This is a genomic window from Neobacillus sp. C211 (assembly GCF_051842875.1).
Taxonomy (GTDB): Bacteria; Bacillota; Bacilli; order Bacillales; family Cytobacillaceae; genus Neobacillus.
On the sequence record NZ_JBPXRO010000003.1, the window covers coordinates 115,344 to 172,009 of the forward strand.

Annotated in this window: 61 protein-coding genes, 1 pseudogene and 1 riboswitch (1 of these 63 only partly in view); of the genes and pseudogenes, 14 read left to right on the top strand and 48 right to left on the bottom strand. The window is 39.4% G+C overall.

From position 1 onward, the window contains the following. From ACSU6B_RS04120 to ACSU6B_RS04170, 11 genes are all read right to left on the bottom strand, one after another. Positions 1–681, bottom strand: partial view of an ABC transporter substrate-binding protein gene (locus ACSU6B_RS04120; protein WP_410882979.1) — the 5' portion only. Its footprint begins 324 nt before the window's first position; 681 of the gene's 1,005 nt are visible here — the first part of the coding sequence; it begins with the start codon at positions 679–681; the stop codon falls past the left edge of the window. A gap of 17 nt (positions 682–698) precedes the next feature. Next, a complete protein-coding gene (locus ACSU6B_RS04125; RefSeq protein WP_410882981.1) occupies positions 699–1,469 on the bottom strand; it encodes an ABC transporter permease in 771 nt (256 codons plus the stop codon). Further along, positions 1,459–2,202: an ABC transporter ATP-binding protein gene (locus ACSU6B_RS04130; protein ID WP_410882983.1), complete on the bottom strand. Its 744-nt coding sequence runs from the start codon at positions 2,200–2,202 to the stop codon at positions 1,459–1,461. Before ACSU6B_RS04130 ends, ACSU6B_RS04125 begins: the two co-directional genes overlap by 11 nt. 7 nt (positions 2,203–2,209) lie before the next feature. After that, entirely contained in the window at positions 2,210–2,881 is a 672-nt protein-coding gene (tenA, locus tag ACSU6B_RS04135) for a thiaminase II (protein WP_410883324.1), read from the bottom strand. Continuing rightward, positions 2,844–4,169 carry an acetylornithine deacetylase gene (locus tag ACSU6B_RS04140; RefSeq protein WP_410882985.1) on the bottom strand — a complete coding sequence of 442 codons (1,326 nt, stop codon included), beginning with the start codon at positions 4,167–4,169 and terminating at the stop codon, positions 2,844–2,846. The genes tenA and ACSU6B_RS04140 overlap by 38 nt, the downstream gene beginning before the upstream one ends. 25 nt (positions 4,170–4,194) lie before the next feature. Further along, positions 4,195–4,707 carry an energy coupling factor transporter S component ThiW gene (gene thiW, locus ACSU6B_RS04145; RefSeq protein WP_410882987.1) on the bottom strand — a complete coding sequence of 171 codons (513 nt, stop codon included), beginning with the start codon at positions 4,705–4,707 and terminating at the stop codon, positions 4,195–4,197. Further along, complete coding sequence (thiE, locus tag ACSU6B_RS04150; RefSeq protein WP_410882989.1) at positions 4,707–5,363, bottom strand: thiamine phosphate synthase; 657 nt, start codon at positions 5,361–5,363, stop codon at positions 4,707–4,709. Before thiE ends, thiW begins: the two co-directional genes overlap by 1 nt. Continuing rightward, a complete protein-coding gene (thiD, locus tag ACSU6B_RS04155; RefSeq protein ID WP_410882991.1) occupies positions 5,360–6,178 on the bottom strand; it encodes a bifunctional hydroxymethylpyrimidine kinase/phosphomethylpyrimidine kinase in 819 nt (272 codons plus the stop codon). The genes thiE and thiD overlap by 4 nt, the downstream gene beginning before the upstream one ends. A gap of 15 nt (positions 6,179–6,193) precedes the next feature. Then, the gene (gene thiM / locus ACSU6B_RS04160) at positions 6,194–7,006 is read right to left on the bottom strand and encodes a hydroxyethylthiazole kinase (RefSeq protein WP_410882993.1); all 813 of its coding nucleotides are present in this window, start codon (positions 7,004–7,006) and stop codon (positions 6,194–6,196) included. Between the two features lie 81 nt (positions 7,007–7,087). Next, positions 7,088–7,197, bottom strand: a riboswitch (TPP riboswitch). 78 nt (positions 7,198–7,275) lie between these two features. Beyond that, positions 7,276–8,889 (bottom strand): DcuS/MalK family sensor histidine kinase, encoded by a 1,614-nt coding sequence (gene dcuS / locus ACSU6B_RS04165; protein WP_410882995.1) that lies wholly within the window; start codon positions 8,887–8,889, stop codon positions 7,276–7,278. A 42-nt stretch (positions 8,890–8,931) separates the two neighbouring features. Further along, positions 8,932–9,609, bottom strand: coding sequence for a response regulator (locus ACSU6B_RS04170; protein ID WP_215001937.1), 678 nt, complete (start codon positions 9,607–9,609; stop codon positions 8,932–8,934). 258 nt (positions 9,610–9,867) lie between these two features. Here ACSU6B_RS04170 and ACSU6B_RS04175 point away from each other — a divergent pair, with 258 nt between their 5' ends. Beyond that, a complete protein-coding gene (locus tag ACSU6B_RS04175; RefSeq protein WP_410883326.1) occupies positions 9,868–11,133 on the top strand; it encodes a dicarboxylate/amino acid:cation symporter in 1,266 nt (421 codons plus the stop codon). A 69-nt stretch (positions 11,134–11,202) separates the two neighbouring features. Here the strand turns inward: ACSU6B_RS04175 and ACSU6B_RS04180 are convergent, their stop codons facing one another. Genes ACSU6B_RS04180 through ACSU6B_RS04195 form a run of 4 tightly spaced genes read right to left on the bottom strand, consistent with a single transcriptional unit; the run spans position 11,203 to position 12,730 of the window. Then, positions 11,203–11,442, bottom strand: coding sequence for a glutaredoxin family protein (locus ACSU6B_RS04180; RefSeq protein ID WP_410882998.1), 240 nt, complete (start codon positions 11,440–11,442; stop codon positions 11,203–11,205). After that, positions 11,439–11,969 (bottom strand): metallophosphoesterase family protein, encoded by a 531-nt coding sequence (locus ACSU6B_RS04185; RefSeq protein WP_410883000.1) that lies wholly within the window; start codon positions 11,967–11,969, stop codon positions 11,439–11,441. Before ACSU6B_RS04185 ends, ACSU6B_RS04180 begins: the two co-directional genes overlap by 4 nt. A 39-nt stretch (positions 11,970–12,008) precedes the next feature. Continuing rightward, positions 12,009–12,182, bottom strand: a complete 174-nt coding sequence (locus ACSU6B_RS04190; protein WP_410883002.1) for a TatD family hydrolase — start codon at positions 12,180–12,182, stop codon at positions 12,009–12,011. A gap of 23 nt (positions 12,183–12,205) precedes the next feature. Further along, positions 12,206–12,730: a TatD family hydrolase gene (locus ACSU6B_RS04195; protein ID WP_410883328.1), complete on the bottom strand. Its 525-nt coding sequence runs from the start codon at positions 12,728–12,730 to the stop codon at positions 12,206–12,208. A gap of 498 nt (positions 12,731–13,228) precedes the next feature. Between ACSU6B_RS04195 and ACSU6B_RS04200 the strand changes: the two genes are divergently transcribed. Further along, positions 13,229–13,375 carry a hypothetical protein gene (locus ACSU6B_RS04200; RefSeq protein WP_410883004.1) on the top strand — a complete coding sequence of 49 codons (147 nt, stop codon included), beginning with the start codon at positions 13,229–13,231 and terminating at the stop codon, positions 13,373–13,375. Positions 13,376–14,124: 749 nt separating this feature from the next. Further along, entirely contained in the window at positions 14,125–14,760 is a 636-nt protein-coding gene (locus tag ACSU6B_RS04205; RefSeq protein ID WP_410883006.1) for a hypothetical protein, read from the top strand. A gap of 179 nt (positions 14,761–14,939) precedes the next feature. On the opposite strand, the gene ACSU6B_RS04210 is transcribed toward ACSU6B_RS04205, so the two are convergent. The 7 genes from ACSU6B_RS04210 to ACSU6B_RS04240 form a co-directional block, all read right to left on the bottom strand. Beyond that, complete coding sequence (locus ACSU6B_RS04210; RefSeq protein WP_410883008.1) at positions 14,940–15,248, bottom strand: hypothetical protein; 309 nt, start codon at positions 15,246–15,248, stop codon at positions 14,940–14,942. A 226-nt stretch (positions 15,249–15,474) separates the two neighbouring features. Further along, positions 15,475–16,470: an agmatinase family protein gene (locus ACSU6B_RS04215; RefSeq protein ID WP_410883010.1), complete on the bottom strand. Its 996-nt coding sequence runs from the start codon at positions 16,468–16,470 to the stop codon at positions 15,475–15,477. Then, positions 16,448–17,740: an imidazolonepropionase gene (gene hutI / locus ACSU6B_RS04220; RefSeq protein ID WP_410883012.1), complete on the bottom strand. Its 1,293-nt coding sequence runs from the start codon at positions 17,738–17,740 to the stop codon at positions 16,448–16,450. The genes ACSU6B_RS04215 and hutI overlap by 23 nt, the downstream gene beginning before the upstream one ends. A gap of 21 nt (positions 17,741–17,761) precedes the next feature. Then, positions 17,762–19,435 carry a urocanate hydratase gene (gene hutU, locus ACSU6B_RS04225; RefSeq protein WP_410883014.1) on the bottom strand — a complete coding sequence of 558 codons (1,674 nt, stop codon included), beginning with the start codon at positions 19,433–19,435 and terminating at the stop codon, positions 17,762–17,764. Between the two features lie 253 nt (positions 19,436–19,688). Next, complete coding sequence (locus ACSU6B_RS04230; RefSeq protein ID WP_410883016.1) at positions 19,689–19,967, bottom strand: hypothetical protein; 279 nt, start codon at positions 19,965–19,967, stop codon at positions 19,689–19,691. A 35-nt stretch (positions 19,968–20,002) separates the two neighbouring features. Continuing rightward, entirely contained in the window at positions 20,003–21,511 is a 1,509-nt protein-coding gene (locus ACSU6B_RS04235; RefSeq protein ID WP_410883018.1) for a helix-turn-helix domain-containing protein, read from the bottom strand. A gap of 376 nt (positions 21,512–21,887) precedes the next feature. Then, positions 21,888–22,469 carry a TerD family protein gene (locus tag ACSU6B_RS04240; RefSeq protein ID WP_410883020.1) on the bottom strand — a complete coding sequence of 194 codons (582 nt, stop codon included), beginning with the start codon at positions 22,467–22,469 and terminating at the stop codon, positions 21,888–21,890. A gap of 334 nt (positions 22,470–22,803) precedes the next feature. Here ACSU6B_RS04240 and ACSU6B_RS04245 point away from each other — a divergent pair, with 334 nt between their 5' ends. Beyond that, complete coding sequence (locus ACSU6B_RS04245; RefSeq protein WP_088086990.1) at positions 22,804–23,178, top strand: nucleotide excision repair endonuclease; 375 nt, start codon at positions 22,804–22,806, stop codon at positions 23,176–23,178. A gap of 70 nt (positions 23,179–23,248) precedes the next feature. Here the strand turns inward: ACSU6B_RS04245 and ACSU6B_RS04250 are convergent, their stop codons facing one another. From ACSU6B_RS04250 to ACSU6B_RS04290, 9 genes are all read right to left on the bottom strand, one after another. Beyond that, on the bottom strand, positions 23,249–24,280 hold the full coding sequence (locus ACSU6B_RS04250; protein ID WP_410883022.1) for an ATP-grasp domain-containing protein: 1,032 nt from the start codon (positions 24,278–24,280) through the stop codon (positions 23,249–23,251). A 195-nt stretch (positions 24,281–24,475) separates the two neighbouring features. Next, entirely contained in the window at positions 24,476–25,318 is an 843-nt protein-coding gene (locus tag ACSU6B_RS04255; RefSeq protein ID WP_410883024.1) for a hypothetical protein, read from the bottom strand. Between the two features lie 47 nt (positions 25,319–25,365). After that, positions 25,366–25,860: a flavodoxin domain-containing protein gene (locus ACSU6B_RS04260; RefSeq protein ID WP_410883026.1), complete on the bottom strand. Its 495-nt coding sequence runs from the start codon at positions 25,858–25,860 to the stop codon at positions 25,366–25,368. Between the two features lie 244 nt (positions 25,861–26,104). Beyond that, complete coding sequence (locus ACSU6B_RS04265; RefSeq protein WP_410883028.1) at positions 26,105–26,821, bottom strand: response regulator; 717 nt, start codon at positions 26,819–26,821, stop codon at positions 26,105–26,107. After that, the gene (locus tag ACSU6B_RS04270) at positions 26,784–28,412 is read right to left on the bottom strand and encodes an ATP-binding protein (protein WP_410883031.1); all 1,629 of its coding nucleotides are present in this window, start codon (positions 28,410–28,412) and stop codon (positions 26,784–26,786) included. The genes ACSU6B_RS04265 and ACSU6B_RS04270 overlap by 38 nt, the downstream gene beginning before the upstream one ends. A gap of 80 nt (positions 28,413–28,492) precedes the next feature. Further along, complete coding sequence (locus tag ACSU6B_RS04275; RefSeq protein WP_215001901.1) at positions 28,493–30,019, bottom strand: tripartite tricarboxylate transporter permease; 1,527 nt, start codon at positions 30,017–30,019, stop codon at positions 28,493–28,495. Between the two features lie 56 nt (positions 30,020–30,075). Further along, positions 30,076–30,528, bottom strand: coding sequence for a tripartite tricarboxylate transporter TctB family protein (locus tag ACSU6B_RS04280; protein WP_215001899.1), 453 nt, complete (start codon positions 30,526–30,528; stop codon positions 30,076–30,078). 76 nt (positions 30,529–30,604) lie between these two features. After that, positions 30,605–31,633, bottom strand: coding sequence for a Bug family tripartite tricarboxylate transporter substrate binding protein (locus tag ACSU6B_RS04285; protein WP_214716844.1), 1,029 nt, complete (start codon positions 31,631–31,633; stop codon positions 30,605–30,607). A gap of 230 nt (positions 31,634–31,863) precedes the next feature. After that, complete coding sequence (locus ACSU6B_RS04290) at positions 31,864–32,778, bottom strand: alpha/beta hydrolase (protein ID WP_410883034.1); 915 nt, start codon at positions 32,776–32,778, stop codon at positions 31,864–31,866. A 171-nt stretch (positions 32,779–32,949) separates the two neighbouring features. Between ACSU6B_RS04290 and ACSU6B_RS04295 the strand changes: the two genes are divergently transcribed. The 4 genes from ACSU6B_RS04295 to ACSU6B_RS04310 all read left to right on the top strand — a co-directional run bounded on the left by ACSU6B_RS04295 (position 32,950) and on the right by ACSU6B_RS04310 (position 37,010). Next, complete coding sequence (locus ACSU6B_RS04295) at positions 32,950–34,257, top strand: alkaline phosphatase family protein (RefSeq protein ID WP_410883036.1); 1,308 nt, start codon at positions 32,950–32,952, stop codon at positions 34,255–34,257. Between the two features lie 14 nt (positions 34,258–34,271). Continuing rightward, positions 34,272–35,546: an MFS transporter gene (locus tag ACSU6B_RS04300; protein ID WP_410883038.1), complete on the top strand. Its 1,275-nt coding sequence runs from the start codon at positions 34,272–34,274 to the stop codon at positions 35,544–35,546. 161 nt (positions 35,547–35,707) lie between these two features. Beyond that, positions 35,708–36,274 (top strand): RNA polymerase sigma factor, encoded by a 567-nt coding sequence (locus ACSU6B_RS04305; protein ID WP_410883040.1) that lies wholly within the window; start codon positions 35,708–35,710, stop codon positions 36,272–36,274. 4 nt (positions 36,275–36,278) lie between these two features. Beyond that, the gene (locus tag ACSU6B_RS04310) at positions 36,279–37,010 is read left to right on the top strand and encodes an anti-sigma factor domain-containing protein (RefSeq protein WP_410883042.1); all 732 of its coding nucleotides are present in this window, start codon (positions 36,279–36,281) and stop codon (positions 37,008–37,010) included. Between the two features lie 71 nt (positions 37,011–37,081). Here ACSU6B_RS04310 and ACSU6B_RS04315 read toward each other — a convergent pair whose 3' ends face one another. From ACSU6B_RS04315 to ACSU6B_RS04325, 3 genes are all read right to left on the bottom strand, one after another. Beyond that, entirely contained in the window at positions 37,082–37,612 is a 531-nt protein-coding gene (locus ACSU6B_RS04315; protein ID WP_410883044.1) for a hypothetical protein, read from the bottom strand. Positions 37,613–37,700: 88 nt separating this feature from the next. After that, positions 37,701–37,964, bottom strand: a complete 264-nt coding sequence (locus tag ACSU6B_RS04320; protein ID WP_410883047.1) for a hypothetical protein — start codon at positions 37,962–37,964, stop codon at positions 37,701–37,703. Positions 37,965–38,635: 671 nt separating this feature from the next. Then, positions 38,636–38,983, bottom strand: coding sequence for a metal-sensitive transcriptional regulator (locus ACSU6B_RS04325; protein WP_410883049.1), 348 nt, complete (start codon positions 38,981–38,983; stop codon positions 38,636–38,638). Positions 38,984–39,518: 535 nt separating this feature from the next. Here ACSU6B_RS04325 and ACSU6B_RS04330 point away from each other — a divergent pair. Both ACSU6B_RS04330 and ACSU6B_RS04335 read left to right on the top strand, forming a co-directional pair. Further along, positions 39,519–40,637: a metallophosphoesterase gene (locus tag ACSU6B_RS04330; protein WP_410883051.1), complete on the top strand. Its 1,119-nt coding sequence runs from the start codon at positions 39,519–39,521 to the stop codon at positions 40,635–40,637. A gap of 168 nt (positions 40,638–40,805) precedes the next feature. Beyond that, positions 40,806–40,967 (top strand): hypothetical protein, encoded by a 162-nt coding sequence (locus tag ACSU6B_RS04335; protein WP_215001880.1) that lies wholly within the window; start codon positions 40,806–40,808, stop codon positions 40,965–40,967. A gap of 101 nt (positions 40,968–41,068) precedes the next feature. Here the strand turns inward: ACSU6B_RS04335 and ACSU6B_RS04340 are convergent, their stop codons facing one another. Further along, positions 41,069–41,545, bottom strand: a complete 477-nt coding sequence (locus ACSU6B_RS04340) for a CBS domain-containing protein (RefSeq protein ID WP_215001878.1) — start codon at positions 41,543–41,545, stop codon at positions 41,069–41,071. 13 nt (positions 41,546–41,558) lie between these two features. Beyond that, entirely contained in the window at positions 41,559–42,227 is a 669-nt protein-coding gene (locus tag ACSU6B_RS04345) for a TetR/AcrR family transcriptional regulator (protein WP_410883053.1), read from the bottom strand. Between the two features lie 293 nt (positions 42,228–42,520). Between ACSU6B_RS04345 and ACSU6B_RS04350 the strand changes: the two genes are divergently transcribed. Next, on the top strand, positions 42,521–42,685 hold the full coding sequence (locus tag ACSU6B_RS04350) for a hypothetical protein (RefSeq protein ID WP_215001874.1): 165 nt from the start codon (positions 42,521–42,523) through the stop codon (positions 42,683–42,685). 181 nt (positions 42,686–42,866) lie between these two features. Next, positions 42,867–43,313, top strand: coding sequence for a hypothetical protein (locus ACSU6B_RS04355; protein ID WP_410883055.1), 447 nt, complete (start codon positions 42,867–42,869; stop codon positions 43,311–43,313). A 158-nt stretch (positions 43,314–43,471) separates the two neighbouring features. On the opposite strand, the gene ACSU6B_RS04360 is transcribed toward ACSU6B_RS04355, so the two are convergent. Further along, positions 43,472–44,044, bottom strand: coding sequence for a DNA-3-methyladenine glycosylase I (locus tag ACSU6B_RS04360; RefSeq protein ID WP_410883057.1), 573 nt, complete (start codon positions 44,042–44,044; stop codon positions 43,472–43,474). Positions 44,045–44,233: 189 nt separating this feature from the next. On the opposite strand from ACSU6B_RS04360, the gene ACSU6B_RS04365 reads away from it, so the two are divergent. Together ACSU6B_RS04365 and ACSU6B_RS04370 are read left to right on the top strand one after the other, a co-directional pair. Continuing rightward, the gene (locus ACSU6B_RS04365) at positions 44,234–45,055 is read left to right on the top strand and encodes a Cof-type HAD-IIB family hydrolase (protein ID WP_410883059.1); all 822 of its coding nucleotides are present in this window, start codon (positions 44,234–44,236) and stop codon (positions 45,053–45,055) included. A gap of 148 nt (positions 45,056–45,203) precedes the next feature. Further along, positions 45,204–45,794, top strand: a complete 591-nt coding sequence (locus tag ACSU6B_RS04370; protein ID WP_410883061.1) for a hypothetical protein — start codon at positions 45,204–45,206, stop codon at positions 45,792–45,794. A gap of 199 nt (positions 45,795–45,993) precedes the next feature. On the opposite strand, the gene ACSU6B_RS04375 is transcribed toward ACSU6B_RS04370, so the two are convergent. The 11 genes and pseudogenes from ACSU6B_RS04375 to ACSU6B_RS04425 form a co-directional block, all read right to left on the bottom strand. Next, positions 45,994–46,872 (bottom strand): purine/pyrimidine permease, encoded by an 879-nt coding sequence (locus ACSU6B_RS04375; RefSeq protein ID WP_410883330.1) that lies wholly within the window; start codon positions 46,870–46,872, stop codon positions 45,994–45,996. 86 nt (positions 46,873–46,958) lie between these two features. Then, on the bottom strand, positions 46,959–47,414 hold the full coding sequence (locus ACSU6B_RS04380) for a hypothetical protein (protein ID WP_410883063.1): 456 nt from the start codon (positions 47,412–47,414) through the stop codon (positions 46,959–46,961). A gap of 160 nt (positions 47,415–47,574) precedes the next feature. Then, positions 47,575–48,510 carry a manganese-dependent inorganic pyrophosphatase gene (locus tag ACSU6B_RS04385; RefSeq protein WP_215001860.1) on the bottom strand — a complete coding sequence of 312 codons (936 nt, stop codon included), beginning with the start codon at positions 48,508–48,510 and terminating at the stop codon, positions 47,575–47,577. 94 nt (positions 48,511–48,604) lie between these two features. Next, positions 48,605–49,474, bottom strand: a complete 870-nt coding sequence (locus ACSU6B_RS04390; protein ID WP_410883065.1) for a GNAT family N-acetyltransferase — start codon at positions 49,472–49,474, stop codon at positions 48,605–48,607. A gap of 153 nt (positions 49,475–49,627) precedes the next feature. Continuing rightward, positions 49,628–50,836: an iron-containing alcohol dehydrogenase gene (locus ACSU6B_RS04395; protein ID WP_410883067.1), complete on the bottom strand. Its 1,209-nt coding sequence runs from the start codon at positions 50,834–50,836 to the stop codon at positions 49,628–49,630. A gap of 19 nt (positions 50,837–50,855) precedes the next feature. Continuing rightward, positions 50,856–52,379: an aldehyde dehydrogenase family protein gene (locus ACSU6B_RS04400; protein WP_410883069.1), complete on the bottom strand. Its 1,524-nt coding sequence runs from the start codon at positions 52,377–52,379 to the stop codon at positions 50,856–50,858. Positions 52,380–52,404: 25 nt separating this feature from the next. After that, positions 52,405–53,298 (bottom strand): R2-like ligand-binding oxidase, encoded by an 894-nt coding sequence (locus tag ACSU6B_RS04405; protein WP_410883071.1) that lies wholly within the window; start codon positions 53,296–53,298, stop codon positions 52,405–52,407. Positions 53,299–53,321: 23 nt separating this feature from the next. Beyond that, positions 53,322–54,842 carry a long-chain-fatty-acid--CoA ligase gene (locus ACSU6B_RS04410; protein WP_410883073.1) on the bottom strand — a complete coding sequence of 507 codons (1,521 nt, stop codon included), beginning with the start codon at positions 54,840–54,842 and terminating at the stop codon, positions 53,322–53,324. Between the two features lie 62 nt (positions 54,843–54,904). After that, positions 54,905–55,849: an MBL fold metallo-hydrolase gene (locus ACSU6B_RS04415; RefSeq protein ID WP_410883075.1), complete on the bottom strand. Its 945-nt coding sequence runs from the start codon at positions 55,847–55,849 to the stop codon at positions 54,905–54,907. 85 nt (positions 55,850–55,934) lie between these two features. Next, entirely contained in the window at positions 55,935–56,042 is a 108-nt protein-coding gene (locus ACSU6B_RS04420) for a hypothetical protein (RefSeq protein WP_410883077.1), read from the bottom strand. A gap of 5 nt (positions 56,043–56,047) precedes the next feature. Beyond that, positions 56,048–56,413 (bottom strand): annotated as a pseudogene (locus tag ACSU6B_RS04425) (beta-ketoacyl synthase N-terminal-like domain-containing protein); the annotation flags it as partial. Between the last annotated feature and the right edge of the window lie 253 nt (positions 56,414–56,666).

The following is a 56,666-nucleotide window of genomic DNA, read 5'->3' on the forward strand; positions in this document are numbered from 1 at the left end:
AACTAATTCATAATAATCTGGAACGCCATAGTCCGCCGGATTTAATGCTCTCATCGGGTGACCTTCTTTTTCCAGCAATAACTTCTCATGGTTAATATAGCCGCCGATCAGCGCATCAGTTTTTTTCGTTGCCATCGCAGGAATGAGATCCCAGCCCACATCGACCATTTTTATCTTTCCGGCGTCTCCGCCATCAGCTTTCACCATCGTTTGAACGATCGCTTCATCTAATGGAATCGATGGATAGCCAATCGTTTTCCCAGCTAAATCTTTGGGTGATTTTATCGAACCATCTGCTGGCACCATTAATTGATTTAATGGATGACGAACAATTGCTCCAATGGATTGAACAGGAATACCTTCACTGCGTGCCACAAGTACCTGTGGTTGATAGCTAAGCGCCATGTCAATTTGGTTGGCCGCAACTAGTTTAAGCGGATCATTGGTATCTGCTGGCATTTGGATATCAACATCTAAGCCTTGTTCTTTAAAATAGCCCTTTTCTTCAGCGACAAAAAGAAAGGAGTGCACCGCATTTGGATACCAATCTAGCATTAAGCTAACTTTTTGTAGTTTACCGGCAGCCCCAGTGGCTTTATCTGATTCCTTTTCATTGTTTTTACCACAAGCACTTAATAGCAGTAACAATAGACTTAACATGATCAAAAAACTTTTCTTCATTTGAGTTTACTCCCTTTCTAGTTGCGAATCTTATTTTTCAATAGCTGTTTTTCCAATAAACCAATGAATAAAAACAACACAATTCCTAAAAGCGATAATAAAAATATTGCAGCAAACACGGAGTCTGCCTGTAAGTTACCAGACATTCGTCGACTGAAGTACCCTAGGCCTTCACTAGCACCCAGCCATTCACCAACCGTCGCTCCGACAACACAATAAACAACTGACAACTTCAATCCTGAAAAAATGGCTGGTAATGCCATGGGAATCTGGATTTTTTTAAAAATTGTCCATCGATTGGCGCCCATCGTTAACAGTAATTCCCGGTATTCGCTTCCACCAGATTTCAACCCATCATAGGTACTTACGACGATGGGAAAGAAGGCGGTTAAAATAGTCACGGCAATTTTGCTCCAAATCGAATAGCCAAACCACATAATAAAAATCGGTGAAATTGCAATTAACGGCACCGTTTGTGAGATAACAAGAAATGGATATAATACCTTTTCAATAGAACGAGAAAAATGCATAGCAACTCCTAGCGATAATCCACCGATTACGGAGAGTACAAAACCGATCAGAACTTCCTTTACGGTAGCCGGCAAATGCACTTCAAACAAAAGCTGTCGATTTTCTTGTAATGACCCCCAAATAGCCGAAGGCGCTGGCAAAATAAAGGAAGGAATCATGCCTTGCCTGACGACCCATTCCCATATGCTGACAAGGAGGATTACCACGATCAAAAACAAACCGTACTGTTCCGTCCATTTTTTCAAACTAGCTTTCATTGTGAATCAGCCACTCCAGTTCTTTTCTCATCGTAATAAACTCTGATTGATAGATTAGGTGTGAACTTCTTGGTCTCACCAGGTTGACCTTTATTTCTTTGATTCCGGTGTCTTGGAGCAAATAGATTCTATCACTCAACAAAACCGCTTCTTCAAGATCATGGGTAATGAACAATACCGTCTTTTGTAATTCCCCCCACAGTCCTAATAACCAGCTATGCATGTTCCGTTTTGTCAGGGAATCGAGTGCGCCAAAGGGCTCATCCAATAATAAAAGATCTTTCCCTGTCATAAGGGTTCTTAAAAAGGCCACGCGCTGCTTCATTCCTCCCGAAAGTTCATTCGGATAAGCTTTTTCATATTCTGCCAAACCAAAACGCGATAACCACTCTCGTATTTCAGGTATTCTCGCTTGCTTAGGTTCCTTTGTCACTTCTAAAGGTAGTAACACGTTTTCTAAAACAGTTCTCCATGGTAAAAGCAGATCCTTTTGCGGCATGTAACCGATACTCCCTAATCTCTTTCCAGTCTTTTGATCGTTGACCATAATATCTCCTTGATCAGGTTCAAGTAAACCAGAAATCAATTTAAAAAGAGTGCTCTTTCCAGATCCACTTGCGCCTATCACTGAGACAAACTCTCCTGGCTTAACGTCTAGGGAAATTTGATTGAAAATAGGATTGGAGTTTCCTTCACTTTGAAAAGAGTAGGATAGGTCTTTGATAGATAACATGGCTGAGCTAGACAGGCCACTCGCCTCCCTGATAGACCATATCCCAGAACATATATTCAAATTTTGATGTAGTCAGGAAGTGTTCTTCTAAGTTGGCTAATTCCCGCTCCGGTTTACCCTCTGTCAATCTATCTAACAAATCGATCAACCAAGTCGCTAATGAACCAAATTCATTAGAAGAGTACATTTTCACCCATTCTCCATAAAGATGGTGGTCACTAGCATTTGGATAAGTATCTGCTAGCATCTTGCTAATCTCCCAGTAGCTCCACATACACGGCAAGAGAGCAGCAATTAATTCCTCGAGCGAACCTGTTTGAGCGACATTTAGCATATACCGAGTATAAGCTAAGTTAACCGGCGTTGGTTTTGTTTCCTCCAGCTGTTGATGGGTAATTCCAAACCTCTCAGCATACTGTCGGTGCAGATCCATTTCCCCGTGCAATGTCTCATGCAAAAGCTTCGCAAATGCGGCCATGGTTTCAATATCCTTTGCCTTAACAGCCCCTATAGCAAACAGCTTAGAGTAGTCAATTAAAAACACATAGTCCTGTTTCATATAGCGGATAAAGGATTCAACAGGCAGATCCCCTGTACCTATTCCGACTACAAATGGATGTTGATGGGTTTTCTGCCATACATCATTTACTGATTGATAAAGTCTCTCGGTGAGTTTCATTTCCATACTCTTCCTTCCTCGTGTTACACCATTCCGCGATAAATACGGCTAATACTTTTGTAAAATCTAATAATTGCTGAATTTCAACTTTCTCATTGACTGAATGGGCATCTTCCAATTTACCAGGTCCAAAGATGACCGTTGGAATACCAGCTCGACCCAGCCAGCCTGCATCTGTAACGGTGGTTGACATGCCCACCGTCGGCTTGTCTGTTAACAATTTTTCATAGGAATTAGCTAAAACCTTCGTTCCAGGATGATCAGAATCAATTTCTAACGATGGAAAAATTTCACCACGATCAACAATCATTGATTTTCCGCCCCAAACAAACTGTGGCGGATTCTCGCGAAGCCACGGATCTGCTGCTGCAACCGCACCAATATGTTGTTCTATTTCTTTAATAACCTCTTCATAGTCTTCATTCGGGTAAAAATGAACCGTAACCCATAGAGCACAGCGATCGGCCACAAATGCTGCATGCCTGCCACCTTCAATCACTGCCGGATTTATCGTATTTGTGCCGGGTGGAAAGCCTTCATAACTCTTCGTAATGGCCCAATGGCGTTCTAGGTCTTGGAGCCCAGAAATTATTTTCATCATTTTCTCAATTGCACTGGCCCCTTTTACGCCGCCACCTGCATGAATCATCTTCCGGCGGATTCCATCATGATAAGTTTCTTTACTTTGAATGGTAATCCATCCAGTTATGACTCCGCCTTGTCCTTGAATATGCAAATCACTTGTATCAACCACTACTGCATAGTCAGCGGTATAACCCTTCTCAGTGCACGCCAGCGTCCCAGCCTCTCCAACTTCTTCACCGATAACAGATTGAAATTGGAGATCACCTTTAAGCGGGATACCCAGATCTTTTAAAAGTTTAATTGCTATTAGTGATGCCGCAATCCCGCCCTTCATATCGGCCACACCACGTCCATAGATATAAGAATCTTTGCAATAGGCAGAAAAAGGAGATTGGTCCCACTCTGAATGATCACCTACCTCCGCCACGTCCACATGACCATTTACAATCAAACTATTATATTGATCAGAAGATTCTCCAGGTAAATTGCCAACCACATTCGGATCTCCGGGATAGACATCCCACTTATCCGTGGAAAATCCCATGTTTTCTAAATACCCTTTTATAAATTCCTGGACATCATTTGTATTCCGTGCAGGAGGACTAACGGTTGGAAATGCGATAAGCATGGTCAACAATTCGATTAATTCCGCTTCTCTCGCTTCTACTTCTTGTGCGATTTTTCCAAGCAGATCCTCTTTCATTTGTTCACTCCCTTACTATCGATGATTAGTTCCTGATATTGGTATCATTTTCACTAACAATCAAAACTTTCTTTCTTAAAAATACGGTTAAAATAATAAATCCAATCAGCGCTCCAGCAAACGAGCTAAATATAAATAATGGAATAAACCCAAATAATGTTGCCTTTTGACCGAGAAAAAGAGTAGCGATTGGGTAAGAAAGCAGTGCCCCAATGATACCCGTTCCAGTTACTTCTCCGATAAAAGCAAGATAGATCTTTCTAGTTTTCAAAAATAATAGCGAGGCCAGTAAAGCTCCAACCATACTTCCAGGAAAGGCAAAAATCGAACCAGTTCCCATCAGGTTTCTTAACAGGGATACACAAAAGGCTTGAGCTACAGCATAATAAGGTCCTAAAAGAACGGCTGATAAAACGTTCAAAAAGTGCTGAACCGGGAAGACCTTTGTAAATCCAATCGGTATATAGAACAGATTGCTTGAAATGGTACCGATCGCTATCATCATCGCAGTTAACGTCAGTTTATGTGTTTTGTTCACTAGAATACTTCTCCTTTAATACCGACACTATTTCTTAACGCCCTGGCTGCTTCGATTGGTGATTCTGCATGGCTTATGGCCGTAATAACGGAAACCCCATCTGCCCCAGCTTCCACTATCGATTGAGCGTTTTCTACCGTGATCCCTCCGATCCCAACAATCGGAATATCAATCCCATCTTTTCGTAATTTTTCGATCAGTATTGTTCCCCGTGATGGTTTGGCATCCAACTTTGTTTTTGTCGGAAAAACAGGACCAATGCCAAAATAGTCAGCACCACCGCTTATTGCAGTCATTGCTTCTTCCGTTGAATGGACGGAAACCCCAAGGATTCTCCTATCGCCGATCTTTTCTCGAACTGTGTATACCGTTTCATCCTCTTGTCCGATATGTACACCATCCGCATCAATTGCCACAGCCAACTCTATATCGTCATTAACAATGAAAGGGATATGATGTGCTCTGCAAATGGCTTGGAGTTCTTTCGCGAGTGCATATTTGTCAGATCCAGTTAACGCGCCGTCACCCTTTTCTCGATATTGAAAAAGTGTAATCCCTCCGGCAATCGCCTCATTTAAAACCTCGACTGGATCCTTTAAACAGTTGGTGCTGCCCATGATAAAATAAACACTTAAAGCCGCTCGTAAGTTTTTCATAATTCAGCCAGTTCCTTTGCAATTTTTCTTTTTCGATATGCCCAATGGTTAGTTGGACCATGTCCCTGCCCGATCTCCAAATGGTTTTCAATTGCGGACTGAATAAAATCCTTTGCTATACAAACTGCTTCATAAAGAGTTTCCCCTTTTGCTAGTTCAGCAGTAATTACTGCGGAAAAAGTACAACCGGTTCCATGTGTGTTCTTTGTCTGAATTCTCTTGCTGGTAAAGTAGTAAAATTCCTTTCCATCAAATAATAAATCAGTGGATTCAGACTCATTTTCATCATGGCCGCCCTTAATCACGACATTTTTTACGCCTAACGCAAGTAGTCTTTTAGCAGACTCCAGTTTATCTTCCACTGTCAGAATCGACATACCCGTTAGTACTTCCGCTTCTGGAATATTCGGGGTGATTACCGTTGCTAGGGGCAATAAGTATTTTTTCATGGCAGAAATGGCTTCCATTTGCAACAAAGAAGCGCCACCCTTTGCAATCATGACAGGATCGACAACAATATTTTGCCATTGATAATTTCTAAGCTGTCCAGCGACGGCCTCGATTATTTCAGCATTAAAAAGCATTCCTGTTTTCACCGCATCCGTACCGATATCTTCGCCGATCGCTTCGATCTGTTTTACGACTGCCTCAGCGGTCATTGGATAGACAGCATGGACGCCTAATGTATTTTGGGCAGTTACTGCAGTCAATGCCGACATCCCGAAAACATCTAATTCCTGAAATGTCTTTAAATCCGCTTGAATTCCTGCTCCACCGCCGCTATCAGAACCAGCGATTGTTAATGCTTTTTTCATTTAAATTACCCCCAGTTATCGATTGAATTGTTTAACAGAAGCATGTGAAATGATATCTTCGGAAGAAACTAAAGTTAATTGGTTTAAGAATTCGATTTGGAAACTTCCAGGTCCCATTTCAACTGTTTTTGCTGCTGCCTTCTCTGCCGCGATTCCATAATACGTTAAAGCAGCTACTGAAGCTTGAAGCAGGTCCTTTTCCACTCCTGCAAACGCTCCAATCACAGAGGTTAATAAACAGCCAGTGCCTGTCACCTTCGTTAAAATTGGATGTCCATTTGACACGACATAGGTTGTTTTCCCATCCGAAACGACATCCTCTTTTCCAGTGATGACGACAAGACCATTCAATTTTTGTGCTGAAGTAATAGCTAGTTCAATGATATTTCCTTTTGTATCCCCAGCATCGACGCCCTTAATTTCCCACTTTTCACCAACCACATTGGCAATTTCGGCTGCATTACCTCTAATCACAGAGACTTTTACCTCGTTCATAATTCTTTGCGCGGTTTCGGTTCGATAGCGGGTAGCCCCTGCACCAACCGGGTCAAAAATGACGGGAACACCGGATTCATTGGCCGCTTTTCCGGCAATGATCATCGATTCTACTGTCTGTGGGTTTAATGTTCCAATGTTCAATACTAATGAACTTGCAATCTTGGCCATATCTGCTACTTCCTCAGCTGCATATGCCATAACCGGTGAGGCACCAAGGGCAAGGAGCCCATTTGCCGTAAAATTTGTAACGACCACATTGGTAATATTATGTACCAGCGGATTAACCTTTCTAACTTCTTCCAACGTTTCATACAAACTATTTTTTTCCATCTCGATTTCCCCGTTTCTTATTTTAAAATAAAAAAACCAGATCCAATAATGGACCTGGTTAGTTAGTCAAAGAAATAATTAACATTCACTTGGCTACTTTCCTCCGCTGGTATTACCCAGATCAGGTCCGAAGGGTTGAAAATTTCACCATTTTCTCTCAGCCTGTTTACAGGGCACCCCTAGTAGATCTAATACTTTATTTAATTAACTACATAATATTCCTATGGTACTAGAATGTAAAGGAAAAAGTATCAGTTAACATAACATTATTATTGTTTGCTTTTATAAGGGAAAGTAACAATAAATGTTGTCCCTTTTCCTTTTTGGGAATGAATTTCTATCTGTCCATTTAATTTTCCCAAGCTTCTCTGCACCAATGATAAACCGATTCCGCGATTTTCACCCTTAGTAGAATACCCTTTGATAAATAAGTGATGTCTTACATCCTCATCGATTCCTTGTCCTGTATCATGGACCTCCAACGCTAGGACTTCATCGTAAAAGTCAAACCTTAAGGTAACTTTTTTATGTGGACGGTCCGTAACAGCATCCAGTGCATTATCGATTAAATTTCCGAGAATCGTTACTACTTCATGTGTTATTTCCTGCTGCTCTGGTTCAGGTAGACTTCCTTCCCCATCAATGATTAATTCACATCCATTTTCCCTGGCGAAGCTAAGTTTTCCTAAAATAAAACCTGCTAAAACAGGATCTTTAAACCGACTGACAACAAATTCTACCTCAGTTTGTTGGTGATCGACAATTTTGGTAATGTATGACGAGACCATTTGATAGTCTTTCATATGAATTAAACCTGATATTACATGCAGTTTATTCATGAATTCATGTGACTGAGTTCTCAGTGCTTCCGCGTATAGCTTTACACCGGTTAATTGTTCAGCTAATTGCTTGATTTCGGTTTTTTCTCGGAAGGTAGCAATCGCACCGACAATCTTTCCTTTGACAACAACCGGAACCCGATTGGTTAAAATGGTAATATGATTGATTTCTTGTTCTTGGTCTAATTGAGATTCCCCCGTTCCTAGAACAGAAGATAGCATTGAATTTGGCATGTAGTCATCCACTTTTCTTCCTAAAAAGGGCCCATGAATGCCAGCTTTTTGAAGAAGTCGGATCCCCTCATTATTTACGAGAGTGGTAAAAGCATCCTGGTCAACTGCCAAAATTCCTTCCTTTGTGGATTGAAGCATCGCACTACGTTCCTCAAGCAATTTTGCCATCTCACTCGGCTCAAGTCCAAAAAGAATCGCTTTGATTTTTCTAGCTAAAATAAGGGCTCCTAGAATCCCAACTAGAATTCCTACTCCCACACCGATTAAAATAATTTTCCTACTTTGTTCAATCGCCTGATTAACTTTTTCTAAAGAAATCCCAACCGCGACTGCTCCTATTTGTTTATTTTCTTGATCATACACCGGAACAAACGAGCGTAAAGACAATCCCAATGTCCCTTTGGCAATGGAAATATGCTCTTTCCCTTTTAAGGCAGGTCCTTCATCCCCACCGACAAAATGCAGACCTAAAAGGTTGCGGTTGGGATGTGATTTTCTTGTTCCATACATGTCCATCACGACGATAAATTCAACATGCGTTGATTGTTTAATATCATTCGCAAATGTTTGGATATCCTTCTCTGCTGTTTTATTTTTAAGCCCATTCATGACAATCGGAGACTTTGCAACAATCCTCGCAATATCTGTTGCTTTTTCAGCTTGGCTATTCTCTGTTTCTTCTGAAATTCTGTTGGTGATTAAAATCTCGGTTACTAACAATGCCATCACGACCACGATACAAACCAGCAGGGTTATCGTCGATTGTAATCGAAGTTTTGGTTTGGACAACCTTATTTTCCAACCCAACATGATTCCCCCTTTCTCACAGGCAATCTTTTCAAGGTATTCGCGTTAAACACCGTAACGGTTGATAGGTCTTCCGACGCCGCCGTAATGGATATGAATCTTGACTTTTCCTTCTTTTTCTAAGTAATCAAGGTATCTTCGAGCCGTTACCCGAGCCATTCCAATGCTTTCCGCCACTTCTTCCGCAGAAACAGGTTCTTTTTCCTGCGAAATAAAATGGGTAATTTTTATTAACGTATTCATATTTAATCCCTTGGGTAAACTCTCTCTTTCGCTCTCTTCTTTGCTATCAATAAATAAAATTTGATCAAGCTCCTCCTGTAAAAGAGCTTTCTTTTCTCCTAATTTGACTCGATAGTTTTTATAATTATCAAGTGACTTTTTAATTCGATCAAAGGTAAACGGTTTTATGATGTAATCAACAGCCCCTTGTTGTCGTACACGGTGGATGGTTTCTATATCGCTCGCAGCTGTTATCGCAATCACATCCACAGAATAGGCCTCTGAACGCAGTTCGCTGAGCATTTCCAATCCGCCCATATAAGGCATATAAATATCGATAATTGCCAGATCCGGACTGAGTTCTTTCACTAATCTTAACCCTTCCATCCCATTAGAGGCGATTCCAATAATCGAAAACCCTTCAATCCTATCAATGAATTGGCGGTGCACCTCTCGAACCATCGGATCATCTTCAATCAATAGTACTTTTAACGGAAACATCCCCTGCTCCCCCTTACATTAAATGAAGTTATATTTCACTTTATATTATTATCATGGCCTATTTTATTGAAATAGTAAATTCATAGATTGCAATTTTGTTCGATTTTTATGAGAGTTAACTAAGGTATTTTCTATAACAAAAGGAACAATAAGACCAATATGACCAAAATCTTACTATAATCTGAATTTTCTTTTATTATGTGATCAGGCGGGATGAAAGCGTTAACAGAATTACTAAACAAAGGGGTGTATGAGGAAATGAAAATTAATTTCAAAAATTTGACCGTCCAAGTATTATTAGGGATCGTACTTGGGATTGTTATCGGATTTCTTTTTCCGAAATTTGGTACAGAATTAAAGGTTTTGGCGGATATCTTTATCAAGTTAATAAAAATGGTCATTGCTCCAATTGTATTTTTTACAATAGTCATTGGCATCGGTAACATGGGGGATTTGAAGAAGGTTGGGCGTATCGGCGGGAAAGCGCTCCTGTATTTTGAAATTGTAACGACGTTTGCTTTAGCGATTGGTTTACTCCTAGTTAATATCATTAAGCCAGGATCTGGGTTTAATACAGATTCAGTAAAAGGCGGAGATATTTCACAATTTACCGCGCAAGCAAATGAAACTAGTCATGGATTTATTGAATTTATTTTAGGAATTATTCCTGATAATTTTGTTGGGGCAATGGCGAAGGGCGAGCTGCTCCCGATTTTATTCTTTGCCGTCCTGTTTGGGATTGCACTTGCATCCTTAGGGCAAAAAGGGAAACCAGTTGTTGCCTTGTTTGAGCAATTTACGGAGATATTCTTTAAGATTGTTAATATCGTAATGAAATTTTCACCCATTGCAGCATCTGGTGCAATGGCCTATACGATTGGTAATTTTGGTCTTGGTTCGTTAGTCTCGCTTGGAAAATTGATGGGCAGCGTTTATGCAACGATGTTTCTTTTCATCATCTTTGTCCTTGGTGGAATCGCGAAGCTTTATGGTTTTAATATTTTGAAATTTATCGCTTATATTAAGGAAGAAATTCTTTTGGTGTTAGGTACGTCATCCTCTGAATCCGCTTTACCAAGAATGATGGAAAGACTTGAAAAATACGGTTGTTCCAAATCAGTTGTTGGTCTTGTCGTTCCAACCGGGTATTCCTTTAACTTAGATGGTACTGCTATTTATCTTTCAATGGCTGCGCTCTTTATTGCTCAAGCTTACAATGTCGATATCACGATTTGGCATCAAATCACTTTATTAGGTATTCTTATGTTGACATCTAAAGGTGCTGCCGGTGTAACGGGTTCTGGTTTTATTACACTAGCTGCTACTCTATCTGCTTTCCCGGTAATACCGGTTGAAGGGATTGCCTTGTTACTAGGTGTCGATCGTTTTATGTCTGAAGCACGTGCGATTACGAACTTAATCGGAAATGGTGTGGCAACTGTTGTAGTTTCCAAGATGGAGAACGAATTCCACCCTACTGATGAACTTCAAAGTACCAAAACAGATAAATCGATTAGTGCATAATAATTTACAGAAAAATGGCTTGGGGGATTTTCCTCCAAGCCATTTTTGTACTGAATTGAAGGCTGCACCTTAACTTTTTGCTATTTCAATTAGTTCCTTTAATTCATTTGTAAATCCTTTCACTGCTCGATTATCAACGACAGTAACAGGAACTCCTAGAAAACCGAATTTCTCCACTTCCTCCTGATATTCAGGGTTTGCCAACACGTCCCTGGATTCAAAAGCAATTCCTTCCTCACTAAGAATTTTTTTGACCATCGTACATTCGATACAGTCTTTTGTTGTATAGACGATTACCGGCTTGTTCATTGTTTGTTTTCCCCTTTTGTATTATTTTCAGAAGAATCTTTAGTAAAAAAGATATGCTCGGCTTCCAAAGAATCCCCGATATTAATTACGCCAAATGAATATTTTTCCTGCCTTCTTTTATCGGTAGGTGATCCTGGGTTGAAAAGCAAAATCCCTTTTTCGCATTTTTTAATAGGAATATGTGAATGACCAAAAATAATACTATCTACTTTTTCATCCGCAAATTTTTGAATGGCTCTTCTTTCTGTTGTTTTTCCTGTGCCATGACCATGTGTTATTCCAATTTTAAAACCGGACACCTCAATAACCCGGTTTTCCGGAAATAAGTCCTTGATTTCGTCTTCATCTACATTGCCATATACACCCACAATATTGGCATAGGATTTTAGTTCATTATATACATCAATGGTCTGCCAATCACCGGCATGTATGATTAAATCAGCATTGACTAATTCTTCAATTAATCTAGGTGGGAAGCTTTTAGCCCTTTTAGGCAAATGCGTGTCTGAAAGGACGACAATTTTCATAATCATACTCCATTCTAAGTACAAATCATAATAATGCGTTTATAATTGATAAAATAATCTTGTGTTCTTCCATAATCTTTCCGACACTTCTTCTTCAGACAATTTTTTTATTTTAGAAACTGCCTTAATGGATTCAAGCATCATATTCGGATGTGTCATAGTTCCCCAAAATGGACCTTCAAATGGCCATGGACCATCTGTTTCAATCATCATTTGTTCTAGCGGATATCTTTGAACTAATTTTTGTACTTATTTTTTTCCATCCTCTTAATTGTTTTATTGTCTCCTTTAAACCAATGAAAATGAGCCTTTTTAATGGAGTATTTTTCTAAAAGGTCACAAACAATGGGAGCTTCCTCATGAACGGCATGGAAGACAATTGGCTTCCCATATGTACTTGCTTTTTGAACAAAAGCCTCTAACAGCTTTATGTACCGTTCGTACTGGCAAGTGGTAACCTTTTGTTTTTTCCGTAAATAATAGGGAAGCCCAACCTCTCCAATAGCTATCATAACGTCAATATGATCATTCATCCAAGAGAACAGCTCATTCTGCTGTTCAACTGTTGGTAGCGGCTGCTCAGGATGGTATCCGAATGCGGCTCTCACCTTTTGATATTTTCCCGTAAACCCATGGTTTCTTTTACACGATTCTAAATCATAAGAAACCGAAATCAGATTTTCAATTTGCGGAATAGTTTCCATCAGCTGACTAATCTCATCATCTCTATAATGATCGAGATGAATGTGGGCATCAATCATTTTTAACAAAATGCTCACTTCCTTTATTCAGACTTGTTGTAATAATAACCTACTTTATTCCGATTAAATTTTTCAATTTTCCGACAATAAAACTCGATAATTGTCTGAACATGCGCTTTCCCAAGGAATAATTTAAATTATTTCCATAATGATGGGGCATTTATTACCTAATTCCTTACTATCCTAGGCTTTTTTTGATTAATAAAATGGCGGTTTAGGGAAATATATGATTTTTCTCTTTTCGACTTTTTATGCATTTCCCTCAAGAAAATATTCCAATAGTCCCATTTCATTTCTCCTAAAAAATTGGGTAGTCTTCGTCGAGGTATCCAAGAAGTACTTTGGAAATATGGGAAAGAACATTTATAAGTACAATAACATAATTTCATAAATTGAGAGATATAATTAGAACCAATTTCTTTCTATCACCATAGCTTGTCTAATATAAGGAAATTAAAAACCTTCCTTCTCTAAAAAATAATAAGGAGGGGATGACACATGGCAACTCCTTGTACAGTAAGTGTGGTGGAAGTTCTTATTGCATTCGTTTTGATTGTAGCTTTACTGTTAGCTGTTTTGCTCGGAGCTCGAGCGGACGTACAAGCTTGTATTGGAGACTGCATCGCTACTACTCTTTGCTTATAATTTAGGCAGGATTAAAATGCGCAGTCAATTTAGGGATCTTCTTAGGCAAGTATAAGAAGGTCTTTTATACGATAACGGTAATTTGGAGGTGGATATATGAATCCGTTTAATAGAAATGAAGGTTTGGAAAGACATATTTCTCGTTACGGGTCCACCTTAATTTATAAGACTTCAAGCTCGAATCAAAATATATTCGTTACGGATCGAAGTAAATATGAAGGAATGCGAGGAAAATTCCGAATACTTCAATTTTCTTCCGATGCTGTATATTGGAAAGGTAAGTAATGATAAATTATTGCATACTCTATACGCGACGATTTCAGGAATTTATCCCTACGTAAGGCTATTTGCTACCGATCCTAAGAAAATATTGAAACAAAATATATTTTGCGTTGCAAGTCGGCACGTTCTGGAGGACTATTCACCTCGAGAAGCGACCCCTATGCAGATTATGGATATCTTTCCCCCTTTACGGGATTAGAATTTCAAATGGGGCTCCTTACACAATCATTCTATGTACTCAAATCGGACTTATCTTTCTAGGAATTCCATATGGATGTGTGATGAACTCTAGAAGATTATTTAAAATTAAATAATCTTCTAGAGTTTTTTCTTTATATTTATAGAATTAAAGCAAAAATATTTCCTTTTATGATGTTATTAACACACTACATTTTTAGTCAAACGACATAAGATATTAGGAAATTTCTGAGCTTATTACTAATTCAAACTAAAAAGGTGGTTAAATTATGAAGGAAAACATTAATGAAAATAGCGTGCAGAATACGGGTAACAATTTAGAAAATCTCGCCAACAATTTACTAAAAAATCCAAATTCGCTTGATTTTGGATCATTAATTCAAATGGCAACAACTCTTCTAAAAAACGATTCGCTCATGAATTCTGTTACGGAACTTAGTAAAAAAAATCAAAACCCTGCGCCTCCTGAGTCAAAAATTACTGAAAAACGGAAGAAAGTCACTATTGATAATAGCGTACAGAATACGGGTAACAATGTAGACAAGGATTCGCTTGATTTGAATTTTATCATGAAACAACTGGCAACAACTATGAAAAATGAGTCATTATTGGATTCAGTTACAGAACTTAGTAAAAAAAATCTAAACGCGACACTCCCAGTATCTAAGGTTTCTGAAAAACAAGAAAATGTAGAGCTGACTTCTTTAGCTGAAAAAATGGAAATTATGGCTAATGATATTTCTGGATTAAGACAAGAAAGTGCAGAACCGGCATCTTTGTCTCAAAAACTAGAGAATATCACTAATGATATTTTAGAGTTAAAAAAAGAACTAAATGACGTAAAAGAACAAAATAGTGATCTTATTAAATTACTCAAAAAAATATTGAAAAACAATAAAAAATAGTCATTTATAATTAAATACATTTATATTTTTTCGATTATCCCATTTCTAAACAATAAGAACCTTGAGAATATCAGGGTTTTTTTAATTAAGCTTACAATGTCAAATTCTTTTTAAAGTTTTAGGGTAACTCTCATACACTTATCGAACTTTCTTTTTTGATTACTTCACATATAAGGAAATTACAATAAAAAAGAAAGTGTCGACTCCACTTTCCTAAAAAAAATTTTATTCCTTATGTTTCCTTCGACACTCTTTCTATTCGTTTTTCTTATTTTGTGAGTCCTTTTTCTTCCCATTTTTTTTGAATCAGTTTTTTCCATTTTTGTTATTTCTATTTCCTCGTCTAGCATAGGCATGTCATCCGGCTGGTGTAAAATATTTTCATTAATTGGTTCAAGTGATGCCCTTTCTTCTAGAGGGAGTGCATTTGTCACAACAAGCTGTTCAATGCGGTTGATTCTTTCGAGTAACAAGTCATGCTTTTTCATCTAAACTGCCTTTAGTAGAATAGTATGGGTCCTTTCCCACCAGTCCATTAATTGCAAAACTACCATCCCCAAAAAGTTATTCTTAACTAATAAATTTTACGTGAATAAGCCAAAGTCCTTTAATTTCCCTAAATTATTTGGAGATTAACCTAAAAAAGCCAATGTCCACCCGGGGTGGACATTGGCAAGAAAGTGTCTTTTTGTGGTGCCTGACACCATTAATTGTCTAGCGAAGCATTACTCCTGTAAGAAAGGTTAGAAATACGTGTGTGCCGAGTTTTACTGTTGGCTGTACATGTGGGTCTTTTAGTGGGTCAAGGCAGACGATGTCCATGGCTTTTACTTTTGGATGCTTGGCTGCCGCTAGTACCCCTTCCAGCAGTTCTGCTGTTGTCATGCCCCCCGGCGTTGAGGCCGGTACTCCTGGAGCATAGGCAATATCAAGAACATCCATATCGACTGTTAAATAAATGGTATCCACCTTCGCAGCGAGCGCATCTAAACAGGCAACAACCGTTTCTTCAATCCCCTTTTTTCTTGTTTCCCGAAGAGTGAAATAGTTGACACCTTTTTCATCGGCATAGTTCTTCAAATCTTTTGTATTAAAAAATCCATGAAGGCCGATGTTGTACATATTACTACCATCCACTACTCCGCTTTCAATTAAATTCCGCATTGGAGTCCCGTTGGACGGGCCGTTATCGCTCATATCCCTTAAATCAAAATGAGTATCAAACTGCAGGATGCCAATTTTTTCATCAGGTCTCACTTGATGCAAACCTTTGACCATCATCGCTGTTATCGAATGATCACCGCCAATTGCACACACCTTTGAGGTATCAAAATGTTGATGAAGGGCAGCAGATGCTTCGATGATATTGTCATGACACCGCTGGATATTCGTGACATGCATCGGCACATCACCAACATCCACAGCAGTCATTTCCGACAAATCGATATCCTCATCAAGGTTATAAGTAGTAAAACTTCGCCACGAGCGGCGGAATGCCTCAGGAAATTCCGAGGCACCCGAAGCACTAATCGATGAGCGAGACAGCGGAACACCGACGATAACAAAGTCGGCGTCCTTGCTTTTTTCAGGATCCGAGGCAGCAGTTAGTGGTCGGATCCACTCGTGAACCTTCGCAACCTTTGCCCCTTCATCAGGTCTCACCCATGTAAAACTTGGTGGATTCAGTTTAGGATAGAGAAAGCTCTTCAACTAACTGACCTCCCATTACAACCACCTGCCCATTTTTCACGACTGTATCCGTATGATTCACGCCATAAGAGTATTGCAATTTCATATAATTCCCAATGTTAAAAATCGTAACATCTGCTTTTTTGCCGACCTCTAAACTGCCAATCTCTTTCCCGCGATTAATGGCATGTGCAGCATTAATCGTCGTGGCCGTAATCACCTCAGCTGGTGTCATCCCCATTTTTAAACAGCCTAGATTCATAATGAATGGCAGTGAAACCGTTGGTGATGAGCCGGGATTACAATCTGTCGAAAGTGCCACCGGTACACCCAAATCTACCATTTTACGGCCATTTGCAGACTCCGCCATTAAAAAGTAAGCTGTTCCTGGAAGCAACACGCCAACTACGCCTTTTTCAGCCATTGCTTTCATGCCTTTTTCCGAAGCTTTTAAGAGATGGTCCGCCGAAATTGCCCCAACCTCGGCCGCTAATTCTGCCCCTTCATAAGGCTCAATTTCATCCGCATGGATCTTCGGAATCAAGCCATATTGCAGGCCTGCTTCAAGAATTTGCTTCGATTGCTCTGGAGTAAAAACACCATGTTCACAAAAAACATCATTAAATTCTGCCAGTCCGAGCTCTGCCACCTTTGGAATCATTTCGTCAATCAGCAATCTTACAAACTCATCAGGATTTTGTTTGTACTCTTTCGGTACAGCGTGGGCTCCCATGAATGTTGAAATAACATCAATCACATGCTTGTCATTAAGCTGTTTGGCCACTTCCAGCTGCTTTAGTTCCGTTTCCCATTCCATTCCGTAGCCACTTTTCGCTTCAACTGTTGTGACACCGTGGCGCAGGAATTGATTCAAGCGCTCATAGCTTTCTTGAAAAAGTTCTTCATGTGTCGCGGACTGTGTCCGTCTAGTCGTCGCATAGATTCCACCGCCACTGTTCATGATTTCCATATAAGTAGCACCTTGAAGACGCATGTTAAACTCATTTTCCCTGCTGCCTGCAAAAACAACATGTGTATGTGGGTCAACAAGTCCTGGAGTTACGAGTTTACCACTCGCATCCACCACTTCTGCCTCATCAATACGACCAGCATATTTTTCAAAAAGCTCAATATCCGTTCCAACAGCCTGAATCACTCCGTCTTCCATCCAAACACTGCCATTCTCAATTATGCCAAGTTCAGACATCGCGCCCTTTACAAGAGGAGCATCGGAACTCCCTTGTAACGTCACGAGTTGAGAGGCATTTCTGATAAAAATTGGTGTACTCATTAATCTACCATCCTCTCAGTCTTAGTCTTGCTTAAGCATTGGCATTTTGATGCCCTTCTCTTTTGCTGTTTTAATAGCAATCTCATACCCTGCATCGGCATGACGAACTACACCCATGCCAGGATCCGTGGTTAATACCCGCTCAAGACGCACTTCCGCATCCTTTGTACCATCCGCAACAATTACCATACCGGAATGTTGAGAGTAACCCATGCCAACCCCGCCGCCATGGTGTAAGGAAACCCAGCTCGCGCCGCCAACAGCATTAATCATCGCATTTAAAATCGGCCAGTCGGAAACTGCATCACTGCCGTCTCTCATGGCTTCTGTTTCACGATTTGGCGATGCTACAGAACCTGCATCTAAGTGGTCACGTCCAATAACGATTGGTGCCGATACTTCTCCGGAAGCAACCATATTATTGATAACTTTACCAAAGCGAGCACGATCACCATATCCAAGCCAGCAAATCCGGGCAGGAAGACCTTGGAAGCTAATTTTTTCCTGTGCCATTTTTACCCATTTGCATAGATGTTCATCATCTTTGAACTCGCGAAGCAATGCTTCATCAATTTTACGAATATCTTCAGGATCTCCTGATAGTGCTGCCCAACGGAAAGGACCTTTTCCTTCGCAGAATAATGGACGGATATATGCTGGAACGAAACCAGGGAAATCAAAGGCATTTTCCACACCTTCATCCTTCGCTACTTGACGAATGTTGTTACCATAGTCAAACGTGACCGCACCTTTTTGTTGCATTGTCAGCATTGCCTTCACATGGACAGCCATGCTTTGTTTTGAAAGTTCTACATACCTTGATGGATCTTCTTTTCGTAATGTTGCCGCTTCTTCTAATGTAAAACCAACTGGAACATAGCCATTTAGCGGGTCGTGTGCAGAAGTTTGATCCGTTAATACATCTGGATTAAAGCCTTTTTCAATCATGATTGGTAAAATTTCTGCCGCATTACCTAATAAACCAATTGATAATGCTTTACCTGAGACCTTAGCTTCTTGAGCCATTTTTAATGCTTCCTCAAGGTCATTTGTTTTAACATCAAGGTAAGCGGTTTCAATACGGCGGTCGATTCTTGTCTCATCCACATCGATTGCGATACATACACCATCGTTCATTGTTACGGATAAAGGCTGTGCTCCACCCATGCCGCCTAGTCCTGCTGTTAGCGTGATGGTGTGTTTTAATGTTCCTCCGAACTCCTGACGGGCAAGCTCGGCAAACGTTTCATACGTTCCCTGCACTATTCCTTGGCTGCCAATATAAATCCAGCTTCCAGCGGTCATTTGCCCATACATCATCAAGCCCTTTTTATCTAACTCGTGGAAATGCTCCCAATTCGCCCATGCTGGAACCAGGTTGGAGTTGGCGAGCAACACGCGCGGTGCATCCTTATGCGATTTCCAAACAGCCACTGGCTTACCAGATTGAATCATTAACGTTTCGTCATTCTCCAATTCTAGCAGCGTTTTCACGATAGCATCATAAGATTCCCAGTTCCGAGCAGCCTTGCCAATTCCGCCATAAACGACTAAATCCTCAGGTCTTTCGGCAACCTCTTGATCCAGATTGTTCATTAGCATGCGCAGTGCCGCTTCCTGGATCCAGCCCTTTGCATGTAATTCAGTACCTTTATAATTTTTAATAACTCTTGAATTCGTTGTGTTTGTTTCCATTGTTTCCACTCCCTTTTTGTTTTAGGTCTATTTTTATTATAAAAATAAAATCTTCTGAAAAATACGAATGGAACATTAGATAATAGATAATATTTGTAGTTTGTACTAGATTTTTTTTAGATAGTTCGTCCATATAACCATAATATCTTTATAAATTAGATATTATCTTTAGGTTTGATTACATAAAAAATAACCCAATCACTTTCCTGATGGGTCCAATACTGGCTTAATTTTAAGGAACACAAACAAAGTATTAATTTTTATTTTGGAGGGCAGCATTTGCCCTATGTTCTTCATCTTTTTTCACAAAAATATCATATTGTGCTTGATCCTTAAAACCAGCGTCATTGCGAAAATTCACAGGAGTTTTGATTTTATATTTAATGCCTGCAGCATTTAACTTAGCAATAATCATAAAATATTGATCATGTCCAAACGCCGTGTAAACCAGCTGCCATTTTCTATTGAAATACAATTGAAGTAACGAAAATAACAGGTAGCATAAAACCAGAATACTAATTACCGTCTTCAATTTTCCCCACCTCTCCCAAAATAAATTAACAAAAATCAGTCTGTCTCCCTCTCGTTTTTAAACATATTTACTGTATTCATGCGAAATTCTCTTGGTGAAGTACCTACAAATTCCTTAAACATCCGGCTAAAATAATTTGAATTTTGATATCCTGCAAGGTCTGAAATTTCTTGAATCGGTTTGTTCGTTTCAATCAGTAACCGTTTCGCTTCTTTCATTCTTATGGCAGTCAATACTTCTGTAAAGCTCGAACCGGTTTTAGTGTTCATCATATGGCTGAAATAGGAAGGATTTCGGTCAACATACTGCGCCACATCTTCAAGCCTGAGCGAACTATTGGAAAAATGAGTCTCCATATAGGATATGCCACGTTCAATCGGATCTTGTTTTTTTCTGGGGCTGCTCTCTGCACCTATAAACAATTTTTGAATAAATAATATGAGATTTTGAACTGTACGATAAAGAACCTTATCATACAAAATTGAATTGAAAATATAGCGGTACTCTCGTTCATAACTTTGGTCCTCGTCTAAATTATTGGTCTTCATAAACCTTCTAACCTGGGCGAGTATACTCGTAAGCTGGATTCTAACCAATCCTGGATCAGGATAAGGCTCTTGTAATTGTAAAAATTCCTCGTACAGCCACTTCTTTATTTTTTCTAAATCGGTATTTGTCAGCATGTCGACCCATGCTCTCTGTTCAGGAGGTGCTAAAAAAGGGTCAATATGTACCCATTCTGGTGAGTGTTCAAATTCAGCTACTTGGCGATAGCCTTTATAATAGGTGAACTCCAGCATTTTTCGGGTTTGGAAGTATTGTTGGTTTAAGCTCATTGCCGAAGAATTTCCTTTATGGACAACGATGGCAAGAGGGTCAGAAAATTCCTCCTCCCATTTTCTCATCGCTTTTTGACACTGCTCTAAAAACTGATGAGCCGTTTCCTTAAACAAAATCACAACCATATCGTCCATTGCGAATATACCTTGGATACCCTTGAATGGAAATTCTCTTAAGAAGGAATGCAATGAAGGTATCAAACCGATATTTTCCGTTTGAAAAGCGGCCATATGGAAATTTTCTGATAAAGATGGTTGAGAAATAAATAAAGCTTCATATGATATGTCCTTATATGTTTTGGGACTAAGAATTCCGTCTGCCTGATTTTTAGTTCCAAGTTTTCGTGAGGCTTTTTGGAACGCAGATGTAACCTTTGTTGCTGACAAAGGTTTAACCATTAAATCTAACGCTTGCATGTCAATGGCAAGGCGAGCTTTTTCAAAGGTTCCTTCTGCGGTAGTTAACAGGAGGACTGGGTCATAGATTTGCATCAGGTCGCGAAAGGTTGTCCAAACCTCCTTGGAGATCATATCAAGTTCGATTAATACAACATCTGGCCTTTCTTGTTCAAACCTAACGACAAATTCCTGGTAATTAGAAGCTAATAATATGTTGGTGACAGGGATAGAGGTCGTTTTCAACAGCCATTTTAATCCTTCACGTTCATTCAAATCGCGATCGGCAATCAGCCATTTTCCTTCCATCGTAATGTCCCTCTTTCGTTCGTATTTCTTTTAATGTTCTGGCTGGTCCAAAAAAGCAAATATATTGAGTTATACAACCCAATTGATTGCAAAAGTAATCGAAAGATCCTGTGTTTCAAACAAAAATTTCAAATAAAATCCATTATCAAATCAAAATAAAATAGTTAACTCCACAATACCCCAAACCAAAAACCCTGTCCATTTAGATAGTTATAAACACTTCCAACAAACAAATTCGACTTTGTCCACCCCAAGCGGACAAAACAACCAAATGTCTTTTTACGGTGCCTGACACCACGCATATGACGCCACACTCTAAACAAAAAAAGGACAAAATGGTCAATAGACCTTTTTGTCCTTTTTTGTTTTCACCATCTTAGCCTACGTTTAGTCCGAAGTCTGTTGCGATGCGTGCTAGTCCACCTTGGTAGCCAGAACCTACAGCTGAGAATTTCCACTCTCCATTGTGTCGGTATAATTCACCTACAATGATGGCAGTTTCAACGGAGAAATCCTCCCCTAAATCATAGCGAATGATTTCTTGGTTTGTATCTTCGTTTACGATTCGGCAGAATGCATTAGAAACCTGTCCAAAATTCTGACCGCGTGATTCTGCATCATGAATAGTAATAACAAACGAGATTTTCTCCACTTGAGCAGGAACAGCGCTAAGATTTACTTTTACTTGCTCATCATCCCCATCGCCTTCTCCCGTGCGGTTATCACCTGTATGTACCACTGAACCATTTCCGCCCTCTAGCTGGTTGTAAAACACAAAATCCTTTTCAGAAGTCACTTTTCCATTTGCTCCTAATAAGAATATACTTGCATCTAAATCGAAATCTTTCCCGCCGTCATAACGATTTGTATCCCAGCCAAGACCAACAACAACTTTCGTTAAACCAGGATTTGTTTTTGTTAAATCAACCTTTTGCCCTTTAGACAATGTAATAGCCATAAAAACACCCTTTCTAATCTTAATATTTTATATCACCTTCTATTATAAATAGAAAGTTCATAACAATCGAATCCTACCAAGAATTATTTACCTTGCGAACATAATTAAATCAGCAAAATTACAACACTTTCCTTAAGTTTACAAAAATAAGGAATATTTTTCTACCATTATTTACTCACTCTAATAAATTCAAAAGAGATCCTGTATAACTGGTTTTGAGGACTGAAAAATGGTTAAAATAAGAAAGTCAAATCTATTAACAAAAGTTTGTGCTATAATGAACTGTTAGCAAAACGGGGACACCGTTTATTTTAAGCAAGGAGCGATTTTCTTAATGATAAAAATTGAAATACCTAATCCTGATATAGTGATTACGAAAAAGAACCAAGTTGGAGAAAAAATTGAGGCGCCGCTAAGCAGCGTTTATGGTTTTACTGATTACAATAAGATCCCAAGAGACAAAGGCGGGATTATTTTATTTTCAAACGCAAATGACGAATTACTATTTGTAGGAAAAGCAAGGAAGTTGCGCCCTCGTGTAAAAAGACATTTTGAAGATACTGTTTCGCCGATCAAATTACATCGTGATGAAGTTTATCGGATTGCAGTATGTGTTGTGGAAGATCCGATGGAGAGAGAAATTTATGAAACCTTTATCATTAATACACTACATGCAAAATACAATATCGATAAAGTTTTTTATAAATAAGCTTCCTAATAGTGAAAAGAGCAGGTCGATACAAAAAAACCTGCTCTTTTCTTTTGCTTTCCTTGTTCAATTAACTAATATCGCCATATTTCAGAATCATTTCCTTCTCAATATGACTTGCTCGAATTCCAAACCTCGGTTTGACTACTTCCACCTCTTCACCAAGTAAAACCTTGATGGCTAGATATGGCAAGTTAATCCCTGACAAGCAACTAATGTGCATTCCCCCGCTCATTCGCGGATTAATCTCCAACAGTTTCGGCTCACCAAAGTTGTTGTATTTTACCTGAATATTGAATACATATGGCAATTTAAACTCTTGGTGAAAATCGTGTGCTAATTTAATGAGTTCCGCCTGTTCCACAAGCTCCCTGACTCTTCCATCCCCCTTCATTCGAGGAATAGCAGCATACAATTCATCATGGGACGATAAACAATCAATACTATATTCTCTTCCCTCTAGAAATTCCAACACCATTAAGTCAGGGAATGTATCTTGCTGGCTCAAAATTTCGCAGGCATGGGCATAGGGAATACGGAAACCAATTCCATGATTGAAAAACTGGTCAATGGACACGATTTGGTCTATTATGACCCGAAATCCATTGGCACCTTCACCAATCACTGGTTTAAAACAAACCGTATGTCCTTTTTCCTTTAGTTTTTCATACGCCCTCTTAAAATCCTCAACATTATTGACGACATAATAGTCCGGAATCAAAAAGTTTGCTGCTCCGTTGGATAAAAGGCGATAGGTATCTGCTTTATTATCCATTGTCCCCATTAACTTTGCTTCAGGGCAAACTAGTACTTTAACACCCAAAGCCTCAAAGTCACTTAGTCTTTTTGAGATGAGGACATTTTCTTTCCTTGGGACAAAAATATCGATCCCATGCTTCTGACAAAATTCAAGACAAAAACCAATATATTCTTCACCAGATACATCTGGTTCGACAAAGGCGTAATCACAATTTTGTAAATAAAGGGCATCTTTGTTCGGATGTGTCCCATAAATGATAAAGTTCCGCTTATCTTCATTGAACCGGATCATATCAATATAATGGGAAACCGTTGTAAACCATCTGTTAAACCAAATCTTCATTTGAATCCTCTTCCTTTTTGTATTAAGACCTCTTTCATTATAGTCATTTATGCTTATTTTTATAAGCAAAATTTGACAAAAAAATCATGCCAAATTGGGATATGTCGAAAAAGTTTATCCGACAGGTTCTTTTTCGGCAATAAAAAAACGTTCTGCAAAAGCAGCAACGTTCACAATATCTCGAAATATTTAGATTTATCCGACCCTTTCTAATGTCTTCCTTTTATTTTCAATTGGTTTCATATTAATTAACAAAATGACAAAAGAACTAAGGCAGCCGATACATAGAATCACCCATAACGGAACTAAATCCATTGCACCTTTGATTCCTGCTTTTTCCTGAACAATCGAACCATAAATCAATATTAGATTATAAACAAACCCCTTAACATTTAACATAACTGTTAGCACATATCCGATTGGCCGCCGCTGCCAAAGAAAATAGGCAGCAACGATACATAGTGGAACCACGAATGTTAAATCTAATGTGGCAACCAGGTTGTTTGAAGAATTTAAATTAATCATGATTTGTGGTGGATTACCTGTGGTAACAAAATTTACCCACTGATAAATCCATGCTCCCCCAAGGGTTATCGCTAATAGGATCATAAAGATGCTAATCCCTTTATAAGAACTTTTCTTCTTAAATGAGTTTCCAACTTTATTGTAATCTAAAAAAACTAATCCGAAAACAATTGAATACATCGACAAAGTGAACAAGGCGGCATATATAAGAAAAAAAGAGTTTAATGCAGCACCAAAAAGATAATAAGAATAATTATATATAGTAAAATTAAGCATTCCTAACCAAACTAACTGCCCTCTTAGTGAACCACGAATCGATAGAAGCAATGCAGTAATCAAAAGTGGCAAGCCGACAGCGAGTAAAATAATATCATTGGCATACCATGCATTCAAAGCAAAGCTGTTGGTATCCTTATACAAGTCTTCAATAAAAAGTCCACCTAATGCGGCAATAAAAGTTAGCACAACAATAATAATGGTCATTTTATAAGATGATTTCATCGTGGATTCCATCAAATATCACTCCTTATCTTCTATAGAAATAGAAGAGGCAGTAACCACTAAACAAGACTATTTATATGATTTAATTTGGACGCAAATTCCTTGATGGCCTCATAATCTAAATTGGATTGATCAATGGTTGCACCGCTCACTTTTTTTACAATTTGTTTTTCTATAAAGTTCATTTCGGATAAGAGAAATTCACCGCCAAATAACCCCATTGCCGTGGAATTCTTGCGCAATTCTTGTGGAAAGGCATGGTTAAATTGCTCGATGGCAGTCTCGCCATCATGCATGCAGCAAAGGAAAAGACCGACGTCTTTTTCCAAAAGTGTTTCTAGGTTGTTTCTTATAAACTGTTTTATTTTTCGTTGAATATTCCCTGCATGAACCGAGCCGCCAATGATAACGGTATCAAAATTTGCCAGATCGAACTCTTCTTTCTCCCTCTTCAAATCCACCGCTAAAACTTCCCCTTCAAGACTTTCACTTAAAAATCTTACTGCTTTTTCTGTAGTCCCATGAGACGAGCAATACACAATTAAACTTTTCATGTCAATTACCCCTCCTTCATATTACATTACTAAAACCAGCCACATTTACTAAATATCTTGCTGGCTATGAAGATTCAATCTTATTATATAACTAATTTAAATTCTCTCCTGTGGTAATATTGGCAATATTATTACAATTCATCGAAGGTACAGCATGGTGTCAGGCACCGACTTCTTAATCACTGCCTACATCAAAAAGGAAGAAGGCTCTCCATTAGAGCCTTCTTCCTTTTTAGTGGTTATGCTATTTGACTCCACTTTTTACCAAATAGACTCGTTCAGGACGACCCACCGTTCCGTAAGCTAAATCTGCTGCAATTTTTTCCTCAGACATGAGATGTTCAAGATACCTTCTAGCCGTTGTTCTGCTAACGCCTATTTCTTTGGCGACGAATTCTGCTGTTAACCCGAAATCGACTTTCGACAGGACATCCAAAACCTTTTCAAGTGTAAGCGGATCAATTCCCTTCGGCAAATAAGCTTTTTCGCTAAGGGAGAGATCTATTTCTTTTCGCAGTAACTTGTCCACCTGTTGTTGGGTGACATGGAGATTTTCATTCCTCAATTCTACTAGCTTCGTGTGAAAATCCTGATACCGCAGCAATGATTGTTTGAATCTCTCGAAAATCACTGGTTTAATAATATAATCAAACACACCTATACTAATTGCCTCTTGAACCTTATGAATCTCTTTTGTGGCGGTAATCATGATTACATCCATTTGTTTATTTTGCTGCTTTGTTTCTTTAAGTAAATCAATTCCATTCATGTCTGGAAAATATACATCCAGCAAGAGAAGGTCTGGCTGTAGTAAATCAATATAGGTCTTTGCTTCTTGATAACTTGCCGCAATTCCTACCGTTTGAAAACCAGCAATCTGTTCAATAAATCGTTTTTGAATTTCTGCAATTCGTAAATCATCCTCAACAATTAACACTTCTATATCCGGGCTCTGCTTCATTCAAACACCCCCTGCTTTTTGGTATCGCTACTGTGAAAATGGTCCCTTCCCCATCATTCGATGAAAAGGTGATATATCCCCCTAAGCTCCTTATGGCTTCCTTAACAAGACTTAACCCAATCCCTGCATTGCTTTGACGGTTTTTCGTTGAAAATCCATCTTGAAAAATTTGTTCACTTAGGCCCGTGTCAATGCCTTTGCCGTTATCTTCTATTTCGATAATCAATTCTTTTCCTAGGTCAGTTAAAAACAAAGAAACCTTTTTTTCTTCCTTATTATTTTCTCTTACAGCATCGAAGGCATTATTGACAAGGTTACCTATAATTGTGACTAACGTATCCCTACTGATTTCCGCTGGAACATCCTTAAAGCTGCTCTCTCGGTCTATTGTAAAATTGATTTTTAACTCGCTTGATAAACTGACCTTACCTAAAATAAAACCGGCAATGATCGGGTCAGGAATTTCCTTCATTAGGAAGCTTATGAAACCTTGCGCGACATCCACTTCCCTTGAAATGAAATCAATCGCTTCTTTATACGAACCAAGTTGAATCAAGCCAAGAAGTGTGTAAAGACGATTGGAATATTCATGTGTCTGTGCTCTTAGTCCTTCAGCATATGCTTTTACATGGGACAATTCCTGAATCAGATTGGAAAGCTCTGACTTGTTTCTGAAGCTAGCAACTGCTCCAATTACTTCTCCCTTTTTATTAAAAATGGGAATACGATTAACCAAAAATACCTCTCCAAAAATGGCAAATTCCCGATCATACTCCGCAAGTCCAGTTCGAACAACTTCATATAGATGCGTATTTTCAAGTACATCTTCAATTCTTTTTCCACGGAGAAGGACCTCTTTCGGTACATTGAGAAATTTATGTGCGGTTTCATTGACAACTGTTATTCGCCCATTCGTATCGACTGCGATAATTCCTTCATGGATGGATTCTAATATGGCATGTTTCTCCTGGTACATCCAAGCTATTTCTTTTGGTTCAAGTCCGAAAATCGCTCTCTTAATATTTAAGGAGATTAATAATGCGGCTAGTAATCCTCCCAGTAAGATAATCATTGTCACCATAAAGATTTTTCTTCTAATCTTTGAAACTTCTTTATCAATATCCGTTTGAAGATATCCTACTGAAACCACTCCAATAACTTCGCCGCCATCACTAAATATGGGTGCTTTTCCTCTCAAGGAAGGACCAAGGGTTCCAATCGATTCTGAGATGACCGATTCTCCTCTAAAGACTCGTTCATTATCTCCACCAACCATTTTCTGTCCTAACCGGTTTGGGTCAGGATGAGAATAGCGAATCTCCTTTCGATTCCCGATAACAATAAATTCCGCTCCAACCTGTTTTCTAATTTTTTCTGCGATCGGTTGTATAATGGCAGCAGGATCGGTACTATAAAAGGCTTTTTGAATCTCTGGCATATTTGAGATGGACTGTGCCACCGATAAGGCCTTCGTCCCTTTTTCGTGCTTAAGATTGGATTCCATTATGTTTTTAAAAGTTATTTCAAAAACCCCGCCAATTAGGATGATTAATATAAAAATACCTAACATTAATTTCGTATGTAATCGCATACAAACACCTCTATCTCTATCATATAGAAAAAAACCCCTTAAAAAAAGGGGTTTTTCCAATAATCAGAACTTTAAAAAGATTATCCTTCTTCGTTAATAACGACATTTTTTCCTCTCATCTTCATTATGACCGGAATAACCAACCAAAGAACGGTCAAAATTAAGAAACTTAATGAGATAGGGCGTGTGAAAAACGGTCCAAAATCTCCATTTGAAATCGTTAAGGCTCTGCGCAGGTTATTCTCAAGCATTGGACCTAGTACCAGTCCTAACACCAATGGTGCAATCGGGTAATCATGTTTATTTAGAAAATAGCCAACTAAACCGCAACCTAGTAGAAGCAAAAGGTCATTAATCGAAACTTGAACCGCATAAACACCGAAAATAGAGATGGCAATAATAATTGGAATCAAATATTTCTTTGGTGTCTGAATGATTTTTGCAAATACCTTAACAAGCGGGAGGTTGAGTATTAACAGCATGATATTTCCAATAAACATACTAGCAATCAATCCCCACGCTACTTGGGGATGATCTTCGAATAATAACGGACCAGGCTGAACGTTATACATCATCAGTGCCCCCATCAGGATGGCGGTTGTGCCCGAGCCCGGAATTCCTAATGTTAATAAGGGTATCATTGCTCCGCCTGAGGCTGCATTGTTCGCCGATTCTGGTGCTGCAACACCCGCAATCGCACCAGTACCAAATTTCGATGGGTCTTTAGAAATCTTCTTTTCTAATATGTAAGAAAAAAAGGAAGCGAGCGTCGCACCTGCTCCAGGTAGAATCCCGATAAAAAAGCCTAAGATGGATCCTCTGGCGATCGGTCCAGCCGATTCTTTCAACTCTTCTTTAGATGGTAGTAAATTATTAATCTTTGACATTTGTGTATCTTCTTCATCTTTTTCTAAGATTGTCTTAAACACCTCACCAAGTGCAAACAAACCTACGGCAATGGTCAAGAATTCAATCCCTTGGTATAACCAGGGAATATCAAAAGTAAAACGGCCAATCCCAGAAACATTGTCAATTCCGATTGTAGCAAGGAGCAGCCCACTTACCGTCATAATTAAGGCTTTCGTAACGGACTTTCCTGCCAATCCGCTCACAGCGCCGAGTCCTAACAGCATCAGAGAGAAATATTCAGAAGGACCGAATTTAAGGGCTAGATTTGACAACGGTTTCGCCAAGGCAATTAGTGCGACCAACGTGACGATTCCTGCCACAAACGACCCAATCGCCGCAATTGACAAGGCACTCCCTGCTCGTCCTTTCTTTGCCATCTGATAACCATCTAATGTGGTCACTACGGACGATGATTCGCCAGGAGTATTTAATAGAATTGAAGTGGTTGATCCACCATACATGGCTCCGTAGTAGACACCAGCAAGGAGAATGATGGCACTAGTTGCGGCTTGTTCAGGAGGAAGTCCTCCCGTAATGGAAGCGGTAACAGGAATAAGCAAAGCTACGCCGCTCATTGGACCAATCCCCGGTAACACCCCAACGGCTGTCCCAATCAAAACTCCAACAAATGCAAAAAGTAAATTATACCAAATAAGTGCCGCACCGAATCCGTGCATCAAATAATCAAGAGTATTCATTACATATCCCCCTTTCCTTCCAAGAAACGTGGTGCCTGACACCGTAACTTAATTGACTAAAACCAAATTGGCCACCCTGGAAGCGTTCCTTTTAATATTTCGACAAATATGAAATAGACAAGTCCAGAAAAACATCCAGCGATTATTAGTGAGGTCAGCCATTTAGCACGTTCCATTGTCTGAAAGCATACAAAAAGAAATAAAAATGTTGTGATCACATAACCAACTGATTCCAGCGTCAAAATATAGATTAATGTGGCTGCCAATATGATTAAAAAAGGCTTATACTGCAATTTTTCTTTTTTCTTTTCCTGCGTTTTTCCATTAAAGGTTTCATAAAATAAGCGAATACTTAAGATCGTCAGCAATACCCCAAGAAAGAATGGAAAAATATCTGGACCGACTACACTTCCATAAGAAGAGCTTGCAATACTTCTGCTTCCGATAATAAATAGGACTCCTACAGCTAGAAACAATATAGCAGCGATGCGATCAAATTTAATGTCCATCCGCAATCCCCCCAATCCGTGCTATGTTTAAAATAAAAGGGAAGGAGAAAGTCGTTCCTTCCCTCTTGGGTTACTTCTACTTCTGCATTCCTAATGCTTCTAATAATTGTTGTACTTGTGATTCCTGATCATCTAAGAACTTTTTAAAATCTGCCCCATTTTTATACTCTAATTCCCAGCCTTGTGTCTCGACTTCTTTTTTCCATTCAGGTGATTGAACTAACTTATCAATAGTTTTTTCCCAATAAGCCTTTGCTTCATCGGACATTTTTTCTGGACCAAATACACCACGCCAAATCGTAAATTCTGCATCGACACCTTGTTCCTTCGCTGTAGGGACATCTTTAAAGTCACCTGATAAGCGTTCAGTGGATGTAATCGCAAGGACTCTTACTTTGCCTGCCTTAAGAAACTCTTTTACGCTAGAGGCATCCGTCCCAATGACATCTGCGTTTCCTCCAAGTAATGCGGTAATCGCTTCGCCACCGCCATCATAGGAAACATATTTAATTTTGGTTGGGTCAACCCCATATTTATAGGCTGGTAGAATGGAAACTAAATGGTCCATCGAACCTGGTGCCGAGCCACCAGCAAAAGTCAACTTACTAGGATCCTTCTTTACTTCTTCCAAAACCGATTTTAAATCTTTAAATTTGGAATCGGCTTTAACAACTATCGCTCCATAGTCTTTCGTAAGTTGTGCTAATGGTGTGGTATTCTTATAACCGTACGGACTGTTTCCTTCTTTCTTTAAATTGTTGATAATAATCGGCGGTGAATTGACAAACAGCATGTCATTATTTTCCACTTGCTGGGTTGCATATTCCGCCATAAAAACTGCTCCACCGCCGCCAGGCTTATTCTCAACTGTCATTGGCTGTTTTACAAGCTTTGTTTCACTTAACACTTTTGTAAACGAGCGGGCTGTTAAATCCCAGCCTCCACCTGCTCCAGACGGTGCTACCACGCTAATGGCCTTTGTTGGATAACCGGTGCCTTCCTCTTTTTTACTTGTACTCGCTGTTTCCTTACTGCTGCAAGCCCCCAAACTTAATGCCAATGCTCCTGCACACATTACTGCTGAAATTCTTTTGATAGAAAACATTTCATTTCCCCCTTTGTAAACGTTTTCTTAATTTTACAAAAATTTTGAGGTTTTCATAGATTATTCATTTAAACAGCATTAAAAACTTAACTACCATTTTGTTCATAAAGTTCATAGGTTTAATTATTGTTATCAACACGTGAAAGAACTCCTGATTCAGTATCTCAGGAGTTCTCAGATTTTCGTTTATAATTTGGACCCAATATCTGGCCAAGGTAAGCTTAAAAAAATTATTGGAAGTTTTTCTTTAGGTAATTCCCTATTTCGCTAACAGCCTTTTTCGCTTCAGGTAAAGTATCACCACTAATTTGCCACACATGCCACATTCCATCCCAAACTTTAAATGTGACATTAACACCTGCATGACGTGCTTGTGTGGCGAGTAATTCTGCATCGCTTTGCAAGATCTCATGATTGCCTGCTTGGATGAATAATGGCGGAAGCCCGGTCAAGTCTGCAAAGACTGGTGATATGAGCGGATGGTTGAGGGAATTCTCATTCCCCGCATACATTAGTGCTGCATCCCTTACACCTTGCACACTTAAATATGGATCAATCTCCTTGTTTTTACGGTAACTTTCCCCGCTGCTTGTTAAATCTACCCAAGGAGAAAGACAAACAATTGCCCCTGGGAGTGGTTCATTTTGATCCCTTAAGACCAAAGTGGCAGCAATGCTTAAGCCACCTCCTGCGGAATCTCCTGCAAAAATAATCTTGGAGGAATCATAACCTTGTCGCAATAGCCAGCGGTACACGGTAACAGCATCCTCGATGGCAGCTGGAAATGGATGTTCCGGTGCAAGACGATACTCCGGAAATAACACCTTTACACCCGCCGCTTTCCCAATTCGAGCCGCTAGTGGGCGGTGAGTATTGGCTGAGCAAAATGCATAACCACCGCCGTGTAAATAAAGGATCACTATATCATCTAAGGCGTCTTCGGAAGTAAGCCACTCAGCATACAAGCCTTCAATTTCAAGTTGCTCAACCTGGCAGTTTTTCGGGAGTTTCCCCAGTTTTCTTGCTGCCGTGTCGAGCATCTGCCGCTTTTCATCCATCGCTCGATCTGATATCCCCTTCTTTAGTGCTCTTTTTACCGAAAGGTTAATTCCTTTTTCAAAAAAATAGCTTCGGATACTTGGCATCTTCATACCTCCATTAATCCAGAATTTGCTAATATCATTATACTAGAAAAACCTTCTATTAAATCAATGCCTTCAACAATATTGTAAATATTCTGTAACCATTCTTCCATTTCCGCCTACCTGTAGTACAATTGTAGTAACTGGCAGATATTTTCGGAGGTTTTCCAATTTATGAAAAGATTGACTGACCATTTAATTATCATTTCATTTGATTGCCTTTCAGCCTTAGATTTTCCTAAGTTAAAAGAACTGCCACACTTTCAAACCCTATTAAAAAATGGGGCCTATGTAGAGAAAGTCGAATCCATTTACCCTTCCGTCACTTATCCTTGTCATGCAACCATTGTCACAGGTAATTATCCGAACCGACACGGTGTAATTAATAACACACTTCTGCAGCCAGGCATGGTTTCTCCTGATTGGAACTGGTTCAGAGATTGTATTCGAGGAACAACCTTGTATGACGAAGTAAGAAAGGCAAATATGACAACAGCTGCACTATTATGGCCAGTCACAGCCAAAGCAAAAATTGACTATAATATGCCCGAAATTTTTGCGAACCGCCCTTGGCATAATCAAATTCTTGTTTCACTGATGAGTGGAAGTCCACGCTTTCAGTGGGATCTTAATAAACGTTACGGTCATATCCGAAAAGGCCTTAATCAACCGGAATTGGATGACTTCGTATTGGAATCGACCGTCGATACCATTAAAACCAAGAAGCCGAATTTATTGATGGTCCACTTTACGGATTTGGATACCCAACGGCATTATCATGGTTTTTCTTCTGAGGAAGCACTCGCGGCAATCGACCGCCACAATAGCCGACTTGGCAGAATTATCGAGGCCTTAAAGGAAAGCGGAATCTATGAGAATTCCACTTTAGTTGCATTAGGTGATCATAGTGCTTTAGATGAAAATAAAGCCGTCAACCTAAATGTTCTTTTCCATGAGCAACATCTGATTACCACTAATGGAAAAGGAAAGATAATTAATTGGAAGGCATATTGTAAAAGTTGTGATGGCTCTGCATATATTTATATTAAAGACAAACAAGATTTAGCCACACATGATAAAGTTAGACGATTGCTAGATTCCTTACAAGTGGATCCTGAAAACGGGATTGAAAACGTTCTCACTGGGGAACAAGCAGCTGAAAAAGGCGCAGATGGAACGTGTTCCTTTATGGTTGAAGCCCAAAGAGGATATTTCTTTTTAGAAGACTTCGAAGGAGAGTTCATCAAAACGATCACAAAGAAGGACGTAAAGGCGGATCATAAATACACCTTGGCCTGTCATGGCTATTCACCTGAGAAAGAAAATTATGGAACCATTTTTATGGCAGCTGGAAAAGGGATAAAATCAATCACCCTGCCTTCGATCCGTCTCATTGATGAAGGTCCAACATTTGCAAGGCTTCTAGGAGTAAATTTAGGCCAGACAGATGGAAGGACGATAGAAGAGATTTTGAAATATTAAAAGGGGGAAAATCTATGAGTCGGATGTCAAAGCAAGAAAAGAGCTGGGCGTTATATGATTGGGCAAACTCTGCTTATTCGATCCTAATCACAACGGCAATCTTCCCGCTTTATTTTAAGGCAGCAGCTACCGAGGCGGGGCTTGAAGCTTCCACTTCCACTGCTTATTGGGGCTATGCTAATTCGTTTGCTACCCTGCTTATATCGCTTTGTGCGCCTATTTTAGGAAGCATAGGGGATTTCAAAGGGTTTAAGAAACGATTTTTCACCTTTTTCTTTGCATTAGGAATTATATTTACCTTACTGCTTTCAGTCGTACCGAGTAACCAATGGCTAATTTTATTAATTTGTTACATGATTACCGTGATTGGTTTTGGCGGAACAAATATTTTCTATGATGCTTTTCTTGTCGATGTAACGACTGAGGAGAGGATGAACGAGATTTCATCAAAAGGCTATGCATTGGGGTATATCGGTAGTACAATTCCCTTTATAATCAGCATTGCTCTGATTATATTATCGCAGCAAAACATCCTTCCATTATCTGTTACGGTTGCAAGTAAAGCGGCTTTTGCGATTACCGCCTTATGGTGGGGCTTATTCACGATTCCAATTCTAAAAAATGTCAAACAAGTTTATTATAAAGAACCTGTATCAAATCCCATTTCCAATGGCTTTAAACAACTATTTGAAACATTTAAGAAGATTAAATTGTACCGTCCATTGTTTCTGTTTTTAATTGCCTATTTCTTTTACATTGACGGAGTTAATACGATTATTACCATGTCTACAGCATACGGTTCTGACCTAGGAATCACTTCTACGAACCTACTTATTATCTTGTTTGCGACACAAGTTGTTGCTGCACCATTCGCGATTTTATTTGGGAAGCTTGCCGATAAATTTAAAGGCAAAACGATGCTGCTAGTTGGAATTTTTGTTTATATAATCATTTGTACGTATGCTTATTTCTTAAAAACTACGTTAGATTTTTGGATTTTGGCGATGCTTGTTGCCTCCTCTCAAGGTGGAATCCAGGCCCTAAGCCGCTCCTACTTTGCGAAACTAGTTCCAAAAGAAAACGCCAATGAGTTCTTTGGCTTTTATAGTATTTTTTATAAATTTGCAGCTATTTTAGGGCCATTCCTTGTCGGATTCACCGCACAGATAACCGGAAATACGAACAGCGGTGTGTTTAGCTTAGTTATTCTCTTTGCCATCGGAGGAATCATTCTCCTTCGCGTACCTGAAACAACTACTATCTCAAAATCAAATTCTATTTCTGAATAAAAATTTATTAGACCTCACCATGAGGTCTAGTTTTTTTGAAAATAATGGTGCCTGACACCAATAATCTTCAATATCCCTTTATAATATACAAACCGATTTTCTTGAAGATTCGTTTATTAATGTAAAGGGATCCGGAATTGACTAGGGGGACTGCCTTTTTTATGAAAAAATTGAGTGATACCGAATTAATGCTTTTAATTAAAGTAAAGCATCGTCCAGCTTTAGAAGAATTATATGACCGCTATATTAAGCTCGTATATTCCTTCGTTTTCAAATCAACAAAAGATGCAGACAAAGCTAGAGTAATTGTCCAAGCTGTTTTTACCCGCGTGTGGACGACAGAAACCGGTTATAACCCGGAAAAAGGACAATTCGTCAATTGGCTTTTAACGATCACTCGTAATATTACGATTGACCATCACCGCAAGGAAAAAAAGGACAACGCATTGATATCAATCGATCAGGAACAATTGGAGCAGATTCCGGAACATCAATCCTCCAATCCAGCGGAGATTTTATCAAGAAAGCTGGTGCGAGAACAAATCCAGAAAGCCTTTCAATTTCTATCAAAAAATCAAATCGAACTGATCCAGTGGCTTTATTGGGAAGGATACACCTTAAGTGAAATTGCCGAAATGAAAAAGGAACCCATCGGTACGATAAAAAGCCGGCTGCATCAGACACTCAAAGTCTTGCGGAAACACGTTGTAATGGAGATGGGGGAATGAAAATATGAGCATAAATAGCAGCTGTTCATTGTCCAGTGAATTGATTTCTTATCTGATTGGTGAATTATCAGAGGAAGAAAGACTTAGAATAGAGAGACACCTTTTGAGTTGTTCGTCTTGTAGTAAGGACATGCAAGAAATGCAGGAGGCGTGGACTATGCTCCCTTATGAATTAGACGATGTAGAAGTACCTACTGATTTAAAAGATGAAGTGTTGAATGCCATTTTCACAACAGAAAATTCCCAGCCTACATTAAAAAGAAAGCATCTGACCAAAAAATCACGCCGTTATCTTTATGGATTTGCAGCCGCCTCTCTCATTTTTAGCTTTGGTGGAGTCATTTGGAACAATATAAATCTAAGAGATCAAGTAACTGAATTAACGGAACAAGCGAAACTTCCGCCCGAGGTCATCCAGGTATATGCTTTAAAAACAGCAAATCCTACAACCGATTCTGCCCAAGGGCAGGCGTTGCTTTACAAACAAGGTGATAAAAAACAGCTCGTTTTTCAGCTTCAAGGACTAACGAATACCAAGGGATCCGAGGCCTACCAGGTTTGGCTTATCGAAGATGGGAATAGAAAAAGTGCGGGAACCTTTCATGTCGATGAGAAAGGAAATGGCTTCCTAACTTACCAGCTTAATGAAGAAATATCTTTTGAGGCGATTGGAATATCACTCGAACCAGATGCTAATGGAACCAAGCCCAGAGGTAAAAAAGTATTAGAAACCTAAATGTTAAAAGCCCACGATTCTCATTCCTGAGATTCATGGGCTTTTTTACTTAAGTATTAATTGATTATTGCTTATTTGTTAATACTTTCGGTTGGTGATGTAATAAGCCAACCTACAGGTGCTGCTCCGATTGGATGGGATAACGTTCTTCCGTCGATCACAGAGGCTGCATTGTTATTAACAATAGTTCCATCCACTTTGAAATTGTAGTAAATACTTCCCTTGTTAATATCCTTATCTTTAAAGCTGAACGTGAGTTGTTTATTATTAAATTTATCTATTATCTGACCGGTCTCTAAATCTATGACTCTAAACGCGAAATTCATGATCACGGTTTCTCCTGCGGGAGCCACCTTTTGGAATTTACTATTATCCCCTTCAAGCACTTGAAACGTGACGTCGTGGGTAAAAGCTCCTTCGGGGATTTGAATTTTAATTCCACTATGACTCAGTTTAGCTGATTCCCCTGCCTCGATCTTCCTTTCTGCAACCACTTTAGAAAATCCCAGTTGTGTAAAATCTGTTGCTGCGAATGCAACTGCACCAAACAAAAACATCGACATAATTGACATCCCAAGTAATACTTTTAAACGCTTTTTCATTTACATGCAACTCCTTCATTCTTATTGGTTCTTCGTTAAAGGTAACGAGGATAAGTCCCAATCGGTTTGAAGGAAATTCATATTTTGACTATTTTTTCTTTCTACTTTTTATAAAGTGAACGATTGTCCCACCAATAATGGAACCAATCGCAACGGATCCAAACATCATAAAATAGATTCTCTCAGCTAGATCAGCCATTCCCTCACCTGGATAAAGTACCGCCTTCGCACCCATTATGAATGCTGCTGCTAAAAAGAATACCGCTGGGATCCAGTTCACCCATCTAGAATCTATTTTCATTAATATGAATGGAATGACCATCCCAATAAGAATTAACCCACCCAAAAACATGTGCACCCACCCTTCCTTGTAAATATTATATTCACCTCTGGAATGGGACGTTCTTTAAAGGTTGTGTAACCCAAATTAAAAAAGCCGGAAAGTTTACTAATATTAGTACCTTTCCAGCAAGGGATTGCTTAGATTAACCTATTTCATATTAATGAAAGTTGGGACATTGACAATTCTCAAATTTTACAATGTCCTAAAACTACCTAACTGTTACCGCCACATTTGTTAACTATCCACCAGAAGTAGAGACTAGAGTGAGAGTTCCCCCTTGAACTATGGACTTGGCTGAATTAATAGTAGTGTAAGTAAAAACCCCTCTGTTATTTACATTCACACTTGTGAGCAAGTTTGCTGGACTGCATCACCAATATAAATGGAAACTTTTATACCTGGCCCAAAATATATCTGACATACCATTAATAGTCCATCTTTTACCAATTTTTCTATATTCAGCTGTGTTGACGGTAAACTTATCTGTTGGGAAAAATCCTTTGAATTTTTATTTATAATAATATATTTATCAGAATATTCCAAATATATTATTCGAGTTTCTTTCAATCTTTCTTATTAAATAGACCTAATTTCCTATAAAAGAAAAAGAACGTACCTGGGTACATTCTCCGTCGAAAAATATTATTTTTTGATTGTCCTTAGAACACCAATAGACTAGATTATTTTTTCATTAATTTTTGGATGGTGACGAGAACTTCATCCAAGACTTCAAAATCACCTTCTTGAATTCTTTCGACAACACAGCTTTTCAAATGACCTTCTAGCAGGATTTTGGCTACGCTATTTAAGGCGGATTGTGTGGCCGATATCTGGTTTATGACATCATCACAATACGTATCTTTCTCAATTAATCCCTTAATGCCTCGAATTTGCCCTTCAATTCGATTAAGTCTCGTAACAAGATTATTTTTCACTTTATCCGGATGATGACTCTTACGATTGCTTCCTTCATCTGAGCAGCAGGTATTTTCAAAAAGTTCATCTACCTTCCCTACTTCATTAGACATTGGTCCGCCTCCTTTTTGGGAATATTATATCATACCTCAGGAAAGTGACAGGAACGGTTTCTACAAAGATTTATGAAAGACATTTAACCTGTACTGTTTCAAGATTTTGTCCTTCAGAGGCTTCTTGAAAGACATTTCTCCTGTACTCTTACCAGGTTTTGTCCTTCATATCCTTAATATGCATTGAAAATGTTTTGAAAAAGAAATTATATTTCTAAAATATCTATCCATGACATCTTTTACCCTTATCATCCATAATCACTAAATGTGTTCATATATAGTATAATTACTAGAGCTGGTGGCCTAAAATATTGCATTCAATCCTTTCGTGACAATAAGAGTAATGATTCCAAGCTTCCATATGGACCCTGACGATTTTTGATGAAGGACTAACCTTACTTACCTTTTCAATGTCACTACATCCATCGTAATCTGATTCAAATGGGTTGGATTAATTGACAGCCCTTGCATGCCAATGCAATACTTGAACTACATTTCATGTTTATGGAATATTCCCTCAATAAAGGAGCAATCGATGAAACCACGCTACTTGATAAATTTCATGACCATCATTATTGTATATTCTGCCATAACATTTTATATCGGTTGGAACGGCTGGGTTTGGCTGCATTCAGTATTTAATTTGCAGGATAAATGGATATACGGTTTAGTCGTTAGTCTCATTTCCTATTCATACATCATCGGACATTTCACAAAAAAAGTGCCTCTATTTAAAATGATCGGCTCTTATTGGTTTGGATTATTCCAATATGCCATCCTTTTCTTGCCTCTTTCCAATCTTGTTGCCTTTGTTCTCATTTTTGCTGATCTTTCCACAACATCAGTCATCAATTGGGTAGGAGGAGGGGTGTTAATATCTTTTGTTATTCTATTTATCATCGGAACGTTTAATGCATATAGCCCTGTCGTTCGGACTTTTTCACTTGTCATTCCAAAACAGGTGGGCAATCTAACTGAGCTTCGAATTGCCATGGCCTCTGATATGCATTTTGGCAGACTTTCAGGCATCCGACATATTCGCCGTCTTGTCCGTAATGTAAACGCTCTAAAGCCGGATATCATTTTACTGCCAGGCGATATCATTGACGACGATCCCGAGCCATTTACTCAAAAGAAAATGGGTGATGTAATGAAGGAGTTATCGGCCCCCTTAGGTGTCTATGGAGTTCTAGGAAATCATGAATATTATGGCGGTGGGATTCCAAAGTTTTTGCAGGAAATGGAACGAATCGGGATAACTATCCTATTGGATCAAGTACTCAAAATAGCTGACAGCTTTTATCTTGCAGGTCGAAAAGACAAAACTGATCGAAATCGGCTACCGATTGAAGCTATTCTAACTGATATTGATCCATCCCTGCCAATTATTATGATGGATCATCAGCCAGCTGAAATAACTCATGCGCAAGAAAATCGTGTCGACTTACTTTTATCAGGCCATACACACAGAGGCCAAATGGCACCGAATCATCTGATTACAAAAAGGATATTTGAAAATGATTGGGGCTATCTTCAGAAAAGTCAGCTTCATTCCATTGTTTCATCCGGTTATGGTTTTTGGGGTCCTCCACTTCGGATTGGCAGTCGTTCTGAAATCATACAAATACATCTTACCTTTTTAAAAAGGGAATAGCGTAAAATACTCACCAATCATTTGCATCCCACATAAGAATAGAAGAAAAATAATTTTTGCGTTCACAAAATGTAAATTTTTTTAACTTTTCTGATAATTTATTCTGGCTTTATTTCCTTATCTTCATATATAATATTTTCATAACTATTTCGAAGGGTGTTGGTTAATTTGGCAAACAAAGCTGAAGCAAAAAAAATCTCTGTTAATTCGACAATTTCATTAAAAGGAATTGTAAAAGCCATTTTCAACGATACCGTTCATGTGCAAATTGGCGGGAAAATCATAACGCTCCCAGCATCTGAACTCCTGCTTGAAAAACCACTTCAATAGTTTAGTCTTACAAAGGTTATTATAATGGAACAATAGGAGTATATTCTTTCCAAAGACAGCCCTTCCCTTTAAAGTGAAGGGCTGTTTCAGTTGCAAGACTATCATTGCCAATCATTAATAATCGTTTCTTGTATGCTGCGAATGACATCTCCCCTGCTAATAACACCAACCACATGATTAGACTCATCAACAACTGGTAGTTTTTTAAAGTGATGCTTAGACAATAGAGAGACAACTTTTTTCATTTCATCTTCAGGATGGACGGTTACGATTCCGTGGGTTTTTGCAATCCGAATGACTTCCCTGTCAGCTAATTCTCTCAAGCGATTCTCCATGTTTTCTTTTGCAACATATGTGATAAGAGAAAAATAATCATGAATCCGACGATCGACTGGACTGATTGCCCGTAAAATGTCACCATCTGTTACAAATCCACGTAGCACACCATTCTCATCGATAATCGGTAAACCGCCAATTTTTTTCCCAACAAACAATGTCATTACATCTTTAATGGAAGCACTTGGACTAGCTGATATAACATCTTTAACCATAAAATCCTTTACCTGAACATTTATCATATCGACACCACTCTCATTGATTGAATTTTCGATTATTCGTTTCATCCGTATTTTGCAATTGCTGTAACACATCTGGTGGAAAAACCATCCGGCAAATTACTTTCGAAATTTCTAGAAAATCCGCTCTTTTCCCAGTTTGTCCTTCTTTCCCATGACTATTTTCCACTAAGACTAAAATTGCCCACGCGACAGTTTCTAAATCGAGATCCTCCCATGTTAATCCTTTTTCTTCCGCTTGTTTCAGCCCTAACAAAATTCTCGAATGAATTTTCCTTCGTGCGCTACCCAAAAATTCAGCAAGACCAGGATCTTTCATCACTAACTCAGGCAACACACGCTGTATCCCTAACTCATTAAGGCGTTTATTATGGGCTTCTAAAAGTGATGCTAATAATGTTACTGGATCACGGGAAATCCAACTAGGTTCAGGTGGGAGAAGCTTGTCTAATTTGTCTTCTAATAATGACATTAAAAGTTGGCGTTTATCTGAAAAATAACGATAAAAGGTACCGGTAGCAACACCTGCATGGGCAGCAATTTCCTTAGCAGTAGTTTGCTCGTACCCCTTCGAAATAAACAAAATTTGTCCACTTTCGAGCAGTGCATTTCTTTTTTGTTGAGCCCGTTCCTGTTTTGGGAGAAAAGGGAATTCACCAATTAATAGGTCATCACTGTCTGGCATTTTATCACCTCAAATATATCATACCACGATTTTAAAATTTGAACCAGAGTTCATGTTTTCGTTGACAGACAACCTCAAAAATGCGATACTTGACCTACGGTTCATGTTAAGTCGCTATTATTGTTTTAACACCCCTTTGCAATATAGATAGATTAAAACATGACCGATTTTTTTTATAAAAATCCCCTTGCCTTAGCAGGAGTTTCTAATATTTTTCCGAATAATTTAATGTATCTTTATTTTTTTGCTATAAGTTCCTATATTTCTACCAATTTTCGAAAGGCGTTGATATTGTGGCAAACCAAGCTGAATCTAAAAAAATCTCTGTCAATTCAACCATCTCCTTAAAGGGAATTGTGAAAGCCATTTTCAACGACACCATTCATGTCCAAATTGGCGGCAAGATCATTACTTTGCCAACATCAGATTTCACGCTTGATAAACCTGCACAGTCATAAGCAAGCTATTTTTCTTGCTAAGAAAGCCCATCACGGTTGTGATGGGCTTTCTTTTTGTAAAATAAGTAGCACCCTTCGATTCATTTCATAATATACAAAAGATATGCTTTGGCTGTAAAGATTTCTATCCTTGTCATTATCGTTTACATGAAGAGTTTAAGTTGAGTAGGTTGTGAAATCGTTGAAAAGTAGTTGTGACTTAGAAAATGGCCTACAAACAGTTATATCTATCCAACGAACTATTGATATTATAACGGCATTTTTATTATTAACAGGTCAAGTGACAGTTGTTAGACTTATTATAGAACCAGGAGGATTTGCCCTATCTGTTGGTGGGCCGCTAACTGGAAGAGCGCGTTTAGAAGGTAAATCAGGAAATAAAACATTGAGTTTGTTATTGGACATTGGGGATATCCTATTAGCCATACTATTGATTAGCGATCAGACAAATGTGTCAGGTATCTTTTTAGGACCAGGCAGGTTTAGCTTTAATATTACAGGACCTATTTTTGGAGTTCCTAAACACGAACCTACACTGCCTGATTTAGAAAAAGTCTTTACGCAATTTCGCTGGATTGTATCTGAACATTTTGAAATCGAACCTGAAATTTTAATCAAATCTAATTAAGAAGGAAGTGGTCATGTTGTCCTTAACAGACCTCCCAACATTCGAGCCCTCTAAAGCAGAAATATTTTTATTTTTACTGTCAATTGCCATCTTTATATTTTTCTTTACACAACCTAAGGAAAGCGATGTCTCTACATTGAGATAGTCGCTTTTTTTCATTAGTTCGTTATTTGATGTGTTTTTTGATAACATTCACAGGTCACGATATGGTCATTCACCATTCCGGTCGCTTGCATGAAGGCATAACAGATGGTCGAGCCAACAAATTTGAAGCCGCGCTTCTTTAAATCTTTACTTAATTGATCACTAATATCCGTGATTGCAGGAACATCTTTCATTTCACGAAAGTGGTTTTGAATCGGCTTACCGCCAACAAAGGACCATATGTACTTACTAAATGAGCCAAACTCCTCCACAACCTTCAAAAACGCATGTGCGTTGGTAATGACTGCATTGATTTTTAGCTTATTTCGGACAATTCCTTCATTATGGATTAATTCTTCGATTTTCTTTTCATCATAGCGGATAATTTTTTTTGCTTCAAAGTTATCAAAAGCTTTCCGGTAGTTCTCTCTCTTTTTTAAAATGGTGTACCAACTCAGTCCTGCCTGGGCCCCTTCGAGATTTAAGTACTCAAATAGCAGGCGATCATCATAGACCGGAACTCCCCATTCATAATCGTGATAATCAATATATAGTGGATCCTGATTTACCCAACCGCATCGATTCATTTTTGAAAAGCCTCCAGTACTTCCGTTGATTACATAACTTACGTTCACTTAAGTATGACATAATTTTATAAAAATAAGAACCTCCCTTTATTATTCGATAACTACGAATTGGATTCAATTGTAAGACGTATTTTCACTAGATTTATAGTAAGATAGTTAGATGACATATGTTTAAAGGAGACTTCAAGAATGCATTATAAAATGATTGTACTTGATTTAGACGATACACTATTGCAGGACGACCACACGATATCTGACCGCACAAAGCGTGCACTTATGGATGCACAAGAATTAGGAGTGAAAGTGGTGTTAGCTTCTGGCCGGCCAACGTCAGCCATGTATGCTATTGCTGAAGAACTGCGGTTGAATGATTTCGGCAGCTTTATTCTTTCTTTTAATGGTGCTAAAATTACTAACTGTCAAACTGGTGAAGAACTGTTTAGCAGCACTTTATCGCCTGATGTCGTTCACTATTTATATGAAGTAAGTCGTCGTGAAAATGTTTGGATTCATACGTATGTTGGGGATCAGATTGTTACCGAGGCTGGAAATCAATTCACAAATATTGAAGGAGAAATTACTGGCCTAGAAATAATTGAAGTCGGTAGTTTCGTGGAGGCTGTATCGGAACCTGTGGTAAAAGTGCTGATGCTTGAAGATGAAACAAAACTTGCGGATGTAGAAGAAAAACTGCAGCAAGAGTTAGCTGGTCATCTAAGTGTCATGCGTTCCAAACCATTCTTTCTAGAATTTACGGAGCATGGCGTCACGAAAGGTACAAGCCTTAGCCATTTGATTCAACAACTGGGGATTAAGCGCGAAGAAGTCATCGCAATTGGAGACAGCTATAATGACCTTGCAATGATTGAGTTTGCAGGCTTAGGTGTTGCTATGGGGAATGCTCCAGACGATATTAAAGAAAAAGCTAACTTTGTCACTGACAGCAATATGAATGATGGTGTTGCAAAGGTTGTAGAAAAATTCGTATTGAAAACACCGACTCTTGTTTGATAATAAAATTTTATCGAAACAACGCATGGAATTTTTCCGAGCGTTGTTTTTTTGCACTCTTTCCTTTCCAACAGCCCAATCATGTCCCCTCTTTAGTTTTTCAAGCATAAAATATTCCAACCAAATACAAAAAAAGGCGGAGAGAGGTATGGGATTATTCATTAATAACAGTGAACATCCGGATGTTTATAAAAACAAACAAAATCCACAAGCGACCAATCAAGTCATATCAAGACAGGATTTCCTGTCTCAATTAATTTCTGAACAGCAAATAGCGAATACTGCACTCAAAAAAGCCTTATCTGAATTAGGTATGCAATCCCAACATCAAGAAGAAACACACTTCAACCAGTGGAACCATGTTGGCAATCAACTAAATGATTTACAAAGAAGGTTGGAGAGGTACGAGGATGCGAATCATGGGCTTGTCCTCCAACTGAATGAACAGCTCGAACTACAAAAAGTGGTTGCAGAAAAAATGGCGAAACAAGAGGCGTTTCAAGGCGGAGTTTTACAGCGCTTAGACAAGCAAGAAGCACTAATGGATAAAATCTCCCGTCAAATCAATCATATCCGGTCCATTCTGTTCGAACGGACGAATTATTTGGCTACAAAAATAGACGACGGCTATAAACTTACTTCTTCCTATGTGTATAAATTAATGACGGGTTCCGACCAGCCATTAACATTTTTCTTGATGAATCATAAGAAAGAAGAAATTCAAAAACAGACTGATTAACTTCACTGATTTAAACGTTACAAAAATAAAACACCCCCACTGCAATACCGGCAAACTCACCAGCTTTTGTCACCACGTTCTTTTTAGCTAAGCTGAATACCAATGCTGGGAACAATTGTGTTACAGGGCTCTCGGTCTGTGGATATCCATAATCGATTGGCTGCCCTTGTTTTACACAGTGAAGGGCTCGATTCGATTATCACTTATTTGAACGAAACCACCGGACACAATGTTTTGTTATATGATGATCTTGGATGAAAACAAATGAGCGGCGGTATTGATTATTTGTGGTTTTCGTCTTTATGATTGGCTCAATCCCTTTTATGGAAGCCATAGTATTCGTTGTATTAACCAAACCAGTGATGACTGCCATCAGAATTAGACCAAAGCTAAAACTAGGTTTCCCCCAAGGAAATAACTGAAAAAGTTCCGTTGATGTACTCGGATTAGTTGGGGTTGATGGAAAAAATAGTGCGTAAACCACCCACCCAGTTACAATCCCAATTAAGATGGAAAAATTCCGAATCACACCAGGCCCCTTAAGATTAATCCATAAAACGAGTATAATTAACAGGACCGATAATCCTGCTGTTGGTATTTCAATCTGAGTTGCTGTTCCCAATCCGAGCATCCCTTTTGTAAAAATGACAATAAGCTGGCTCGCGAGCAGAAAAAGCACGGTACTCATAACTACGGGTGTAAATAACCGCTCTAACACCTGTCCCATTCCTAGAGCTCCGAGAATGATAACTAAAGCGCCTGAAATAATAATACCAAGCGCAAGACCACCCCCTATTTCAGTCAAACTGATTCCCGCTGAAGAAGCTGAAGCACAAAGACTTAGAATGGCACCCCACCACAAGCCAGATTGTCCTTCCATAAGTGGATACTTATGCCCAAAAACAGCTTGCAGGATACAGGCTGTCCCTGTATAGATAAATGATCTTTGCAGTGCACCAGCCACTTCAACAGATGATAAGTCAAAGGCATCCCCGATAGTTAACGGGATGACCACAGTATTTGCAAACATGAAAAATAACCATTGCAGACCAGCCAAGAACATGGTGGTCGAGTGCATTCGTTTCACTGTTCATCCCTCCTTTGTTCATTGTTCCCTTTATACGACTGTAATAATAATACCTAAGATTGTAATCACACAAGCAGTTAGCTTAGCGGCGTTTTAAAGAGTAATTGTTGAGACAGCTCTCGACATTCTTTGTAGCATTTAGACAGGATAAAGCTAGTAATGGAGCATGGAGAGGTCACTTTTAACCAAATCCATTGGATGATGACCGTAATTCCGCGTAAACTTAGATGTTTATGCAGGCTCGGAAACCACACATTTGGACGGTAAACTAGATAGGTAATTAGGGCAATACCGCAGGCTCGATAGAAGTAAAGTGTCACTGGATTTACCCATCCATGAACAAGTAACTGCTGCGAAGGCACCATACTAACTCCAAACACAACTGCTGATGCGATCCCCAATAAATTCCCAGGTTTTTTTAATTCAAGAAATGGAGTCAGCGGGTTCCGACCCTTCAAATTTAAAAACACCGACCATGCATAGAGTGCATTCAATGCATTAAAAAAAGAACTGATCAGTGACAAAAACAGCATCCGTATATTCCTTCCTCTCAATTTAAATATTTGAGAATTTCGATTTTCTAAATATTTAATAGATTACAACAAAAGTCAGTTGATGGAAAGAAGGAATTAATTTTGAGTATTTATAGGGATAGAAAAAACCGTCCATGAAAATGTCCATGGACGGTCTATCTTATAACCCTTTAGTAAAAATATCAGTCAACACAGGTACGATTTGCTTTTTCCGTGATACAACACCCTTAAGGGTAGCTGTGTTATTTGAAAGGGTAACATTATAAGCTTTTTCTACTGCAGCAGTTTTGCTTCCTAAAGCTAAACCAACTGAATCGTTTGTTAAGATATCAGTTACCACAAACAGGAATAAATCTAAGTTCTTTTCTTCGATAATCGTAGAGATCGCCGCTTCTAATTCTTCTTGACGAGCAAGCACATCTGCTGTATCAACCACATTGACTTGAGCAATTTCTACTTTACTTGAGCCCATTTCAAATCCTTTAGCATCTAGGCTTAGCAGTTCGTTAATTGATTTGTCGCGAACATCTGCTCCAGCTTTCAACATTTCAAGTCCATATGCATCTGCATCGACACCAGCAATTTCAGCTAACTCACGTGCTGCTGCCACGTCTTCTGGCGTACAAGTTGGGGACTTAAATAATAATGAATCAGAAATAATCGCAGAAAGCATTAATCCGGCAATTTCTTTGCTTATTTCTTTATTGTTCTCTTTGTACATTTTATTTAAGATTGTTGCTGTACACCCAACAGGCTCGCAGCGGTAATATAACGGATCACTTGTTTCAAAGTTAGCAATCCGGTGGTGATCGATTACTTCTAATACACGAACTTCAGCGATATCATTTGCACTTTGCTGGCGCTCATTGTGATCAACTAGAATGACCGCGTTTACTTCACTTGAAACTGCTTCAACAAGGCGTGGAGCCTCTGCATTAAACTGGTTTAGTGCATATTGTGTTTCTCCATTTACTTGTCCTAAGCGCACTGGTTCAACATCCATACCCAATTGTTTTTTTAAGTCTGCATAGGCAATTGCAGAACAAATCGTATCTGTGTCAGGATTTTTATGACCGAAAATAAGTACTTTTTCCATTTTATTTCTCCTAATCCGATGAATTTATGTAGGTCAAGCCCAATCTACCTGAGAATGGCCCTAACGAAAATTATATAATATTATGAATTAGGATTCAAAAAAATTTTTTTAATTCCATTTTTTTTATCATTTGGACTTGCTCCGTTTTTTTCTCAAAGCCTAAATCTAGTAAGAATGGGATAACAGGATTTGATAATATGGAATTAATTGTCATGAAGTTGACGGGCTTTTGATGTTCTCCAGATATGGAAGTGAAAATAGACTTTATCGTTTCCATTTTAATGTCATTGAATAGTTCAAGCTGATATAAAATTACTTTTTCCAGTTGCCCGTCCTGGTTCCACACTCTCTTATATAATGAATATCCTAATGGCTTTTGATTACTGTCGAAATAGATCTGTGTTTCACCCGACTTAACACTCTGCCACTGACATTGCCATGGAACCTTTTCATTATAAAAATGGAAAGTTGGCAGTTGCTCGGGCCGGATAGATTTAAAGGCAATGGGAGTGTGATCAAACGCTATGGTCCCATTTAGATAAACAAGTGAATTAATTATTTCATAGCCATGACTTTTATATAATCGAATGGCCCTTTCATTTTCCTTAATGGCTTCAAGTGTGGCAATCTCGACCTCTTCTTCGGAGTAAACTTTTATGGCTGCCTCCATTAAAAGATTTGAAACACCCCTTCCACGGTATTTGGGGGCGATTCCTGTCCCGCCATTCCATGCAGTTTTTTTTCCGTCAATTACACGAAATCCATTTAATACAATCGCTACAGGGTCTTCTCCATCAAAAGCAACTAAAGAGTGCTTCAAAGATAATCCTTCATTAACCAATCGGTTAAAAAACAATTCGGCTGTCATTTCCATTTGCACAAAATAACCTTCAAACCCCTGATTCCAAGCCGTTATCGTATCTTGTATGGTGCATTCTGTTAATCTTTTAAATGTAATTTTCATATTTTCAACCCTTTCTGGCGGATGGCTTCTTTTACTGGCGGATGGCCTCTTTTTACTGGCGACTAGGTTCTTCCTTTGGTATGTATAACTAAATTCAGCATTTTATTAAACCCAGCCAGCTTGTCTTCGCGCTGGCTGGGTCACATTAAAAATCTATTTCACCGGCAAGGGAACAACCTTTTGCCCAATTGTCGCAATTAATTCTTTTGGCATTGGGAAGCTTAATGCAGCTGGGTCCTTCATGACCGCTGGAATCGCCATCTGGAGTGCCTCTTCGCCAATGTTGAATTGCTTGAAATCAGCCGGTAATCCTACCTTATATTGAAGCAATTTAATTTTCCCAATCACTTTTGCTAATGCCGTTTGCGGGGTATCACCCTTTACATCCACGTTCAAGGCTTGTGCCAATTCAGCAGCCTTTGGCAGATATAAATCAGGTACCAATTCCATGACCACCGGCAAAAAGACTGCATTTGCTAAGCCATGTGGAATTCGGAACAAGGCCCCGTACGCGTGAGCCATATTGTGAATAGGTATCGCATTTAAGGCGAAACTGAAAGCTGTGATCCCCATTAAGCTAGCTTGCAATAAATCCATGCGGGCATCAAGGTTCGAACCATCAACAACGGCAACTGGTAGATTTTTTTCAATAAGGCGAATTGCATGCAGAGCATAGGCATCGGTTAGACCTGTTGCGGTTGGTGATGCGAGCGCCTCGATGGCATGCGTTAAGGCATCAAATCCAGTAAATGCCGTAATGACTGGTGGCAGTCCGACGGTTAAATCTGGATCCAAGATCGCCATATCGGCATTAATAAACGGATTGATGATATTCGTCTTCATTTGAATTTCTTCATTAAAAATAACGGCAATCGGTGATACCTCTGAACCGGTTCCCGCGGTAGTCGGAATGGCAATATGGGGAATCGGTATGTAATTTGCTTTTGGGAATGACTCGTACAACAAACCGCCAGGGATCGCCTCTTTTATATCTGTCAATCCTTTGTGGAGCGCATACTTAACCCCTTTTACGGTATCCAGAACACTGCCCCCGCCAACGGCAAGTAAGGAATCTGCACCTATTTCTCTTGCATAGCGGACAGCTTCATTGATGCAGCTGCTTTCGGCATCCTGTTTGATATCAAGAAATTGACCGACAAGTTCTGGGCAAGAGCCATGACCTGTCAGCGAAAAAATATCGGCCACTTTTTCAACAATTCCTGCTGCTTCTAGTCCTCGATCACTTAAAAGGAGCACCCGTTTGGCACCCAGACCAGCAAAAAGACTCGGGACCATCGCCCTTGAGTTTGAACCGCTGTATATACCCGTACGTAACATAAACTGTGATAAGGTTGTTTTCATTTTCATCCTCACCTCTTCATTAGTTTTGGCCAAACAGAATTCCATACCAATTGCGTCGATCTAGTTCAGGCGACATCGATGTGTGGACATGCTTTACCTGGGTATAGGCATCGAGTGATTGCTGTCCCATTTCTCTGCCAATTCCGCTTTGTTTGTACCCGCCAAACGGGGCATCACTTCTGAGCATATGCCAGTCATTAATCCAGACCACGCCCGCCTGCAGTTTTCTAGCCACCGCGTAGGCTTTATTGACATCACGTGTCCAAACTCCTGCAGCTAAGCCATAAATCGTATCATTGGCCATTCGAATCGCATCGTCCAGATCAGAATAACGAATCACACAGAGGACTGGGCCGAAAATTTCTTCCTGGGCAATTTTCATATCATTGGTGACATTTGTAAAAATCGTTGGTTCGATGAAATGTCCTTCCTCACAGCCATCAACCTTAACTTCCTTGCCACCACAGACAAGGGTCGCACCTTCTTGTTTACCTGCTTCAATATAGGAAAGGATGGTTTCCTTTTGCTTTTTCGAGATTACTGGACCAAGATCGGTGGTCGGGTCAAGTGGATTCCCAAGCTTTAATTTACTTGTGAGAGCAACTAAACCTGTAACCACTTGGTCATACAGCTTATCTGGTACAAATAAACGCGTCCCTGATTCACAAAGCTGACCGGAATGGAGAAATACTCCAAATAGACTTCCAGGCAGAGCAATACTAAGATCGGCATCCTCTAAAAGGATATTAGGTGATTTTCCACCTAGTTCTAGTGTGGTTTTCTTAATCGTCCCAGCAGCAATTCCCATAATTCGTCTGCCAACCTCAGTCGAACCAGTGAATGCCACTTTATCGACCTTGGGGTGGTTAACTAAAGCTTCGCCCACTTCCGCACCAGAACCTGAGACAACGTTAATTACACCTGGAGGGACCACGGTTGAAATAATTTCTGCTAACTTCAAAGTGGACAGCGGCGTGTAGCTGGCTGGCTTGATCACAATTGTATTCCCCATCGCCAGTGCCGGAGCAATCTTCCAGGTAGCAATCACCATTGGCAAGTTCCAAGGAGTAATCGCTGCACATACACCGATTGGTTCACGCCAAATAAAATTATGTGCTGGTCCTGGGAATGGCGGCACTGGCAGTGTTTCCGAGAATGGATACTCAACCGTAAAATTGGCCAATGTTTGGAACAAGTCAACCATTTGCAAAATATCACTATTGCCAATTCGGCGTACCGTTCCACCTGAGCTAATCGCTTCTAAGTATGCTAGCTCCTCGGCATGTTCGGCAATTTGATAGGAAATCGCATATAACACCTTGGCTCGGTCTTTTGGCTTCATGTCTTTCCAGTCACCCTGATCAAATGCCTCACGGGCCGCATTTACAGCACGGTCAACATCTTCCGTAGTTCCTTTTGCTGCTCTAGCTACAAGTTCACCATTTGCCGGGTTCAATACATCAAACGTTTCTTGACTGGAAGCTGGCTCCCACTTTCCGTTAATAAAGTGGGGAAATGTTTGAACTTCAACCTTTACTGTCATGAAAATCCTCCTTTTCTAAAATCATTTATAGCACTCCTAAGTCACTATCTGTGTATCTATAAATCTCTTCGATTTTTTTGCCTTGTGCACGCGCTAAGATTTCCATTCGGACTGAGAGTTGTTTTAAGGTAAAGTTCATGATATCTGCAGGATTCCCGCCGAATGCACTTACCTCCCTTCCTGCGATGCCTTCTTGATTTAGCCTAATCGCTAATGGGGTCAGCTCGCCCATCTTGGCTGCCACAAAATCAAAGAGATATGGATGTTCACAAATTAACCGTTGCAAAAGGAAAGTCCCATAGCCGATATGCCTGGACTCATCCTTTTTTAAATTACCAACACCTTCAAGCAATCCTGGCATGATACCCGCGGTTTCTAATGTTTGATAGAAAGAATAATAACCGGTTTCTGCTAATACTCCTTCAACAAACATGTTGTACACTACCGATGCCTCGGCGATCGCTTCTGGGGATTGGTCGGAAATCAGCCGTTCCATTGTTGTTGGGAGAATCTCATAGAAAATCTTCTGATAGGTTTCGGTATGAAAGTGAGATAAGTCCCCTCGCTCCCCGATTGCATTCAAAACTAGACGGAAAAATTCTGTATGTTTCGCTTCCTCGTATAAAAAGGTCGTCAAAAACATTTCTTCCTCAAGGCGCCCTTCTTTCGCAATCGCCATGATCAGTGGAAGAAGATCTAATGTAACCGCTTCCTCGCCAGCTTGAAATTGAGAAATAAGCCGCAAGATATCTTCCTGTTGTTCCGCATTTAGTGTTTTCCAGTCCTTTTGGTCCTGACTGAAATCAATATCAGCTGGGTTCCAGGTTCCTAACCGTTTTGCTTTTTGGAATAAGCGGTACGGGAAAGAATCTTCAAGCAAACCTCGACAGCTAGTTGTTAATATGGTTCTTTTTTCCATATACGTTCTCCTCCTTTTTTCTTTTACGGTTTGATTACAATTTCTGATGCCTGCTTGCGGAGATGCGTCTTTAATATTTTCCCAACACCATTTCTTGGCAGTGCCTCTAGGAAAACGATTCTGCGTGGTGTTTTGTTTTTTGCTAAATGGTCCTGGCAATAGTGAATTAAATCCTCTTCCGTTACTTTTGCACCGGGTTTTTTCACGACACAGGCAACCATTTCTTCGCCCATTCGTTCATCGGGAATACCAACAACCGCTGCCTCAAAAACTTGTTCATGAGCATTTAATATTTCTTCGACATCACGAGGATACACATTAAATCCGCCGCGAATAATTAAATCCTTCTTTCGGTCAACGATATAGACATAGCCCTCATCATCCATCCGGGCCATATCCCCGGTAAATAACCACGAATCTTTTAAGACACGGTTGGTTTCTTCTGCATTTAGATAGTAGCCAGGCGTGACATTATAACCGCGAACGATTAATTCACCCACTTCACCAACAGGAACTTCCTCGCCATTTTCATCGACGATTTTCAACACTACCCCAGGAATCGGGATCCCAACAGAGCCAGGTTTTATTTCGATTCCTTTGCGATGAGCAGTAACAACCGGAGCAGCCTCTGATAACCCATAGCCCTCATACACTTTTGCGCCAAATTTTTGTTCAAAAGCGTGCAATAAGGCAACTGGCAGCGGTGCAGAACCTGATCCGACTGATTCAAGACTGGTGATGTTATATTGGTCGGCATGTGGAGAAGATACTAAGGCATGAATCATCGCGGGAACAGCCGAGAACGTCTTTACCTGATGTCTTTCAATCGCTTTAAATACCTCCTGTGTATCAAAGCTTGAAAAAATAACGATAGAGCTGCCTGTTAGAAAGCAAATATTCGAAATCGTTAAGCCATATACATGAGCAAGCGGCAGGACTCCAAGTGTTGTGCCCCGCTCTGTTTCATTATGTTTTGCTGAATTCTCGGCATTAGAATATAAGTTTTTATGGGTTAATAGCACCCCTTTTGGATTTCCAGTCGTACCTGAGGTATATAGAATGACTGCTGTATCATCTGAGTTCACACCATCGACAAGTTGATTTTCGGCGGGGACAAACACTTCATAAAAGTTTTTCGTACGTTCGTCTGATGGCAGATCAACAACAATTAACTGTGGTTTAGCCGGTAATCCTTCAAATGAACTTTCAACATTATTCCTTACTGCGGAGGAGGTAATTACTGCTTTTGCGCCAGAATTTCGTGCTATGTAGTGAAGCTCCTTTGGATGCAAAGTAAACATAACCGGGACAATCGTTGCTCCTGCTCTGGTAATTCCCTGATAGGCAAAGAGGACCTCAGGACAATTGGGCATACAAACTATTACTCTGTCACCCTTAGCAATTCCAAGATTTCGCAAACCACATGCAAATTGGTCCGAGAATTGCTTCGTTTCAATATTAGTGAACGTCTTTTCTTTGTAAAATAAAAAAGGATACTCACCATACTCGGCGATATTTGTTTCCAGCAGGTCTTTCAACTTCACAACATCCGCTCCCTTTTTAAAAATCTTATAAAACACCCGAAGGTATAGGACTACCACTATTACTAGGTCGAACGATAAATAACAACTGAACCTTTTTGCTCATAACTAACCTGCTGTCTTTCTTCAAGTAAATCCAAATGGCCTTGAATTTGTGATAATCCTAAGAACACGGTATTCCCCTGCAATCGTGGATACATTTGCCTGCAGATTTCATAGATGGATTTTCCGCCTGTTGAAAGAATCGCTAAAATCTGTTCACAGCGCTTTTCCTGTTCTAGTAATCTTGTTTTGATCAAGGATAAATGATCACTAAATGCCTCGCCGTGACCTGGGTAAATCATTTCCAACTGCAGTCGGCTTACTTTTTCAAGTGAGTCTCGGTATTGCATTAACGGCCTCGGACGATTGACCTCGCCTGGATTAGGTGGCTCGATAAAGGCATTCACGGAAAAAGACTTTAATAAATGGTCGCCGGCAAAGGTATCGCCTGTTTCTTGGTTCCATAGTAAAATATCAGATTGGCTGTGGCCGGGAACATGAATTACCTCATACCTCTTTCCACCTAAAGGAATAACATCACCTTCATTTAGATAGGTAATATTCCGCCACTTTTCCTCGTTAAATGGCCGTTCGATGATGTGAATGAATGGATCGGCACCACAGTTCGTTAAAAACTTGTGAAAAAAAGCCTGCACTCGCCGATACTCTTCCACACCAACATTAATCGAACCTCTCGCCTGTTCATGGACATAGATTGGCACATCTATTTCTTCCAAAATGTAAGGAATTGCACCCGCATGGTCGATATGGATGTGAGTAAGGACAATCTGATCAATATCCTTCAATGTAACGTCATGCTTATGTAGTTTACTTTTGAGTTGTTGAAAGGACGCTTTACCTGGGTTACCCGTGTCGATTAACGTAACTGAATCACCAATCGCCAAAAAGGCATTGACCGTACCCTCAGCAAAATGGGTTTCTAATTCAAGCGGTACAATTCTATACAATTTAATACCCCTCCCTACTAAAACATTATTTAACTATCACTTTTTGACAGGAGGAACGACCTAAGCACTATCAAAACTATATTTATCATTTTAATTCATAGATTGCTTTTGTGACGAGGATGGCACCTGTTGCCCCGAGTGGATGTCCGTGGGCAATAGCACCACCGTTTTTATTTACTTTTTCAAGATCCATCCGAAATAAGGGGCCCTGCTCATGCTTTCTGTCCCGCCAGCAATATAGACATCCCCATCCCCGGCACGTATTGCTTGGGCAGCAAGATTGACAGCATTCAGTCCTGACCCGCACTGACGGTCTACTGTTATTCCTGGCAAATCTAGCGATAACCCCGTCTGTAAGGCTGTTAATCTAGCGATATTTCCACCGCCGGACAAGACATTTCTAAAAATAACATCGTCTATGATTTCCGGATTAATTTTGGCGCGATTAACTACTTCTTTAATAACTTCTGCCCCCAATACGTGGGCAGGAACACCTGCAAGAGCACTTCCTTGTCTGCCAATCTCAGTTCTGACGGCTGAAACGATGACCGCATCTCTTTTCATTACGCATTCAACCCTTGGAATATTGAATGTTGAACTTTTTAATTGAATTTCAAGTAATTTTAGGATATTTTACTGTTCTTTCTATCTAAATAACCCTGTTAGGATTCATCCTTTTTGAAAAATAGGATTCTATCAGGAAAATTTCTGGTTTTATCAGCGAATTCCTCAGTTCTATGGGCGAATCCTACAATTCTATGGGCTAATTTCTTAGTTTTATGGGCGAATCCCACGGTTTTATGGGCGAATCTGCTAA

What these genes read in the sequence shown, in the direction of transcription:
- ACSU6B_RS04250 (WP_410883022.1), bottom strand. Translation starts at nt 24,280, where the DNA reads ATGAAGATTTGGTTTAACAGATGGTTTACAACGGTTTCCCATTATATT.
- thiE (WP_410882989.1), bottom strand. Translation starts at nt 5,363, where the DNA reads ATGAAAAACTTACGAGCGGCTTTAAGTGTTTATTTTATCATGGGCAGC.
- ACSU6B_RS04405 (WP_410883071.1), bottom strand. Translation starts at nt 53,298, where the DNA reads ATGGAAAAAAGAACCATATTAACAACTAGCTGTCGAGGTTTGCTTGAA.
- ACSU6B_RS04245 (WP_088086990.1), top strand. Translation starts at nt 22,804, where the DNA reads ATGATAAAAATTGAAATACCTAATCCTGATATAGTGATTACGAAAAAG.
- ACSU6B_RS04285 (WP_214716844.1), bottom strand. Translation starts at nt 31,633, where the DNA reads ATGTTTTCTATCAAAAGAATTTCAGCAGTAATGTGTGCAGGAGCATTG.
- ACSU6B_RS04360 (WP_410883057.1), bottom strand. Translation starts at nt 44,044, where the DNA reads ATGAATCGATGCGGTTGGGTAAATCAGGATCCACTATATATTGATTAT.
- ACSU6B_RS04305 (WP_410883040.1), top strand. Translation starts at nt 35,708, where the DNA reads ATGAAAAAATTGAGTGATACCGAATTAATGCTTTTAATTAAAGTAAAG.
- ACSU6B_RS04170 (WP_215001937.1), bottom strand. Translation starts at nt 9,609, where the DNA reads ATGTTTCCGTTAAAAGTACTATTGATTGAAGATGATCCGATGGTTCGA.
- ACSU6B_RS04370 (WP_410883061.1), top strand. Translation starts at nt 45,204, where the DNA reads ATGGGATTATTCATTAATAACAGTGAACATCCGGATGTTTATAAAAAC.
- ACSU6B_RS04125 (WP_410882981.1), bottom strand. Translation starts at nt 1,469, where the DNA reads ATGAAAGCTAGTTTGAAAAAATGGACGGAACAGTACGGTTTGTTTTTG.
- ACSU6B_RS04210 (WP_410883008.1), bottom strand. Translation starts at nt 15,248, where the DNA reads ATGAAAAAGCATGACTTGTTACTCGAAAGAATCAACCGCATTGAACAG.
- ACSU6B_RS04175 (WP_410883326.1), top strand. Translation starts at nt 9,868, where the DNA reads ATGAAAATTAATTTCAAAAATTTGACCGTCCAAGTATTATTAGGGATC.
- ACSU6B_RS04185 (WP_410883000.1), bottom strand. Translation starts at nt 11,969, where the DNA reads ATGAAAATTGTCGTCCTTTCAGACACGCATTTGCCTAAAAGGGCTAAA.
- ACSU6B_RS04330 (WP_410883051.1), top strand. Translation starts at nt 39,519, where the DNA reads ATGAAACCACGCTACTTGATAAATTTCATGACCATCATTATTGTATAT.
- thiM (WP_410882993.1), bottom strand. Translation starts at nt 7,006, where the DNA reads ATGGAAAAAAATAGTTTGTATGAAACGTTGGAAGAAGTTAGAAAGGTT.
- ACSU6B_RS04365 (WP_410883059.1), top strand. Translation starts at nt 44,234, where the DNA reads ATGCATTATAAAATGATTGTACTTGATTTAGACGATACACTATTGCAG.
- thiD (WP_410882991.1), bottom strand. Translation starts at nt 6,178, where the DNA reads ATGAAAAAAGCATTAACAATCGCTGGTTCTGATAGCGGCGGTGGAGCA.
- ACSU6B_RS04275 (WP_215001901.1), bottom strand. Translation starts at nt 30,019, where the DNA reads ATGAATACTCTTGATTATTTGATGCACGGATTCGGTGCGGCACTTATT.
- ACSU6B_RS04235 (WP_410883018.1), bottom strand. Translation starts at nt 21,511, where the DNA reads ATGGAAGGAAAATGGCTGATTGCCGATCGCGATTTGAATGAACGTGAA.
- ACSU6B_RS04320 (WP_410883047.1), bottom strand. Translation starts at nt 37,964, where the DNA reads ATGTTTTTGGGTGGGTTAATTCTTATTGGGATGGTCATTCCATTCATA.
- hutI (WP_410883012.1), bottom strand. Translation starts at nt 17,740, where the DNA reads ATGAGTACACCAATTTTTATCAGAAATGCCTCTCAACTCGTGACGTTA.
- ACSU6B_RS04265 (WP_410883028.1), bottom strand. Translation starts at nt 26,821, where the DNA reads ATGAAGCAGAGCCCGGATATAGAAGTGTTAATTGTTGAGGATGATTTA.
- ACSU6B_RS04205 (WP_410883006.1), top strand. Translation starts at nt 14,125, where the DNA reads ATGAAGGAAAACATTAATGAAAATAGCGTGCAGAATACGGGTAACAAT.
- ACSU6B_RS04255 (WP_410883024.1), bottom strand. Translation starts at nt 25,318, where the DNA reads ATGGAATCCACGATGAAATCATCTTATAAAATGACCATTATTATTGTT.
- ACSU6B_RS04395 (WP_410883067.1), bottom strand. Translation starts at nt 50,836, where the DNA reads ATGAAAACAACCTTATCACAGTTTATGTTACGTACGGGTATATACAGC.
- ACSU6B_RS04270 (WP_410883031.1), bottom strand. Translation starts at nt 28,412, where the DNA reads ATGCGATTACATACGAAATTAATGTTAGGTATTTTTATATTAATCATC.
- ACSU6B_RS04200 (WP_410883004.1), top strand. Translation starts at nt 13,229, where the DNA reads ATGGCAACTCCTTGTACAGTAAGTGTGGTGGAAGTTCTTATTGCATTC.
- ACSU6B_RS04240 (WP_410883020.1), bottom strand. Translation starts at nt 22,469, where the DNA reads ATGGCTATTACATTGTCTAAAGGGCAAAAGGTTGATTTAACAAAAACA.
- hutU (WP_410883014.1), bottom strand. Translation starts at nt 19,435, where the DNA reads ATGGAAACAAACACAACGAATTCAAGAGTTATTAAAAATTATAAAGGT.
- tenA (WP_410883324.1), bottom strand. Translation starts at nt 2,881, where the DNA reads ATGAAACTCACCGAGAGACTTTATCAATCAGTAAATGATGTATGGCAG.
- ACSU6B_RS04340 (WP_215001878.1), bottom strand. Translation starts at nt 41,545, where the DNA reads ATGATAAATGTTCAGGTAAAGGATTTTATGGTTAAAGATGTTATATCA.
- ACSU6B_RS04380 (WP_410883063.1), bottom strand. Translation starts at nt 47,414, where the DNA reads ATGCTGTTTTTGTCACTGATCAGTTCTTTTTTTAATGCATTGAATGCA.
- ACSU6B_RS04345 (WP_410883053.1), bottom strand. Translation starts at nt 42,227, where the DNA reads ATGCCAGACAGTGATGACCTATTAATTGGTGAATTCCCTTTTCTCCCA.
- ACSU6B_RS04420 (WP_410883077.1), bottom strand. Translation starts at nt 56,042, where the DNA reads ATGGATCTTGAAAAAGTAAATAAAAACGGTGGTGCTATTGCCCACGGA.
- ACSU6B_RS04325 (WP_410883049.1), bottom strand. Translation starts at nt 38,983, where the DNA reads ATGTCTAATGAAGTAGGGAAGGTAGATGAACTTTTTGAAAATACCTGC.
- ACSU6B_RS04260 (WP_410883026.1), bottom strand. Translation starts at nt 25,860, where the DNA reads ATGAAAAGTTTAATTGTGTATTGCTCGTCTCATGGGACTACAGAAAAA.
- ACSU6B_RS04140 (WP_410882985.1), bottom strand. Translation starts at nt 4,169, where the DNA reads ATGAAAGAGGATCTGCTTGGAAAAATCGCACAAGAAGTAGAAGCGAGA.
- ACSU6B_RS04300 (WP_410883038.1), top strand. Translation starts at nt 34,272, where the DNA reads ATGAGTCGGATGTCAAAGCAAGAAAAGAGCTGGGCGTTATATGATTGG.
- ACSU6B_RS04310 (WP_410883042.1), top strand. Translation starts at nt 36,279, where the DNA reads ATGAGCATAAATAGCAGCTGTTCATTGTCCAGTGAATTGATTTCTTAT.
- ACSU6B_RS04385 (WP_215001860.1), bottom strand. Translation starts at nt 48,510, where the DNA reads ATGGAAAAAGTACTTATTTTCGGTCATAAAAATCCTGACACAGATACG.
- ACSU6B_RS04400 (WP_410883069.1), bottom strand. Translation starts at nt 52,379, where the DNA reads ATGACAGTAAAGGTTGAAGTTCAAACATTTCCCCACTTTATTAACGGA.
- ACSU6B_RS04180 (WP_410882998.1), bottom strand. Translation starts at nt 11,442, where the DNA reads ATGAACAAGCCGGTAATCGTCTATACAACAAAAGACTGTATCGAATGT.
- ACSU6B_RS04195 (WP_410883328.1), bottom strand. Translation starts at nt 12,730, where the DNA reads ATGATTGATGCCCACATTCATCTCGATCATTATAGAGATGATGAGATT.
- ACSU6B_RS04375 (WP_410883330.1), bottom strand. Translation starts at nt 46,872, where the DNA reads ATGCACTCGACCACCATGTTCTTGGCTGGTCTGCAATGGTTATTTTTC.
- ACSU6B_RS04295 (WP_410883036.1), top strand. Translation starts at nt 32,950, where the DNA reads ATGAAAAGATTGACTGACCATTTAATTATCATTTCATTTGATTGCCTT.
- ACSU6B_RS04280 (WP_215001899.1), bottom strand. Translation starts at nt 30,528, where the DNA reads ATGGACATTAAATTTGATCGCATCGCTGCTATATTGTTTCTAGCTGTA.
- dcuS (WP_410882995.1), bottom strand. Translation starts at nt 8,889, where the DNA reads ATGTTGGGTTGGAAAATAAGGTTGTCCAAACCAAAACTTCGATTACAA.
- ACSU6B_RS04315 (WP_410883044.1), bottom strand. Translation starts at nt 37,612, where the DNA reads ATGAAAAAGCGTTTAAAAGTATTACTTGGGATGTCAATTATGTCGATG.
- ACSU6B_RS04190 (WP_410883002.1), bottom strand. Translation starts at nt 12,182, where the DNA reads ATGATGATTGAAACAGATGGTCCATGGCCATTTGAAGGTCCATTTTGG.
- ACSU6B_RS04390 (WP_410883065.1), bottom strand. Translation starts at nt 49,474, where the DNA reads ATGAAAATTACATTTAAAAGATTAACAGAATGCACCATACAAGATACG.
- ACSU6B_RS04290 (WP_410883034.1), bottom strand. Translation starts at nt 32,778, where the DNA reads ATGCCAAGTATCCGAAGCTATTTTTTTGAAAAAGGAATTAACCTTTCG.
- ACSU6B_RS04130 (WP_410882983.1), bottom strand. Translation starts at nt 2,202, where the DNA reads ATGTTATCTATCAAAGACCTATCCTACTCTTTTCAAAGTGAAGGAAAC.